The 57,671-nt window shown below is 63.3% G+C and carries 48 protein-coding genes and 1 pseudogene (1 of these 49 only partly in view); 27 read left to right on the forward strand and 22 right to left on the reverse strand.

Features of this window, described 5'->3' with window-relative positions; genetic code table 11:
* Positions 1-339: 339 nt before the first annotated feature.
* On the reverse strand, positions 340-654 hold the full coding sequence (locus tag L5014_RS18900) for an NIPSNAP family protein (RefSeq protein ID WP_238465268.1): 315 nt from the start codon (positions 652-654) through the stop codon (positions 340-342).
* 263 nt (positions 655-917) lie between these two features.
* On the opposite strand from L5014_RS18900, the gene L5014_RS18905 reads away from it, so the two are divergent.
* Positions 918-2,507 (forward strand): aldehyde dehydrogenase (NADP(+)), encoded by a 1,590-nt coding sequence (locus tag L5014_RS18905; protein WP_238465269.1) that lies wholly within the window; start codon positions 918-920, stop codon positions 2,505-2,507.
* Positions 2,508-3,152: 645 nt separating this feature from the next.
* On the opposite strand, the gene L5014_RS18910 is transcribed toward L5014_RS18905, so the two are convergent.
* On the reverse strand, positions 3,153-3,935 hold the full coding sequence (locus L5014_RS18910) for an SDR family NAD(P)-dependent oxidoreductase (RefSeq protein WP_238465270.1): 783 nt from the start codon (positions 3,933-3,935) through the stop codon (positions 3,153-3,155).
* 157 nt (positions 3,936-4,092) lie between these two features.
* On the opposite strand from L5014_RS18910, the gene L5014_RS18915 reads away from it, so the two are divergent.
* On the forward strand, positions 4,093-5,034 hold the full coding sequence (locus L5014_RS18915; RefSeq protein WP_238465271.1) for a LysR family transcriptional regulator: 942 nt from the start codon (positions 4,093-4,095) through the stop codon (positions 5,032-5,034).
* Positions 5,035-5,051: 17 nt separating this feature from the next.
* Here L5014_RS18915 and L5014_RS18920 read toward each other — a convergent pair whose 3' ends face one another.
* Entirely contained in the window at positions 5,052-5,393 is a 342-nt protein-coding gene (locus L5014_RS18920) for a DUF4148 domain-containing protein (protein ID WP_238465272.1), read from the reverse strand.
* A 290-nt stretch (positions 5,394-5,683) separates the two neighbouring features.
* Between L5014_RS18920 and L5014_RS18925 the strand changes: the two genes are divergently transcribed.
* The 7 genes from L5014_RS18925 (at position 5,684) to L5014_RS18955 (ending at position 15,362) form a co-directional block, all read left to right on the forward strand.
* Positions 5,684-6,490: an enoyl-CoA hydratase/isomerase family protein gene (locus L5014_RS18925; protein WP_238465273.1), complete on the forward strand. Its 807-nt coding sequence runs from the start codon at positions 5,684-5,686 to the stop codon at positions 6,488-6,490.
* 158 nt (positions 6,491-6,648) lie between these two features.
* Positions 6,649-7,476, forward strand: a complete 828-nt coding sequence (locus L5014_RS18930; RefSeq protein ID WP_238465274.1) for a helix-turn-helix transcriptional regulator — start codon at positions 6,649-6,651, stop codon at positions 7,474-7,476.
* Between the two features lie 208 nt (positions 7,477-7,684).
* A complete protein-coding gene (locus tag L5014_RS18935) occupies positions 7,685-10,747 on the forward strand; it encodes a xanthine dehydrogenase family protein molybdopterin-binding subunit (protein WP_274389426.1) in 3,063 nt (1,020 codons plus the stop codon).
* Complete coding sequence (locus L5014_RS18940; protein ID WP_238465275.1) at positions 10,744-11,565, forward strand: FAD binding domain-containing protein; 822 nt, start codon at positions 10,744-10,746, stop codon at positions 11,563-11,565. Before L5014_RS18935 ends, L5014_RS18940 begins: the two co-directional genes overlap by 4 nt.
* On the forward strand, positions 11,562-12,113 hold the full coding sequence (locus L5014_RS18945; RefSeq protein WP_420800097.1) for a (2Fe-2S)-binding protein: 552 nt from the start codon (positions 11,562-11,564) through the stop codon (positions 12,111-12,113). The genes L5014_RS18940 and L5014_RS18945 overlap by 4 nt, the downstream gene beginning before the upstream one ends.
* Complete coding sequence (locus tag L5014_RS18950; protein ID WP_238465276.1) at positions 12,106-13,692, forward strand: AMP-binding protein; 1,587 nt, start codon at positions 12,106-12,108, stop codon at positions 13,690-13,692. The genes L5014_RS18945 and L5014_RS18950 overlap by 8 nt, the downstream gene beginning before the upstream one ends.
* A gap of 329 nt (positions 13,693-14,021) precedes the next feature.
* Entirely contained in the window at positions 14,022-15,362 is a 1,341-nt protein-coding gene (locus L5014_RS18955; protein WP_238465277.1) for an MFS transporter, read from the forward strand.
* Between the two features lie 137 nt (positions 15,363-15,499).
* Here L5014_RS18955 and L5014_RS18960 read toward each other — a convergent pair whose 3' ends face one another.
* From L5014_RS18960 to L5014_RS18970, 3 genes are all read right to left on the reverse strand, one after another.
* Positions 15,500-16,246: a PepSY-associated TM helix domain-containing protein gene (locus L5014_RS18960; protein ID WP_238465278.1), complete on the reverse strand. Its 747-nt coding sequence runs from the start codon at positions 16,244-16,246 to the stop codon at positions 15,500-15,502.
* Positions 16,243-16,926, reverse strand: coding sequence for a Fe2+-dependent dioxygenase (locus L5014_RS18965; RefSeq protein ID WP_238465279.1), 684 nt, complete (start codon positions 16,924-16,926; stop codon positions 16,243-16,245). Before L5014_RS18965 ends, L5014_RS18960 begins: the two co-directional genes overlap by 4 nt.
* Before the next feature lie 121 nt (positions 16,927-17,047).
* Positions 17,048-19,333 (reverse strand): TonB-dependent receptor, encoded by a 2,286-nt coding sequence (locus L5014_RS18970; protein WP_238465280.1) that lies wholly within the window; start codon positions 19,331-19,333, stop codon positions 17,048-17,050.
* Positions 19,334-19,738: 405 nt separating this feature from the next.
* On the opposite strand from L5014_RS18970, the gene L5014_RS18975 reads away from it, so the two are divergent.
* Together L5014_RS18975 and L5014_RS18980 are read left to right on the forward strand one after the other, a co-directional pair.
* Positions 19,739-19,966: a hypothetical protein gene (locus L5014_RS18975; RefSeq protein ID WP_238465281.1), complete on the forward strand. Its 228-nt coding sequence runs from the start codon at positions 19,739-19,741 to the stop codon at positions 19,964-19,966.
* A gap of 190 nt (positions 19,967-20,156) precedes the next feature.
* Positions 20,157-21,425: an NAD(P)/FAD-dependent oxidoreductase gene (locus L5014_RS18980; RefSeq protein ID WP_238465282.1), complete on the forward strand. Its 1,269-nt coding sequence runs from the start codon at positions 20,157-20,159 to the stop codon at positions 21,423-21,425.
* 23 nt (positions 21,426-21,448) lie between these two features.
* On the opposite strand, the gene L5014_RS18985 is transcribed toward L5014_RS18980, so the two are convergent.
* Positions 21,449-22,363: a LysR family transcriptional regulator gene (locus L5014_RS18985; RefSeq protein ID WP_238465283.1), complete on the reverse strand. Its 915-nt coding sequence runs from the start codon at positions 22,361-22,363 to the stop codon at positions 21,449-21,451.
* Positions 22,364-22,499: 136 nt separating this feature from the next.
* Here L5014_RS18985 and L5014_RS18990 point away from each other — a divergent pair.
* From L5014_RS18990 to L5014_RS19000, 3 genes and pseudogenes are all read left to right on the forward strand, one after another.
* Positions 22,500-23,516 (forward strand): annotated as a pseudogene (locus L5014_RS18990) (2-oxoadipate dioxygenase/decarboxylase family protein); the annotation flags it as partial.
* Between the two features lie 110 nt (positions 23,517-23,626).
* Positions 23,627-25,126 (forward strand): L-piperidine-6-carboxylate dehydrogenase, encoded by a 1,500-nt coding sequence (gene amaB / locus L5014_RS18995; protein WP_238465284.1) that lies wholly within the window; start codon positions 23,627-23,629, stop codon positions 25,124-25,126.
* A 5-nt stretch (positions 25,127-25,131) separates the two neighbouring features.
* Entirely contained in the window at positions 25,132-26,367 is a 1,236-nt protein-coding gene (locus L5014_RS19000; protein WP_238465285.1) for an aminotransferase-like domain-containing protein, read from the forward strand.
* A gap of 663 nt (positions 26,368-27,030) precedes the next feature.
* Here L5014_RS19000 and L5014_RS19005 read toward each other — a convergent pair.
* The 6 genes from L5014_RS19005 to hyfB are packed head-to-tail and all read right to left on the reverse strand — an operon-like array spanning position 27,031 to position 34,181.
* Complete coding sequence (locus L5014_RS19005) at positions 27,031-27,525, reverse strand: NADH-quinone oxidoreductase subunit B family protein (RefSeq protein WP_238465337.1); 495 nt, start codon at positions 27,523-27,525, stop codon at positions 27,031-27,033.
* Between the two features lie 20 nt (positions 27,526-27,545).
* Positions 27,546-29,108 (reverse strand): hydrogenase large subunit, encoded by a 1,563-nt coding sequence (locus L5014_RS19010; RefSeq protein WP_238465286.1) that lies wholly within the window; start codon positions 29,106-29,108, stop codon positions 27,546-27,548.
* Positions 29,109-29,111: 3 nt separating this feature from the next.
* Positions 29,112-30,572, reverse strand: a complete 1,461-nt coding sequence (locus L5014_RS19015; protein ID WP_238465287.1) for a hydrogenase 4 subunit F — start codon at positions 30,570-30,572, stop codon at positions 29,112-29,114.
* Positions 30,565-31,224, reverse strand: a complete 660-nt coding sequence (locus L5014_RS19020; RefSeq protein ID WP_238465288.1) for a formate hydrogenlyase — start codon at positions 31,222-31,224, stop codon at positions 30,565-30,567. Before L5014_RS19020 ends, L5014_RS19015 begins: the two co-directional genes overlap by 8 nt.
* Positions 31,225-32,175, reverse strand: a complete 951-nt coding sequence (locus L5014_RS19025; protein WP_238465289.1) for a respiratory chain complex I subunit 1 family protein — start codon at positions 32,173-32,175, stop codon at positions 31,225-31,227.
* Positions 32,172-34,181 (reverse strand): hydrogenase 4 subunit B, encoded by a 2,010-nt coding sequence (hyfB, locus tag L5014_RS19030; RefSeq protein ID WP_238465290.1) that lies wholly within the window; start codon positions 34,179-34,181, stop codon positions 32,172-32,174. Before hyfB ends, L5014_RS19025 begins: the two co-directional genes overlap by 4 nt.
* Positions 34,182-34,458: 277 nt before the next feature.
* Between hyfB and L5014_RS19035 the strand changes: the two genes are divergently transcribed.
* The 4 genes from L5014_RS19035 (at position 34,459) to L5014_RS19050 (ending at position 36,664) form a co-directional block, all read left to right on the forward strand.
* Positions 34,459-34,902 (forward strand): hypothetical protein, encoded by a 444-nt coding sequence (locus tag L5014_RS19035; protein WP_238465291.1) that lies wholly within the window; start codon positions 34,459-34,461, stop codon positions 34,900-34,902.
* Between the two features lie 82 nt (positions 34,903-34,984).
* Complete coding sequence (locus tag L5014_RS19040) at positions 34,985-35,173, forward strand: ribbon-helix-helix protein, CopG family (protein WP_238465292.1); 189 nt, start codon at positions 34,985-34,987, stop codon at positions 35,171-35,173.
* A 76-nt stretch (positions 35,174-35,249) separates the two neighbouring features.
* Positions 35,250-35,594 carry a zinc ribbon domain-containing protein YjdM gene (locus L5014_RS19045; protein ID WP_238465293.1) on the forward strand — a complete coding sequence of 115 codons (345 nt, stop codon included), beginning with the start codon at positions 35,250-35,252 and terminating at the stop codon, positions 35,592-35,594.
* Positions 35,595-35,725: 131 nt separating this feature from the next.
* Positions 35,726-36,664, forward strand: a complete 939-nt coding sequence (locus tag L5014_RS19050; RefSeq protein WP_238465294.1) for an MBL fold metallo-hydrolase — start codon at positions 35,726-35,728, stop codon at positions 36,662-36,664.
* Positions 36,665-36,715: 51 nt separating this feature from the next.
* On the opposite strand, the gene L5014_RS19055 is transcribed toward L5014_RS19050, so the two are convergent.
* From L5014_RS19055 to L5014_RS19070, 4 genes are all read right to left on the reverse strand, one after another.
* On the reverse strand, positions 36,716-39,070 hold the full coding sequence (locus L5014_RS19055; protein ID WP_238465295.1) for an acetamidase/formamidase family protein: 2,355 nt from the start codon (positions 39,068-39,070) through the stop codon (positions 36,716-36,718).
* A 146-nt stretch (positions 39,071-39,216) separates the two neighbouring features.
* Positions 39,217-39,408, reverse strand: a complete 192-nt coding sequence (locus L5014_RS19060; protein WP_238465296.1) for a XapX domain-containing protein — start codon at positions 39,406-39,408, stop codon at positions 39,217-39,219.
* 32 nt (positions 39,409-39,440) lie between these two features.
* Positions 39,441-39,665: a XapX domain-containing protein gene (locus tag L5014_RS19065; RefSeq protein WP_238465297.1), complete on the reverse strand. Its 225-nt coding sequence runs from the start codon at positions 39,663-39,665 to the stop codon at positions 39,441-39,443.
* 130 nt (positions 39,666-39,795) lie between these two features.
* On the reverse strand, positions 39,796-40,821 hold the full coding sequence (locus tag L5014_RS19070) for an acetamidase/formamidase family protein (protein WP_238465298.1): 1,026 nt from the start codon (positions 40,819-40,821) through the stop codon (positions 39,796-39,798).
* 353 nt (positions 40,822-41,174) lie between these two features.
* Between L5014_RS19070 and L5014_RS19075 the strand changes: the two genes are divergently transcribed.
* The 3 genes from L5014_RS19075 to L5014_RS19085 all read left to right on the forward strand — a co-directional run bounded on the left by L5014_RS19075 (position 41,175) and on the right by L5014_RS19085 (position 44,358).
* A complete protein-coding gene (locus L5014_RS19075) occupies positions 41,175-41,438 on the forward strand; it encodes a hypothetical protein (protein WP_238465299.1) in 264 nt (87 codons plus the stop codon).
* Positions 41,439-42,061: 623 nt separating this feature from the next.
* Entirely contained in the window at positions 42,062-42,841 is a 780-nt protein-coding gene (locus tag L5014_RS19080) for an RAD23 family protein (protein ID WP_238465300.1), read from the forward strand.
* Between the two features lie 347 nt (positions 42,842-43,188).
* Positions 43,189-44,358 carry a GGDEF domain-containing protein gene (locus L5014_RS19085; RefSeq protein ID WP_238465301.1) on the forward strand — a complete coding sequence of 390 codons (1,170 nt, stop codon included), beginning with the start codon at positions 43,189-43,191 and terminating at the stop codon, positions 44,356-44,358.
* A gap of 29 nt (positions 44,359-44,387) precedes the next feature.
* Here the strand turns inward: L5014_RS19085 and L5014_RS19090 are convergent, their stop codons facing one another.
* Both L5014_RS19090 and zwf read right to left on the reverse strand, forming a co-directional pair.
* Positions 44,388-45,251, reverse strand: coding sequence for an ROK family protein (locus L5014_RS19090; protein ID WP_274389422.1), 864 nt, complete (start codon positions 45,249-45,251; stop codon positions 44,388-44,390).
* Positions 45,252-45,285: 34 nt separating this feature from the next.
* Complete coding sequence (gene zwf / locus L5014_RS19095; protein WP_238465303.1) at positions 45,286-46,899, reverse strand: glucose-6-phosphate dehydrogenase; 1,614 nt, start codon at positions 46,897-46,899, stop codon at positions 45,286-45,288.
* Between the two features lie 305 nt (positions 46,900-47,204).
* On the opposite strand from zwf, the gene L5014_RS19100 reads away from it, so the two are divergent.
* On the forward strand, positions 47,205-47,993 hold the full coding sequence (locus L5014_RS19100) for a COG4705 family protein (RefSeq protein WP_238465304.1): 789 nt from the start codon (positions 47,205-47,207) through the stop codon (positions 47,991-47,993).
* A gap of 171 nt (positions 47,994-48,164) precedes the next feature.
* Here L5014_RS19100 and L5014_RS19105 read toward each other — a convergent pair whose 3' ends face one another.
* Positions 48,165-49,106, reverse strand: coding sequence for a LysR family transcriptional regulator (locus L5014_RS19105; protein WP_238465305.1), 942 nt, complete (start codon positions 49,104-49,106; stop codon positions 48,165-48,167).
* Between the two features lie 152 nt (positions 49,107-49,258).
* The gene (locus tag L5014_RS19110) at positions 49,259-50,023 is read right to left on the reverse strand and encodes an IclR family transcriptional regulator (protein WP_238465306.1); all 765 of its coding nucleotides are present in this window, start codon (positions 50,021-50,023) and stop codon (positions 49,259-49,261) included.
* 239 nt (positions 50,024-50,262) lie between these two features.
* Between L5014_RS19110 and sauS the strand changes: the two genes are divergently transcribed.
* The 3 genes from sauS (at position 50,263) to L5014_RS19125 (ending at position 54,896) form a co-directional block, all read left to right on the forward strand.
* Positions 50,263-51,720: an acylating sulfoacetaldehyde dehydrogenase gene (gene sauS, locus L5014_RS19115; protein ID WP_238465307.1), complete on the forward strand. Its 1,458-nt coding sequence runs from the start codon at positions 50,263-50,265 to the stop codon at positions 51,718-51,720.
* Positions 51,717-53,414: an AMP-binding protein gene (locus tag L5014_RS19120; protein ID WP_238465308.1), complete on the forward strand. Its 1,698-nt coding sequence runs from the start codon at positions 51,717-51,719 to the stop codon at positions 53,412-53,414. Before sauS ends, L5014_RS19120 begins: the two co-directional genes overlap by 4 nt.
* A 99-nt stretch (positions 53,415-53,513) precedes the next feature.
* Positions 53,514-54,896: an MFS transporter gene (locus L5014_RS19125; RefSeq protein WP_238465309.1), complete on the forward strand. Its 1,383-nt coding sequence runs from the start codon at positions 53,514-53,516 to the stop codon at positions 54,894-54,896.
* A gap of 651 nt (positions 54,897-55,547) precedes the next feature.
* On the opposite strand, the gene L5014_RS19130 is transcribed toward L5014_RS19125, so the two are convergent.
* A complete protein-coding gene (locus L5014_RS19130) occupies positions 55,548-56,465 on the reverse strand; it encodes an NAD(P)-dependent oxidoreductase (RefSeq protein ID WP_238465310.1) in 918 nt (305 codons plus the stop codon).
* A gap of 202 nt (positions 56,466-56,667) precedes the next feature.
* On the opposite strand from L5014_RS19130, the gene L5014_RS19135 reads away from it, so the two are divergent.
* Both L5014_RS19135 and L5014_RS19140 read left to right on the forward strand, forming a co-directional pair.
* Positions 56,668-56,868, forward strand: coding sequence for a DUF3311 domain-containing protein (locus L5014_RS19135; RefSeq protein ID WP_238465311.1), 201 nt, complete (start codon positions 56,668-56,670; stop codon positions 56,866-56,868).
* 63 nt (positions 56,869-56,931) lie between these two features.
* On the forward strand, positions 56,932-57,671 hold the 5' portion of the coding sequence (locus L5014_RS19140; RefSeq protein WP_238465312.1) for a sodium:solute symporter family protein. The gene runs 670 nt beyond the window's last position; only the first 740 of its 1,410 coding nucleotides appear in the window; its start codon is at positions 56,932-56,934; its stop codon lies beyond the right edge, outside the window.

Raw genomic sequence — 57,671 nt, forward strand, 5'->3', positions numbered from 1 at the left:
CAGGCAGAACCCTTGGTTTCCCCTGCATACCCGACCGCTGCGCGCGTAGCGAGCAGCGGGATGTGCGGGCCCTTTGTCACTATGTTTGAAGGTGCGAGGTGACGGAGGCCCCGGAACCACTTCGATCACGGGCAAGAGGTGGACGGCGTCACACTAGCGGTTTGAGCCGCTTTCTTTTGCCTACTTTTCTTTGCGGCTGCAAAGAAAAGTAGGTGCCGCCCCGCACAGGGGCAACGCTGGCAGACCGACACGAAAACAAGGAAACGCGGAGGAAACGCGAAAAAACCAGGCACCCAAAACCAGCAAATGCACCAGAAAATAGCCGATTATAAACAGAGCCTACCGAATCGGCGAAAAAGAAGCAGCCAGCATGATCTTCGATTCCTGGCTAACTAGCAGCGGCGTGGCCTTCGCGATAAAGCGCTCCATCCAGTCGCGGTCTTCGAGCAGCGCGGCGCGGCGCTTCACACGCTCGTCGAGACTTTCCCACGCCCAGATATGCACGAGCTGATGCAGCATGCCGATTTCCGTGTACCACCAGCCCACCAGGGTCGCGTGGCGCGAGATAATGGGCAACCCTTCCCGTTCGAAATACTGAAGATATTCCTTGAGCTTGCCGGGCTGGACCGTATAGGTCCGCATTTCGTAAAACATGAGCGCGTGCTTCCTGAGTGAATCCGATTGGCGTTGATGGAAAAAGAAAAGCCAGTATAGGAATCGTCGCGAAGCGTTGAAATTGAGAGCTTCTTATAGCGCTATAAAGAGCTGTCATGCCCAAAGCATTGACGCTCGCCGGACGGTTTGAAATCATTCGATGCAGGTGCTGCGAGGTTGAAATCGCAGCGATGCAATCGCACTCGCTTGAATATCGGCGCCCGCGATCAGGGTGCCCGATTTATCCCCTTGAGGAACTGGAAATGAACATCGCAGGGAATTTGTTGATCGGCCAGAGCGCTCGGCGCGGAACGAACGGTGTGTCGTATGCGCTCGACGCCGCGAGCGGAGAACGTCTCGAGCCGGGCTTCGGCGGCGCCACGCTCGAAGACGTGGATACCGCATGCGCGTTGGCATGGGCCGCGTTCGATGTCTTTCGCGAAACGAGTCTCGAAGCACGAGCCGAGTTCCTGGAAACCATCGCGGCCAATATCCTCGCGCTGGGCGATGTGCTAGTCGAGCGCTGCGTTGCGGAGTCGGGGCTGCCGCGCGCACGAGTCGAAGGCGAGCGTGCACGCACGGTGGGGCAACTGCGCATGTTCGCGGGCGTCGTGCGCGCCGGCGACTTTCTCGAAGCGCGCGTGGACCCGGCGCAGCCCGAACGCAAACCGCTGCCGCGCGCCGATCTGCGCATGCGGCACATCGGGCTCGGACCCGTTGCGGTGTTCGGCGCCAGCAATTTCCCGCTCGCGTTTTCGGTGGCGGGCGGCGATACGGCGTCCGCATTCGCGGCGGGCTGCCCTGTGATCGTCAAGGCCCATGCGGCCCACCCCGGCACGTCGGAACTCGTTGGCATGGCCGTGAGCAAGGCTGTGAAGGACTGCGGCATGCCGGAGGGGACGTTCTCGCTGCTATTCGGCAGCGGCCGCGAAATCGGCCAGGGACTGGTGCGCGACCCGCGTATCAAGGCAGTGGGCTTCACCGGATCGCGGCACGCGGGAACGGACTTGATGGCGATTGCAGCGGCGCGCCGCGAGCCCATTCCGGTCTACGCCGAAATGAGCAGCATCAATCCGGTGCTGCTGTTCCCGCACGCGCTCGAACAGCGCGGCGAAGCGATCGCGCAATCATTCGTGCAATCGCTCACCCTGGGCGCGGGCCAGTTCTGCACGAATCCGGGCTTGATCCTCGCGGTGGAAGGGCCCGCGCTCGATCGCTTCGTGGCTGCGGCGTCGGAAGCGCTGGTTCGCGCACCGTCCGCAACGATGCTCACGCCGGGCATTCATCGCGCGTTCGAGACGGGCGTGTCGAAATTCGCGGAGCATCCGCAGGTGCAAACGGTGGCGCGCGCGCAGCCGGCGGCTGGTGCGCACAAAGGGCAGGGCGCGCTCTTTTTGACGAGTGCCGCTGCGTTTCGCGAGCATGCGGAGTTGCAGGAAGAAATATTCGGAGCGGCTTCGTTGATTGTGCGTTGTCCGGATCTGCAAACCATGCTTGCGCTGATTGAATCGCTGGAGGGGCAGCTTACGGCGGCGTTGCATATCGATGAAGCGGATTATGCGGCTGCGCGGTCGTTCCTGCCTGCGCTGGAGCGGCGCGTGGGACGTGTGCTGGTTAATGGCTTCGGTACGGGCGTGGAAGTCTCACATGCGATGGTGCATGGTGGGCCGTATCCGTCCACTGCGGATGGGCGCTCGACCTCGGTGGGGAGTCTCGCGATTCGTAGATATTTGCGGCCGGTGAGCTATCAGGATATGCCTGAGGCGCTGTTGCCCGAGGCTTTGAAGGCGGCTAATCCGTGGAAGGTTAATTGGTTGCTTGATGGGAAGATTGAGATCGGGCGGTGTGGGTGATTTTTTTTTTGAGGCCCCTGGAGGCGCGGGTTCCGGGCGGTTTTTTCCGCGGGTTCGTCGCGTTTCCTTGTAGTCGTGTCGGTCTATTAGTGTTGCCCCTGTGCGGGGCGGCACCTACTTTTCTTTGCAGCGGCAAAGAAAAGTAGGCAAAAGAAAGCCGCTCAAACCGCTAGTGTGACGCCGTCCACCTCTTGCCGATTATCGGAGCGGCTCCGGAGCGTCTGTCATCACGCGCCGTACAACAGAGTGACTAAGGACTCATTCCTCCGGCGGCGCTACGCGCGCCGTGGGGCATAACCCCAAACCAGTGGAGCGCATGCACATTCGCTTATCCAAGGCAGTACTCATGGTTTCCCATGCAGACCCGACCGCTGCGCGCGTAGCGAGCAGCGGGATGAATGAGCCCTTTGTCACTACGTTTGAAGGTGCGAGGTGACGGATGCTCCGGAACCACTTCGATTAACGGCAAGAGGTGGACGGCGTCACACTAGCGGTGTGAGCCGCTTTCTTTTGCCTACTTTTCTTTGCGGCTGCAAAGAAAAGTAGGTGCCGCCCCGCACAGGGGCAACGCTTGCAGACCGACATGAACACAAGGAAACGCGACAAGCAAGGAACCGCGACAAGAAAGGTCCGCAGGACCCCCAATCAAATCCGATACCCCCCACTAGCATCAATAACCTGCCCAGTAGTCCACTGCGACGCAGGACTCGCAAGAAACGCAATAACCCCAGCAATATCCTCGGCGGTGCCCACGCGGCCCAGCGGACTCGCACTCATGGCGCTCGCCCGCCCTTCATCGCTACGCAGCCACCCAGCATTCATATCGGTATCCACCGGCCCGGGAGCAACAGCATTAACGAGAATACCGCGCGGGCCAAATTCAACGGCCCAGTGCCGCGTAAGCGTATCGATCGCGCCTTTGGATGCGGAATAGGCCGACAACGCGTTGAAATTCCCCTCCACCTCGAACACCCGGCTAGACAGCACACTGGAAAGATTAACGATGCGCCCGCCGTTCGCCATGCGCTTGATGCCCTGTTGCGTGGTGAAGAACACGGCCTTCACGTTCAGCGTGAATTGACGGTCGAATAACTCGGGTGTGGTGTCGGCCACCGTGCCGCCGTCCGCGACGCCAGCGTTGTTCACCAGCAGATCGAGTCGCACGGGCTTACCTCGCGCGGCAAGGCCTTGATCCACGGCGTCGAACAGTCGGTCGATGCCTTCGAGCTTGTCCAGATCCGCGGCAATCGCGAAGCCGTCCGAGCCGTGTTCGCGAATGCCGGCAAGCGTCTCTTCGGCGGCTTCATGGTTGGCCTTGTAGTGAACGATGACAAAGTAGCCCTGCCTGGCCAGTTCATACGAAGCAGCACGGCCGATACCGCGTGAAGCGCCGGTGACCAGCGCGACTTTCGAAGCATTTGCGTTCATTGTAGACTCCAGAAGTTCGATCGTTGATGCGCCCGCTTGCATGGTGCGTTTGGTTGCGGCGGCCGCAAAGGCTGAAAACCTTGAAAACGATCGTAACGCCGGAGCGCGATGAAATTAATCGCATTGCATTCACAGTCCTTGTGCAAATTCTGCATCAGTGAACCACGACCATCTTCGCATCCTTCTGGAGATCGCCCGGCACGGGAATTTTTCGGGCGTTGCCAAGCAGCGCAACGTGGATCCGTCCTCCATCTCGCGCGTGGTGCGCGCCGTCGAGAGCGAGCTTGGCGTGCGTCTTTTTCATCGCACGACGCGGCATGTCACGCTCACCGAGGCGGGCGCTGCCTACCTCGCGAGGGTGTCCGATCTGCTCGATGCCATCGATGCGGCGGGCGACACCATCAAGGAGCTTGGCGGGAATGTGGGCGGCACGCTGAGAGTCACGGCGTCGGTTGCTTTCGGGCAGGCCTGTCTCGTGCCGCTTTTGCCGGAGTTTCTCGAGCGGTATCCGGACATTCAACTGGAGTTGCTGCTCGCGGATGCGAACCTCGACATCGTGGCCGAGCGCATCGATCTGGCGCTGCGCCTGAGCCCGCGCATGGACAGGAATTTCGTGCGCGTGAAGTGGTTCGATTCGGCCTACAAGGTGTGCGCGAGTCCGCATTATCTCGCGCGTCACGAGGCCATTCGCTCGCCGGCCGATCTCGATGCTCACCAGTGCGTTGTGTTCGGCCTGCCCAATCCGCAGGCCGACTGGCTGTTGCGCGACGGCGCCAACCACGTCGTGCACGTGAGCGCCAAACCGCGCATTTGCGTGACCAATGGGCTCGCGCAGCGAGAACTCGCTATCGCGGGCACGGGTCCGGCATTGCTGCCGGCCTGGCTCGCGGCTGCGGATCTCGCGGCAGGCACGCTTATCGACGTATTGCCGGACTATGAAGCCACGCCAGGCGATTTCGACGGCGCCGCATGGTTGCTTTACCCCAATCGAACCTTGCTTCCGGCAAAGACGCGCGCGCTCGTCGATTTCCTCAAGAGCCGGGCCAGACCCGAGTGGAGCCTGGCCCGATCGAAGCGCAAATCGGCCGCGCGTGGCTAGCGCGACCAGTAGCGTAATCAATGACCTCGGTAGATCGAATTGCGTGCTGCCGACATCGTGGGCCGTCCCGATTCGGTGGTCGTTGCGGCTGCGCCGCCATAAGAGGCCGCAGCCAGATTCGCCGTTGCATTCGAGCCATTTTGTGCCGACGCGATCTGACTCGCCTGGCTTTCGGCTGCCTGGACATTGGCGGGATATTGATTGCGATCTGTTGCGGGGTGATAGCCGGCGGCTTCCAGGCGGACCAGTTCCGCCTTGACCTCTGCGCGTGTCACCGGCTGACCGGATTGTTGGGCGAAGGCGGCGAACGGTGCGGTGAGTGCGAGTACTGCAACGGTTGCGGATACGAGCGATTTCATGACGACGACCTCTGTTGATCGAGTGGATATGAGAAGAAGACGGAACGAAGTGTGCGCTCTTTACTTTTGATGAAAAACGAGTCTATCCACGAAAATGTTTTGATCTGAAATCAAAAATTGGCGCCATGCCGGACGGAGCATGGAGGGCGTGGCCGAAAAAATCAGACTGCTGGGTAACTCGGCAGAATGGCGGGTAAGCCCCGCAGCGTGACCTTGTTTGATACTGGAATCATTCCCGCAGCGAATCTAGACGCCGTTGCGTTGTCCAGTGCCAACCCAAGGAATCGTTCATGACCCACCTCATTCATCAGGCCCAGAAGCTGTTATCGGAGCTCGACGGCTTCAGCGTCGAAATCGACGCGAAGGCAGGTCGCGCCGATATCGTGCTCGACCGGCCGCCGTTCAACATTGTCTCGATGATGCAGCGCGAACAGCTGCGGGCGACATTCGAGGCGCTGGACGATCACGCCGATATTCGTGTGATCGTCGTGCGCGCGGTGGGCGAGCACTTTTCGAGCGGCGGCGATATCAAGGGTTTTATCGAAGCGACTCCGGAGCACGTTTCGAAACTCGCCTGGAATATCGCCGCGCCCGCGCGCTGTAGCAAGCCCGTGATCGCCGCGAATCGGGGCTATTGTTTCGGTGTCGGCTTCGAACTGTCGCTCGCCTGCGATTTTCGCATCGCAACGGATACGACGCTCTACGCGCTGCCCGAGCAGAAGCTCGGCCAGATTCCCGGGTCGGGCGGATCGGCACGCCTGCAGAAGATGGTGGGGATCGGCCGCACCAAGGACATCGTAATGCGCTCGCGGCGCATTACCGGCGCACAAGCCTACGAATGGGGCATTGCGACCGAATGCGTCGAAGACAGCGAACTCGAGCGCGCCACCGATACGCTCGTGCGCGAACTGCTGGCGTTCTCGCCGCTCGCACAGCGCTCGGCCAAGAAACTGCTCAACGACACGGAAGATGCGCCGCTTTCGACCGCGATCGAGCTGGAAGGGCATATTTACAGCCGCCTGCGAAGCTCGGATGATTTCCGTGAAGGCGTCGAGGCGTTCCACGAAAAGCGCAAGGCGGTTTTCAAGGGGCGCTGAAACAGGGATCATTCAGACAGGAGAGTCGCGGGGCGCATCATCGTATCGATGATGCGCCCCTGTTCGCCGGATCGTCTGATCTTATGTAAGAGGTAAAGCGAGTGTCGAGCGCGATAAAAATCTATCAGGGACGGTTCGGGCGCGTCGCATTGCTCGATATGGACGCGCCGCTGGTTCATCACGCCCATCATCATTGCCATCTGCTGATCAAGGCGGCGGGGCCGAATACTTTTTTTGCTGTGCATGATGAATTACAGCCGTTGACCGAGGAGACCGCGGTGCTGGTCAATCCCTGGGAGCCGCATGCCTATCGACACAACGGCGGGCAAAACGGCGATCCAGGACAGCGCACGGGCATTCTCGCGATGTATATCGAACCCGACTGGCTGACGCAGATTCAGCATCCGCTCGGAGGCGTGGGGCATCCGCGCTTCTTTCCGCAACCGTGCGTCCAGTTGTCGGCGCATGCGAGGAGGCTGGCGGAGGAACTGGTGCTCGAAATGTGGTGGTCGGACGGCATTGCTTCCGAGCGTCTCGAGGGGCTGCTGTTCGAGCTCATGATCTCGGTGATCGACCCCGATAGCAAATGGCGCGAACTGTCGACGCAAATGGAGCGCGCGAGCCGCCGTCCCAGCGATCCGCGTATTCGCAAGGCCATTACCTGGCTGCGCGAGAACACCGGCACCGAGCCGGACATGAATCGGCTGGCCGAACATTGCGGCTTGTCGCGCGCCCATTTTTTCGCGCTGTTTCACCGCTGTACCGGCGTGACGCCCAATGTCTATTTAAACGTGTTGCGGATGGAGACGGCGATTCGCGATCTCTCCGTGAGCACCGATTCGCTTTCCAATATTTCGTACGACCTGGGATTCTCCGCGCCCTCGCATTTCACGCGATTTTTCCGGCAACACCTGGGCATTACGCCTAGCGAGTATCGCCGGGTGGTGGAACTCTATGACGCTCGCGACGGCGTCGTGGAGATCTGACCAGCGCAGACAAAGCGTCAGACTCCAGGGTAATTCGCGCGACGCAGGGGTAAAGGCCGTCGCGTCCACGCGCAGTAAATTCACTCACAGGGAAACAGCAGAACGGGACTTCTGCGCGGGCGTGATTAGCCCGTGAGGCGTCACCGTGTCGATTGCGCACGCGCGCTGCTCGACCCTCGATGAGTCCACCTCGAAGCGTGGCAATCCAATGCAGGAGACAACCGTGAGCGAAACCGGGACGAGCCTTTTGGGCGAACGGGTCGCCGAGCCACCCTTGGTGGACAGCACGAAAGCGGCGGGCGCGCAGGCGATGCGCCATGTGGGGCGACCGATGGAGCGGCTCGAAGACGCCGCGCTCCTGTGCGGGCGCGGCCGCTACGGCGATGACATTGCGATAAAGCCCGGTACGTTGCATGCGGCCGTGCTGCGCTCGCCCCATGCCCACGCAGAGATCATGCGCATCGACGCGAGCGCCGCACTGCTGCAAAAAGGCGTGCGCGCGGTCCTGACTCGCGACGATTTGCGCGCGTGGTCGAAGCCCTTCGTGGTGGGCGTCAAGTCGCCGATGGAGCACTGGTCGCTTGCCATGGACCGCGTGCGATACAGCGGCGAACCCGTGGCCGTGGTGGTCGCGGAGTCGCGCGCATTGGCCGAGGACGGCCTCGAGTTCATCAAGGTCGACTACGCGCCGCTGCCGCCCGTGACGTCGATCGAGGCCGCCATCGCCGACGATGCGCCCGTCCTGCATCCCGAAGTGGGCACGAACGTGGTGAGCGAGCGCCGCTTTCGCTATGGCGACCCGGAAGCCGCATTGGCGAATGCGCCGCATCGCGTATCGATCGACGTGCACTATCCGCGCAACACCTGTACGCCGATCGAGTGCGGCGTCGTGGTGGCGGAATGCCTGGCCGGCGACGAAGGCTACGAGGTCATGTCCAATTTCATGGGGCCGTTCTCGCTCCATGCCGTGATGTCGATGGCCTTGAAGGTGCCGGCCAACCGGCTGCGCCACAAGGCGCCGCGCGACTCGGGCGGCAGCTTTGGCGTGAAGCAGGCGGTGTTTCCCAACGTCGTGCTGATGTGTCTTGCTTCGCGCAAGGCCGGGGCGCCCGTCAAGTGGGTGGAAGACCGGCTCGAGCATCTGGCCGCCGCAACCTCGGCTACGGCGCGTCTGACCACGTTGGAAGCGGCGGTCGAACGCGATGGCCGGATCACCGCGCTCTCGTTCGATCAGATCGAAGACTGCGGCGGCTACCTTCGTGCGCCCGAGCCGGCGACGTTCTACCGGATGCATGGCTGTCTGACCGGCGCCTATGCCATTCCCAATCTGCTCGTGCGCAACCGCGTTGCGCTGACGACAAAAACGCCAACGGGACTCGTGCGCGGCTTCGGCGGGCCGCAGGTCTATTTCGCGCTCGAGCGCCTGATTCAGCGCATCGCCGTCGAGTTGAATCTCGATGTGCTCGATGTGTATCGGCGCAATTTCGTCGCGGCCCATGCCTTTCCTTATCGCACCGCCTCGGGCGGGTTGCTCGATTCCGGCAACTATCAGGAGGCGCTCAGGCGCTCGCTCGCCGGGGGCGGCTACGACGAACTCGTGCGCCGCCGCGAGGCTGCGCGCAGCGAAGGGCGTCTCTATGGAATCGGCTTCGCCGCGATTGTCGAGCCCTCGGTGTCCAACATGGGGTACATCTCGACAGTGCTGCCCGTGGAGGCGCGGCGCAAAGCGGGGCCGAAGAGCGGGGGGATTGCCAGCGCGACCGTGAGCGTCGACTTGCTTGGCGGCGTGGTCGTTACCGTGGCGTCGACGCCGGCGGGGCAAGGTCATATGACCGTTTGCGCGCAGGTGGTGGCCGACGTGCTTGGCCTCGCACCGGAAGATATCGTCGTCAATGTCGAATTCGATACGCACAAGGATGCGTGGTCGGTGGCGTCGGGTAATTACTCGAGCCGCTTCGCGGGGGCCGTGGCGGGCACGGTGCATCTCGCCGCGGTGCGCGTGCGCGACAAGGTCGCGCGCATCGTCTCCGCGCAATTCGGTTGCGCGCCTGGCGATATCGCGTTCGCGGGCGGCAAGGTCATCGTCAAGGGCCATGAGGACCAGGCGCTCGCGTTTGGCCGCGTGGCGAGCAACGCGCCGCACTGGGCGCCGGCGCTGCTGCCCGAGGGCGAGGAACCGGGGCTGCGCGAAACGGTATTCTGGACGCCGCCCAATATGGAGCCGCCCGACGAGAACGACCGCATCAATACTTCGGCATGCTACGGATTTGCGTTCGACATGTGCGGCGTCGAGATCGATCGCGCGACAGGCCGCGTACGGATCGATCGCTATGTGACGACGCACGACGCCGGCAAGCTCCTGAACCCCGCGCTCGCCGATGGCCAGATTCGCGGCGCGTTCGCGCAAGGCCTGGGCGCTGCGCTGCTCGAAGAGTTCAAGTACGGTGCCGATGGCAGCTTCCGGTCCGGCACGCTCGCCGACTATCTGATTCCGACCACCTGCGAAGTCCCCGACCCGGTGATCATCCACCTCGAAACGCCGTCGCCGTTCACGCCACTCGGCGCGAAGGGGCTCGGGGAGGGCAACAATATGAGCACGCCGCCGTGTATTGGCAACGCCGTGGCCGACGCGCTGGGCGTGGCCGACATTCGCCTGCCGCTCACGCCCGCGAAAGTGATGGCGCTGATCGGCATCGACGATCCCGAGCCTTCGCGGCCCGAATATCGCGAGGCGACGCCTCCGGCCAGGCCTGCGGGAAGCGGCAAGGCGTTGATGGCCCAGGGCAGCGTCGAAATCGCGGCGTCGCCGGAAGCGATATTCGGAGTCCTGATGGACCCCGTCGCGCTCGCCAAAGTCGTGCCCGGCTGCAATGCGCTGGAAGCCACGGGACCGAATCAGTATCGAGCAGACGTGACGGTCGGCGTCGGCATGATCAAGGCGCGCTTCGAAGCGAAGATCGGCTTGTCCGATATCGAGGCGCCCCAGCGGCTGCGCTTGTCCGGTGCCGGTATTTCGCCGCTCGGCACCGCTAGCGGCGAGGGCCTCGTCGAGCTGACGCAGACCGCGAAGGGGACGTTGCTCTCCTATGACTACGAAGCCCAGGTGTCGGGCAAGGTGGCGGCGGTGGGCGCACGCATGCTCGAAGGCGCGGCCAAGGTCGTGCTCAACCAGTTGTTCGAGTCGCTCGGCAGGCAGGCCACGGGCCAGCCTGCGGGCAGCAGCGGCTCGTGGCTCGAGCGGCTGCTCGCGAAGTTCAGGAGGCAGGCATGAAACCGGCCCAGTTCGATTACCTGCGTGCCACCAGCACCGATCACGCACTGGAGGCCCTGCATCATGGCGGCGCCGATGCGCGTGTACTCGCGGGCGGCCAGTCGCTGATGGCGGTGTTGAATATGCGTCTTGCGCAGCCGCGCTGGCTCGTCGACATTTCGCGTACCGCCGACCTCGATGCCGTGGAGGTGGATCGCGCGAACGGCTATCTCGTCGTCAAGGCGGCAGCCACCCAGGGCAGCGTCGAATGGCGCAAGACGCTGGCCGACGAAGTGCCGCTGTTGCAACGCGCGTTTCCGCATATTTCGCACTTTCAGATCCGCAATCGCGGCACGGTGTGCGGCTCGGTGGCGCATGCCGACCCGAGCGCGGAGTTGCCGCTGGCACTCGCGACGCTGGGCGGCGATGTCGTGCTCAGATCGAAGAAGAGGAAGCGCATCTTGCCCGCCGCTCAGTTCTTTCAGGGCATGTTGATGACGGCCCGCGAACCGGACGAACTGGTCGAAGCCGTGCGCTTTCCGCTCGCGAAAGCCGGCGAACGTTTTGCGTTCACGGAATTCTCGGCGCGGCATGGCGATTTCGCGCTCGTGTCGTGCGCCGCCGTGGTCACCGACGATGCCATCCGGCTCGGCGTGGGCGGTGTGGCCGATCGCCCGATGGTCGAATGCCTGCCCAGACTCGACGGCGACGACCTGCGCGGCGCGCTCAACGATCTCGCATGGAAACTCGGCGCGCAGGACGACGCGCACGTCAGCGCGAGCTACCGCCGGCACCTCGTCAGGCAACTCGGCTGGAAAGTCATCAAGGAGGCAAAGTGAAACACGGCAAGGGAAGTAATCCGCTGCACGCCGCTCATTCCCTTGGGGAAAAGCATGCAGTGACGGTGCAGTTGAACGGCATCACGCGATACGGCGAGTGCGAGCCGCGTGAGTTGCTGTCCGATTTCATCCGGCACGAACTCGGTGCGACCGGCACGCACGTCGGGTGCGAACACGGCGTTTGCGGCGCATGCACGGTTCACGTGGATGGCGTTGCGAGCCGTGCGTGCCTGATGCTCGCTGTGCAGGCCGACGGGCGTTGCATCGATACGGTGGAGGGGCTCGCCACCGCGAATGCACTTGGGGATTTGCAGCAGGCTTTCCGGCGGCATCACGCGCTGCAATGCGGGTTCTGCACGGCGGGCATTTTAATGTCGTGCGCGGACTACTTGCAGCGCGTGCCCGACCCGACCGAGGCGCAAGTTCGCGAAATGCTGTCTGGCCATATCTGCCGATGTACGGGCTACACGCCGATCGTGCAAGCGGTGCTCGAAGTCGCCGCGCTGCGGGGTGCACAACATGATGCGCTGGAGGTCAGCCATGCTTGATCTGGGCCGTACCTTCCTGCAATCGGTGGAGCGTAGCCCCAAGGCGCTCGCCATTGTCGACGGTGATGTCGAATTGACCTACGAGCAGTGGCACGTGCGTATTGCAAGCCTCGTGGCCGGACTGCGCCGGCTCGGACTCGTGCGCGGCGACCGGCTGGTTGCCGTGCTGCAAAATCGCTGGGAAATGGCGACCTTGCATTGGGCCACTCAATTCCTGGGCATCCTGATCGTTCCCGTGAACTGGCGCTTGAAGCCGGAGGAACTGGACTATAGCGTGACGGACGCCAGTGCGAAGGCCGTGGTGTTCGAGCCAGTATCGGCGGATGCAGTAGCGCACAGCCGCGCCGCGCAAGGCGTCGCGCGCTTGGGTCTCGACGGTGTGGCGGGCGCGACCGTCTGCTTCGAGACGCTGCTGGCCGCGCCTGAAAGCCGTGATGCCGAAAACGCCGATGCCAGCGCGCTTGAGCCGTTGGCGTCGGCCGACGACTACTCGGTCATGCTTTACACGTCCGGCACGACCGGGCCCGGCAAAGGCGTGCCGCGACGGCATCGCCACGAGCGCGCGGCGGCGCTCGCTCATGTCGCGCAGAACCAGTATCGGCGCGGCGAGCGCACGCTTGGCGTAATGCCGCTTTACCACACGATGGGCGTGCGTTCGCTGCTCGCGATGGCGCTCGTCGACGGGACGTTCGTTTGTATCCGGCGCTGGAATGCGGCGTTCGCGCTCGAATCGATCGGGAAATACGGGCTCACCTGCCTCTATCTGGTGCCCACGCTCTATCACGACTTGCTGGCCGCGCCGGGGTTTGCGCAGATGGCGGTTCGTACCGTTCGCAAGCTGGGCTTCGCGGGTGCGCCCATGAACGATGCGCTATTGAAGCGCTGCGCGGCGGCGTTCGATCCCGAACTGTTCGTCAATCACTACGGGTCGTCCGAGGTCTACACGGTTAGCGTCGATCAGGACGCGACGCGTAAGCCCGGTAGTGCGGGACGGGCGGGTTTGAATACGCGTTTGCGGGTTGTCAGGCTGGATAGTGGTCGCGCGGACGATCTCGCGATACGCGGCGAGGAAGGGCAGATCGTCGTGGATCTGGCTGGCGATGAGGCTTTCGAGGGCTACTGGAATCGGCCCGATGCCAACGCGAAGGCCTTGCGTGACGGCTGGTATTTCACGGGCGATACGGGCTACCTCGATGAGGATGGCGACCTGCATGTGACGGGCCGCGTCGACGACATGATTATCAGCGGTGGCGAGAATATCTCGCCGGTCGATATCGAGTCGGTGCTTTCGCTTCATCCTGCCGTGGATGAGGTTGCTGTGGTCGGGCTCAAGGATGAGCGGTGGGGGCAGAGGGTGGTCGCGTTTATCAAGCGCGTCGATTTTATCGATGCTTGTGCGCTCGATGAGTTCTGTCGTAATTCAGATCTTGTGAACTTCAAGCGGCCTAGAGAGTATGTTTTTGTGAATGCTATTCCTAAGTCGCCGGTGGGGAAGGTTTTGCGGCGCAAGCTTTCTAATGGCGAGTATGAGGAGGATGAGCGTATTTTGCGGGCGGAGTTGGTTGGTAGGGGGGTGTGATTTTGCGTGATGGTGGCGGTTACTTGTGTTCGTGTCGGTCTATTAGCGTTGCCCCTGTGCGGTGCGGCACCTACTTTTCTTTGCAGCGGCAAAGAAAAGTAGGCAAAAGAAAGCCGCTCACACCGCTAGTGTTACGCCGTCCACCTCTTGCCTGTGATCGGAGCGGTTCCGGAGCGTCTGTCATCACGCGCCTTCCGACTGAGTGACAAAGGGCTCATTCCTCCGGCAGCGCTTCGCGTGCCGTGGGGCATAACGCAAACCAGCGGGTGCTCCCTAAATCTCTTTATTTATAAGCATAACAAATTAACTAACATGGTTGGAGGTAGACAATGGAAGAAGTTCTGCAGGATGAGGCGCTATTGAAGGCGGACAGTGGCCGTCATGTGGCAGCCGCCGTTATCGCTTCGTGTCTGGGTTGGGCACTCGATTTGTTCGACCTGTTCGTCATTCTTTTCGTGGCTCCAGTGATTGGGCGGCTCTTTTTCCCGTCGTCGGATTCCATGATGTCGCTGGCCGCCGTTTATGCGTCGTTCGCCGTCACGTTGCTCATGCGGCCGCTCGGGTCCGCTATCTTTGGTTCGTTCGCGGATCGGCATGGCCGCAAGCGCGCGATGATCGTGTCGGTCGTGGGCGTGGGTCTGTCCACCGCTGCCTTCGGTCTGCTGCCTACCGTCGTTCAGGTCGGCGTCGTCGCGCCCATCCTGTTTCTGCTGTTGCGGCTCGTGCAGGGTGTATTCGTGGGCGGTGTGGTCGCGTCCACGCATACGATCGGCACGGAAACCGTAAGCCCGAAGTATCAGGGCGCCGTGTCCGGTTTCGTGGGCGGTGGTGGTGCGGGGTTGGGCGCCTTGTTGGCGTCGCTCGTCTATCTGGCCGCGTCCAGCGCTTTTCCGGGTGCCCAGTTCGAGGTTTGGGGCTGGCGCGTGATGTTTTTCGCGGGCATTGTGAGTTCGGTGCTCGGCGTATTCGTCTTCAGCCGGCTCGAAGAATCGCCCGTTTGGGCCGCACTCGCAGCGCAAAAGCGTGCCGGCGCTGCCAGGAGTCAGGCTGCGTCGCCGCTTCGTACGCTGTTTTCGAAGCAGTACCGCTCGATACTCTTCGTGAATCTCCTGTTGACCATTGGCGGCGGCAGCGGCTATTACCTGACCTCGGGCTATCTGCCGACTTTTCTCAAGGTGGTCAATCGCACGCCCAATGGCGAAGCCGGTCTGATTCTGCTGATTTCGAGTGTGGCCGTGATCGTTGCCTCGACGGCGGCCGGCCATCTGAGCACGTTGATCGGGAGAAAGCGCTGCTTTATCTGGCTCGGCGTGGTTCGGCTCGTTGCCTTTCCGGTGCTCTTTATCGCGATGGCGCAGGCCCACGATACGTTCGCGGTCGCCATTTATGCGGTGCTGTTGAGCGCGCTCGGCAGCGCCGGGTATGCGCCGATCCTGATCTTTCTGAACGAGCGCTTCCCTACGTCGATTCGTGCGTCGGGCACGGGCTTGTCATGGAACATCGGCTTCGCTATCGGCGGCATGATGCCCACGGTCGTCTCCATGCTCGCTCATACGCCCGCGCATTTGCCGGTCGTGCTGGCAAGTGCGCTGGCGGCGATTAGCGTGCTGTTTCTCGTCGGTGCGTTTGTCGTGCCGGAAACTAAGGGGCGGCTCGCCCAGGAGGCGTGATTGGGTGACTGCGCGGGCTGCGGTTCCGTCCGTGAGCGCTTGAAATTGAGCATCGCGTCGCCGCGCGTTGTGCAGCCGCGCAGCCGCGGCGGCGTCGCTCTCGCGGCTCGCTTTCTGGCGCGCTGTTCAACTCACACTCACGCCACGCCCACGCATACTGCCACCACAATCGAGCCGATCAGCAGCCCCGCGCCCACGGTCTTGCGCTTGTTCAGTTCCGTCCACAGCAGCACGCCCGTAAGCGAAAGCAGCATCAGCGCGCCCGCGAAACTGTCGATGAACAGCACCCAGCCGATGCTCATGCCCACGCCCTTGTGCAGGTTCGAAAGCGTCGGGAGCAACGCGTTCTCATTGCGCTTGAGCGTGAGGTGGTCGTTGCCGGCCCAGTAATCGACCATCACGCTCTCCTGAGGCGAAGAGAACGTCATCTGCCAATGCTCGGGCTGCACGGTCTTGCGATCGCCCCAGGCCACCGCGCGCGCGGGCTCTTTCTGCATCCGGCCCACGCGTGCCGGCAGCTTGAGATCGGCTTGCGATTTCAGCCATTGCGCCAGCTCGCGCGGCGTCGCGGGCGCGGGGTCGGGCAGCGCGACCTGCAGCGTCGAAACCTGCGGCGCACCCGTCGAGATGTGCAGCGGCCCGGCGCGATGGTTGAGCACGAAACCTGTTGCGCCAAACAGCAGGCCGAGCGCCGCGCCCCAGAGCCCCACCCAGCCATGCACCTTGCGCAGCCACTTGATGAAGCTCGCGCGGCGTGAACGCTTGGTGCGCCCGGTGCTGTCGATGCGATCGTCGCGATCGTCGCGCTCATCACGTTCATTGCGTGCTTCGGCTTCGAGCCGCGTGCGCGGCGCGTCGATCTCGGCGGTGCTGGTCAGGCTCATGTTTCGCTCCAGAGTCGCAGAAGGTTGTGATAACAGCCCACGAGACTGCGGCGTGCGCTCGCGTCGGCGTCGCTTGCGTTCAGCCGCTGGATGGCGGTGTCCATATCGAATAGCAAGGCGCGCTTCGTGTCGTCGCGCACGAGGCTTTGCACCCAGAAGAAGCTCGCCACGCGCGCGCCGCGCGTGACCGGCCTGACCTGATGCAGGCTCGTGGCCGGGTAGACGATCATGTCGCCGGCCGGCAGTTTGACTTCCTGCACGCCATAGGTGTCTTCGACCACGAGTTCACCGCCGTCGTATTCGTCGGGCGCGCAGAGGAACAGCGTGACCGAAACATCGGTGCGCAGTTTCTGGCCATTGGGCAGCACGCGCACCGCGCCGTCGACATGGCTGCCGAACGTCATGCCGCCTTCATAGCGGTTAAAGAGCGGCGGATATACCTGGTTGGGCAGCGCGGCGCTGATGAAGAGCGGATTGCGCTCGATGGCCGCGAGCACCACGTCGCCCAGCTCGCGCGCGAGCGGCGTGTGCTCGGCAATCTGCCGGTTATGCTTGACGGGCGCGCCCGACCATCCGGCCGTGGCGCGGCCGTCCACCCAGGCATCGCCCGCGTGGTCGAGCCGCTCGCGCAGCGCGCGCACCTGCTCCGGTGTCAGTACGTTGGGGACGTGGATCAGCATCGCGTGTTTCCCTCCTGTGTTGCGTGTTGCTTGCCTGGAACCGGTGCTTTTAGAAACGGCTTCAGAACCAGCTTCAGAACCGGCTTCAGAACCGGCTTCAGAACCGGCTTCAGAACCGGCTTCAGAACCGATAATTCGCCGTGGCGAGGAACGTGCGTCCAATGCCCGGCACCGAACGTCCGCCATCGGACTGCACGAGCGCGTCGTAGTAGAACTTGTTGGTGATGTTCAGCAGATTGAGCTGCACGTCCCACTTCTTCTCGTGATACGCGGCCATGGCGTCCCAGCGCGTATAGCCGCCGGTCTCCACATAGTTCGTGTTCGACGCATAGCGCGACGACATATAGGTCGGCCCGCCGCCGATCTCCCAATGCGGCGTGAACGCATAGGTGGTCCACAGCGTGAAGGTGTTGCGCGGCGTGTTGGCTGGTGTGTGCCCTTGGGTGCCGTCGAGCGCCTTGAGCACCACGCCGTCCATATACGTGTAGCCCGCGAACACTTGCCACTTGTTGGTGATGTGGCCCGTCGCGCTCGCCTGGAAGCCGCGCACGCGAATGTCGCCTTCGAGTGTGTATTCGCCGGTCGAAGTCTGCGTGCGTGCGTTGTCCTTCTCTTGCTGGAAGAACGCCGACGTCACCGAGAGATTGCCGTCCAGCAGGTCCCATTTGCCGCCCACTTCATACGACTTCGTGTGCTCGGGCGAGAGGTTCTGCGTCTTGTTCGTGACGGTAAGCGCTTCGAGCGACGGATTGAACGAGGTGCCGTACGAGAAGTAATACGACTGCCAGTCCGTGGGCTGGTAGATCGCACCTGCGCGCACGCTCGTGAACGTGTTGGTCTGGTCGGCGTAGGACGGTGCGCTCACCGTGTTCGCAATGTGCGCCTGGAAGCGATCCCAGCGCAGACCGCCGATGAGCTTCCAGTGCTCGCCGATCGACATCGTTTCGTTGAAATACGCGGCCAGCGAAGTCGCGCCCGATTCCGCGTGATTGCCCACGGTCTGCGTGACATTCGAGGGCGTCGGAATATAGACGGGATCGAGCAGCGAAACGATCGGCAGGTTGTTGCGCGTGTAGGCCTGGTTCGTATAGCTGTCGTGGCCGACTTCGACGCCCGCGATCATCTCGTGCTTCACGATGCCGGTGGTGAACTTGTATTGCGCCATCGTATCGTTGTAGATCGAGTGGTTCTCGATCACGCGGTCATGGCTCGCGAGTTTCACGTAGAGACTGGAAAGCGGCAGCGTCGTGTAGTTGCCGTTCTTGAGCGCGGTGCTCGATGCGAGCGGGCCGGTGAGTACGGCGCCCGGCGCGCTCTCGCGCGCGTCGGTGAGCGAGTGTGAGAACTGCGTCTGGTTGCTGATCTTGAACTGGTCGTTGAACGTGTGATCGATGCGAGCCGATACGGTTTGCACGTCCTGGATCGTGCGGTCGTCGGTGAGGCCGTAGAAGGTGCGCTTCGAAGGCGAGAACGGATGCCCGTTGATCGACTGCACGCCGTAGTCGGGCATATCGTAGTTGTGCTGAATGAGCGCCGAGAGCGTGATCTCGGTGGGCGTGCCAATGCCAAAGCGCAACTCGGGGGCGAAGCCGTAATCCTTGTTCTTCATCTCGTCGCGCGTCGAGCCCATCGACTGGCCGAACGCGTTCAGGCGGAACGCGGCGTGGTCGCCGAGCGGACGGTCCACGTCGATCGAGGTGCGATAGCGGTCGTCGGTGCCGAGCGTTGCCGAGACTTCGGTGAGCGGCTTGCGCGTCGCGTGCTTGGTCACCTGATTGATCACGCCGCCCGTCGAGCCGCGCCCGAACAGCATCGACGACGGGCCATAGAGCACTTCGATCGACTCGAGATCGAAGGTGTCGCGGTAGTACTGGTTGCGATCGCGAAAGCCGTCGAGGTAGATGTCGTTCTGGGCCGTGAAGCCGCGCAGGTTGATGTTATTGCCGATCTGTCCGCCTTCCGCGCCGCCGATGGTGATGCCCGGCGCGTTGCGCAGGGCGTCCTGGAACGACGTGGCGCCTTGCGATTGCATCACGGCCTTGTTGATGACCGTGACGGTTTGCGGGATGTCGCGCAGCGCCGTGGGCGTCTTCGCGCCAACGGTCGAGGTTTCCGCCTGGAAGTCGTGGGCGTTCTGGCTTGTGGCCTGGCCCGAGACGGAGATTGCGGGCAGCGTGGCGTTGTCCGTTGCCGCGCCGGTCGAGCCAGCCGCGCCGGCCGGCGGTGCCGGGTGCTGCGGAGCGGGGGCCGGCGCGACGGCGGCGGCACTGGAGGCAGCGGCAGCAGTAGCGGCAGCCGCAGCAGTAGCGGTAGCAGCGGCAGGCGCGTTCTGCGCGAGCGCGGACGAAGCAAAAGGTACGGCAAAGGCCAGCGCGAGCGCACTCGCGAGCGGCGTCCTGTTCAACATGGGGGCCCTGTGCAAGGAAAAACCCGGGCGATCGATCGCGAGCAGATGACGCGAGAGGCGCGGGTGGGTTGGCTGGCTGGGCCGCCCCACATGCACGGGGAAACGACGCTAGGCTGGCTGGTCCTGTTTAAAAACGTCCCGGACTGTGCGGGGTAATGAGAATCGATATCATTCCATATATTCCCGTTTGTTTCAATCGGGCGGCGGCGTTTCAGCAACACTTTGGGCTTTCGCGCTGCTTCCCCATTGCTTCCCATTGCTTCCCATTGCTTGCGCACTCGTTCGGTGTTGTCTGCGCCTGCAACGGCTTTACTTGTCAGATGAAAAGCGCTGCCTATACTTTCTTAATGTCATTTCCAATGCACTGTGGATGACCGATGGCAACCCCAAGGGAGGGGCTCCACGATGACATTGCTCGACCAGGAAATTGCGCACATCACGCGTGCGGTGCGGTCCTCGTCTTCCAGACCCGCCGCCGAGACCGTCCTGCCGCCCGCGTACTGGCGCAGGCGGCTGAATGAATTGCTCGGCTCGGAGCACCTGACCAAGGCGCAGTTGAGCGCGATCGACTCGCTGCTGCGCGAGCTGGACAGCTACGAGGCGCAAAACGCCGCGAGCCGGCGCGCCAGTTGATGATGAAGATGCATTAACCTGTTCCGAAATATCGTTTGGCGTTTCATCTGCTTGATCAATACACTCTGTCCGGCGTCGCGTTGGGAGACCGCGTCGAGCGAGAGCCATTCGGGCTGTATGACCGCGCAGGCAAAGGTCCCAACCAGTCCCAAGCGGCGGCTCCAATCGGCCCCGGATCGGCTCCAATCGCATGCAAAACTTCTACGAATCCACCGTCACTCGTCAGCCTTATCCGCAACTGAGCGGTAAGGTCGACACGCAGGTCTGCATCATCGGCGGCGGCCTCGCGGGCCTGAACACCGCGCTTGGGCTCGTCGAGCGCGGGGTGCGCGACGTGGTCGTGCTCGATGGCGAGCGCGTTGGCTTTGGCGCATCGGGCCGCAACGGCGGCTTCGTGTTTGGCGGCTACAGTCTCGACAATGGCGACCTGCTCGGCACGCTTGGGGCCGGCAAGGCGCGCCATCTGTATGGCCTCACGATCGAAGCCGTGGACCTGATTCGTGCGCGCGTCGCGCGCTACGGCATCGATTGCGATCTCGTCGACCGTGGCGTGATGCTGGCGAACTGGTTCGACGATGCATCGAAGCTGGACGCCTTGCGCTCGCTGATGAAGCGCGATTTCGGCGTCGAGTGGGAGCCGGTGGCGAAGGACGCGTTGCGTGCACGATTGAAGACCACGCGCTATCACGGCGGGCTCTTCGAACCCAACGCTTTTCATTTCCATCCGCTCAAATACGTGCTGGGCGTCGCGCATGCCGCGGCGCAGGGCGGTGCGCGCATCCATGAGCAATCGCCGGCACGTTCGATCGAGCGCGTTGGCGCGGGTTTCGTTGTGCGCACACCGACTGGCACGGTGTCGGCGAAGGACGTGGTATTCGCCTGCGGCGGCTATGCGCGCGGCGTCTCGCAGCGCATCGAGCGCGCGGTTCTGCCTATTGCGACCTATGTGATCGCAACCGAGCCGCTGGGCGCGCGCCTTGCTGATGCAATCGACGCGCCTTATGCCGTCTACGACACACGCTTTGCGTTCGACTATTACCGTCCGCTGAAGGACACGCGCATTTTGTGGGGGGGCCGCATTTCGGTGCTCGATCGCGGCCCGGAGGCCATCGCGCGGCTGCTCAGGCGCGACCTCGTGCGCGTGTATCCGCAACTGGCGGACGTGAAGATCGAGTATGCGTGGGGCGGGCTGATGAGCTATGCGCGGCACAAGATGCCGCAAATCGGCCGCGACGGCGATGGTGTCTGGCACGCGATCGCTTTTGGCGGGCACGGCATGGCGCCCACCACGGTTGCAGGCGAAACGCTCGCCGACGCATTGGCGCTGGGACAGCCGGTGCCGGACGGCTTTGCCGCGTTCGGCCTGTCCCGCACCTTCGGCCTGGCCGGTCTCGCGGCCGCGCAGCTTACCTACACTGCGTTTCAGACGCGCGACGCGCTGGCCGCCTGGCGGAACTGAGCGCCGCTATTGCTCATCGCTCATCACTCCACGCCGGCATACGCTCCCGCCTGTTCCAGGAGCCACGCGCGAAACGCTTCAAGCGGTTTGCCGTGGCTGAATTCCGTTGGATAGACGAGATAGTAAGCGGCTTCCGAGCCCGTATTCTGTTGCGCCTGCGATTCGAGGGGAATCACGAGGCCCAGGTGCTTGAGCTGCCCTTCGACGAGAAATCGAGGCACGAGCGCAATGCCCAGTCCCGCCGCCGCGCCCGCGGTGAGCATCGTATGCAGTTCATATCGAACGCCTTGCATTGTGGCGTTATCTTCGACGCCCAGTGACGCAAACCATTGCGACCAACCATGCGGCCGCGTGGTCGAATGGAGCAGCGGATACGCGAGCAGTTCATGCGCCTTTTTGATCGGCTTCTTCAACAGGGCCGGCGAGCAGATCGGCACCACTTCTTCGCCAAACAAATAATCGGAAGTCGTGCCGGGCCACGTGGGTTTTCCGTAATGAATGGCGGCTTCGAAATGCGATTCGTCGAATGAAAACGTGTCCGTTCGCACGCCCATGTTGATCCGCACATCGGCATGACGATCGTTGAAGTCCTTCATGCGCGGAATTAACCATTCGGAAGCAAAGGTCGGCAGGACGGCCAGTTCGAGATAGCCGCCACCGCTGCCGTGCACGATGATCGAGAGGGTGTCCTTGTCGAGATTTTCCAGCGAGCGGCGCACCTGCACGCCGTAAAGCTTGCCCGCGCGGGTCAGGACCACGCGCTGCCTGGCGCGCACAAAGAGGCGCACGCCAAGGCCCGATTCGAGCGTGGCGATCTGCCGTGACACGGCGCTTTCCGTGAGAAAGAGCTCCTTGGCCGCCTGGGTGAAACTTTCATGCCGCGCGGCCGCTTCGAAGGCGATCAGCGCGCTCATGTTGGGGATCCTGAATTTGCGCATGATGGTTCCAAAAACTCATCGACTGGCAATTTTATGTCACTTTACGGCGAGCGTGGCGTTTTGAATAATCTATAAAAAGCACTGCGCGGGATCGAATGAATCCCGCGCCCGATTTGCTGGGATCTGGGAGATGGCAATGAGAAATTCGAATGTAGAAAGCCTGCTGAATGGATTGCTCGGTGCGGAAAAGACCGGGCGTCTCTTCGCGACGCTGAATATCCCTGCGTTGCTGCAAGAATGGGAAGAGGGTGTCGTCACGCGCGCGGAACTCGCGCAAGCCATGAATATGGCGTTATTCGAAGATCTGCTTGAGCGCTCGCCCAACGGCCGCAACTACACCAACGACGCGATTGCGCAGGGTGGCTCGGTGTACTTCGACCACGGCGCGCTGCGCACGGTGCGCTGGCCGCATTGCGGCGCGCTGCCGCCCGGCGAGGCCGCATTCACGCGCATCCTGCTGCCGCTCGGCTTCAAGCTCAATGGCCGCTACCCGCTCGACAAGCTCGGCATGACGGGCCGCGCCTATGCTCACGAGGACGCGCCCGACGAAATCGCGCAGTTCTTCGTCAGCGAATTGCATCCCGAGCGCTTTTCGGCGGCGTTTCAGCAGGCAGTGTCGAACGTGCTGCGCTCGTCGCGCGATCCGCTCACGCCGCTCGCCTGCTCGCAGCTTGCCGAACTCGCGCGCGACGGCTATTTGCCGCTCGAAACGGCGCGCGAGTTGTTGCCCGTGATCGTCGGCGCGTTCTCGCGTCAGCACGATGCGCCGAGCGTCAACGACTACGAGGCCCTGCTGCTCGAATCGGCCGAGATGGCCTGGATCTCGACGGAGGGCAACGCGTTCAACCATGCGACCGACCGCGTGACCGACGTGTTCAAGCTCTCCGACGACGAGAAGGCGAAGGGCCGCCCGATGAAACCCGACGTCGAGCGCTCGCGCTCGGGCCGCGTGTTCCAGACTGCATATCGCGCCGATACCGTCCTGCGCGAACTGCGCCAGCACGATGGCGCGATCGTGATGCGCGAGGTGCCGGGCTCGTTCTACGAATTCATCACGCGCAAGCGCACCTTCAATCAGGCCACGCGCCAGTGGGAAACGGATCTGCGCTTCGACGCCGGCAACGCCACCGGCATCTTCAAGATGACCGCAAACACCCCCAACGCGACCCGTGCTGTCAACGCCGGCGGGACGTCGCAAAACGGGCATTCGGCGTCGCCAGTTTTGTCGAATTGGAATTAACGGAATTATCAAGAGGTCATAGCATGAAAGCATCGAGCATTCTCAAGGAACTCGGCATTGCCCATCTGGCGGAAGCCGGCGATATTGCCGTTCATTCGCCCATCGACGGCGCACTGATTGGCCGCGTGCCGAGTGAGCCGGTCGCCAACGTGGACGCATTGCTCGACAAGGCGCAGGCCGCGTTCAAGGTGTGGCGCAACGTGCCTGCGCCGCGTCGCGGCGAGCTCGTGCGCATCCTCGGCAACAAGCTGCGCGAGAAGAAGCAGGCGCTCGGCAGCATTATCACGCTCGAAACGGGCAAGATCCTTCAAGAAGGCCTCGGTGAAGTCCAGGAGATGATCGACATCTGCGACTTCGCGGTGGGACTCTCGCGCCAGCTTTACGGCCTGACCATTGCATCGGAGCGGCCTGGTCATCGCATGGCGGAAACGTGGCACCCGTTGGGCGTTTGCACCGTCATTTCCGCATTCAACTTTCCGGCAGCGGTCTGGTCGTGGAATGCCGCGCTCGCGCTTATTTGCGGCAATGCCGTGATCTGGAAGCCTTCGGAAAAAACGCCGCTCACGGCGCTTGCCGTCGACGGCATCCTCCAGGAAGCATTGAAAGCGTTCGGCGACGCGCCCGAAGGGCTCACGATTCTGATTAACGGCCGGCGCGAAGTCGGCGAAAAGCTCGTGGCCGATCCGCGCTCGAATATCGTCAGCGCGACTGGCAGCACGGAAATGGGCCGCGCGGTCGGCATCGAAGTCGCGCGCCGTTTCGGCCGCTCGATTCTCGAACTCGGCGGCAATAACGCGGGCATCGTTTCGGATACGGCCAATCTCGAACTGGCGCTGCGCGGCATTCTGTTTGCGGCGGTCGGCACCGCGGGCCAACGCTGCACGACGTTGCGCCGGCTGTTCGTGCATGAGAGCGTCTACGACAAGACGCTCGAACGCCTCAAGGCGTTTTACGGCAAGGTGACGATCGGCAACCCGCTGGAGCAGGGCACGCTGATGGGCCCGCTGATCGACGAGCAGTCGTTTGGCCGTATGCAGGCCGCGCTCGCGCAGGCGAAGGCCGAAGGCGGCAAGGTGTTCGGCGGCGAGCGCCACATCGTGAGCGGCAACGAAGCGGGCTTCTACGTGCGTCCCGCGATTGTGGAGATGCCATCGCAAACGGACATCGTGCTCAGGGAAACCTTCGCGCCTATTCTTTACGTGCTCAAGTACAGCGATTTCGACGCGGCTATCGAAGCCAACAACGCGGCACACCACGGACTCTCGTCGTGCGTGTTCACCACGGACATGCGCGAAAGCGAGCGTTTCCTCTCGGCTAGCGGCAGCGATTGCGGCATTGCGAACGTGAATATCGGCCCGAGCGGCGCTGAAATTGGCGGCGCATTCGGCGGCGAAAAAGAAACGGGCGGCGGACGCGAATCCGGCTCCGATGCGTGGAAAGGCTATATGCGCCGCGCGACCAACACCGTGAATTACTCGTCGGCGTTGCCGCTTGCGCAAGGCATCGATTTCAATATCGACTGAAAGCCATGTACGAGTTCACTTCCCCGTTTCAGCAGCCCTCGGGCTCCCCGATTCGCGAGCTCTTCAAGTATCTCAGCGAGCCTGGCATGATTTCGTTCGCGGGCGGCTACCCGGCCAGCGATCTGTTCGATGTGGAGGGCTTGCGCCTTGCGGCGGAGCGTGCCTACGCGCCTGCTATTCAGTGCCTCCAGTACGGGCCCACCGACGGGCTGCCGGCACTGAAGCATCAAATCGTGGCGCTGATGGGCCGGCGCGGCGCAGCATGCGAAGCCGACGAAGTGATGGCGACCACGGGCTCGCAACAGGGCCTCGACTTGCTGCTGCGCGTTCTCGTCGAACCGGGCGACGTCGTGCTCACCGAAGAGCCGGCCTACCCTGCGACGTTGCAGGCATTCAGAATGCAGCGCGCGCGAATCGTGGCCGTGCCGACCGACGCGCAGGGGATTCAGGTCGACAAACTCGCCGCGCTGCTGGAGTCGGGCGCGTGTGGCAAGCCGAAGCTGTTATACACGGTGCCGACCTTTGCCAACCCCACTGGCGCGACACTGGCTGCCGAACGACGGCGCGCCTTGCTCGCGCTGGCTGTCAAATATCGCTTCGTGGTGGTCGAAGACGATCCCTATGGCGATCTGCGCTTTGCGGGCGATCCGCTGCGTTCGCTGCTTGCGGAGGCGGAGCATATCGACGGCGCGCGCGACTGGGTCGTGCATTTCGCGAGCCTGTCCAAGATCGTCGCTCCGGGGCTGCGCGTGGGCTGGATGGTTGGCCCGCGCGAAATCGTGAGGCGTTGCGTGATCGCCAAACAGACGGTCGATCTTTGCAGCGCGCCGTGGACGCAGGCGATAGCGGCTGAGTATCTGGCGGCCGGCGCACTCGAACGACACCTGCCGAAAATTACTGCGGCATATGGCGTGAAATGCGGCGAGCTGTGTTCGATGCTGCGTGAGCAACTGGGTGAGGCCATCGAGTTTCAGCAGCCCGAAGGCGGCATGTTCGTTTGGGCCCGATTGCCGGGTATCGATGCAGCGGATCTGCTGCCGCAGGCAATCGAGCAGAAGGTTATTTTCGTGCCCGGGAAGGCGTTTTTTGCAGATGCTGCGGATCGTGCTTCATTGCGGCTTTCGTTTGCTGCGCCGGATGTCGAAGCGATCAGGGAAGGCGCGCGGCGTATGAAGCGGGCTTATGATGGGGTGTCGGAGGTGCTGCCGAATGCGCAGCCTGCGGCGCTGCGGGTAAGCTGAGTGTGATTGGGGGCGGTTTTTTTCGCGTTTTCTTCGCGTTTCCTTGTGTTCGTGTCGGTCTGCCTGGGTTGCCCCTGTGCGGGGCGGCACCTACTTTTCTTTGCAGCGGCAAAGAAAAGTAGGCAAAAGAAAGCCGCTCAAACCGCTAGTGTGACGCCGTCCACCACTTGCCGTTAGTCGAAGTGGTTCCGGGGCATCCGTCATCTCGCACCTTCAATGTTAGTGACAAAGGGCTCATTCATCCCGCTGCTCGCTACGCGCGCAGCGGTCGGGTATGCAAGGGAAACAAGGGTTCTGCCTTGGTACTCGAATACGCATGCGCTGCATCGATTCGTATGCATTCCTCTGGTTTTGGATTATGCCCCACGGCGCGCGTAGCGCCGCCGGAGGAATGAGCCCTTTGTCACTCCGTTATACGGCGCGTGGTGACAGACGCTCCGGAACCGCTCCGATTAAAGACAAGTGGTGGACGGCGTCACACTAGCGGTTTGAGCCGCTTTCTTTTGCCTACTTTTCTTTGCGGCTGCAAAGAAAAGTAGGTGCCGCCCCGCACAGGGGCAACGCTAATAGACCGACACGAAAACAAGGAAACGCGAAAGGAAACGCAAAAGGAAACGCAAAAGGAAACGCGACACCCAGCCCTGGCCCAAAAAAAACCACCCTCTACCTTCCCACCCCCCGAATCGCCGCAACGATACCCTTAAGAATCTCAACCGGCGCAGGCGGACACCCCGGAATACTCACATCAACAGGAACCAACTGCGACAGCAGCCCACAAACCGCATAGCTATCCTTAAAGATCCCGCCAGTGCACGCGCACTCGCCAGCGGCCACGACCAGCTTTGGCGCGGGCGTGGCCTCATAAGCGAGCCGGACCGCCTCCCGCATGTTCAGCGTGAGCGACCCCGTCACCAGCAGCATATCGGCGTGGCGCGGGCTTGCAACGAAGCGAATACCGAGTCCCTCGATGTTGTAGTACGGGTTGCCGAGCGCATGAATTTCCAGTTCGCAACCATTGCACGAGCCCGCGTCGATTTGCCGGATGCACAGCGCGCGGCCGAGCACGTCGAGAATTTGCTGGTGTAGCTGCTGAGACTCCGTGCGCCAGTCGTCGCCACCCTGTGGCAGGGACTGGGCAGGCGCGCGGGTGCCGGCCATCCGCTTGAGAAGTTGCCACGTCACAGGTCGTGCCCCGCATAACAGAGGTTGAACGATTTGTTGATCAGCGGAAAGTCCGCAACGATATTGCCGATCATCGCCACTTCGATGGAAGGCCAGTTTTGCCACGACGGATCATGGCAGTGACAGCGGGCCAGCATGCCGTCTCCCGTGGTTTCCAGCGCGACGAACACGTCCCCGCGCCAGCCTTCGATCCAGCCGGCTCCATACGATGGCGGGCGTCCGGTGTCGGGTTGCACGGCGATGTCGCCGGGCGGCAGGCCCGCGATGATCGCGCGAATCTGCGCCAGCGATTCATCCACCTCGCGAAAGCGCAACGCCACGCGGGCGGCCACGTCGCCGCGTTCGTCGCTGGCGTGGCGCGCGCCGATTTCGCGGTACGGCGTGGGGCCGTGATCGACCCGCAGGTCCATCGTGGCGCCGCTCGCTCGCGCGGCGAGGCCGCATACGCCGAGTCGCGCCGCCACGGCGGGCGTGAGCGTGCCGGTCTTCGCGAAACGGTCCTGCAATCCAGCGTGATCGTCATAGATGCGCCGCATCGAGCGGACCTCGTGCCCGATGCGCTCGCATTGCGTGAGGATTGCGCTGGCATGTTGCAGGTCGAGATCGCGCGCGAGGCCGCCAGGCTCGATCGCATCGAAGAGATAGCGGTGGCCGAATACGCGCTCGTTCAGGCGCAGCCAGTCTTCTTTCATCCGCGAGAATTGCGCGAGCCCGAACGCGAATCCGGCGTCGTTGCCGAGGGCGCCCAGGTCGCCGAGATGGTTCGCGACGCGCTCGCGTTCCAGCAGCAGCGCGCGCAGCCATTGCGCGCGCGCGGGAATCGTCGTGCCGAGCGCGCGCTCGAGCGCCATGCAATACGCCCATGCAAATGCGATGCTGCTGTCCCCGGCGATTCTGGCCGCCACACGATGACCGGCCAGCGCCGGCGTGCGCTCGAACAGGCGCTCGATGCCGCGATGCGCGTAGCCGAAACGTTCCTCGAGCCGCAACACCTTCTCGCCGACGACGGAGAAGCGAAAGTGCCCGGGCTCGATGGTGCCCGCGTGGATCGGCCCCACTGCGATCTCGTGCACGCCTTCGCCCTCGACGCGCGTGAATGCGTAATCGGCCTCGTTCGATTCGAAGCGTTCCGTTCCCGATGCCGATTGGCGCAACGGGAAATAATCGGCGGGCCAGTTGCCGTGGTTCAGCCAGGGTCGCGTGTCGTGTGCGCCGCATGCGCGCAGGCCGGTCAGATCGTGAACGGTGCGCTGCATGCGCACGGCGCAGGGAAAGAGCGCGGCGAGGTCCGGGTATTCGCCGGTCCCGGCCGACGTTTTTTCGAGCGGCAGCCGGACCCACAGCAGGCCGTCTTCGACCGCGTAGGCAGCGCTTACCGCGAGTGTGCCGTCGCGCGCCTCGGCGCCCCAGATCGAGATCAGGCGTCCTCCGCTTTCGTCGACCTCGGTGGCAATGCGCAGCCACGCGGCGGCATCGACTTGGGCGACGAGCATGGCCGGCGCCTCATCGAAAGCGGTGAGGCGCGTGAGGCCGCGCATGTGAAGTGCATCGATACGCATCAATCATCCCCCAAGGACAGCCCCTGCCGCGCGATACCATGCCGCGAGCCAGGAGGGAATGTAGACCCCGAGCATGAGCCCGATGGCCAGATGAACGAACACCGGCAGCAGCGCGGGCCGGTACTCGAGGCGTCGCGCCGTGGATTCGCCGAACGCCATGCCCTGCACGCGCCGGAAGATGACCGCGAAGGCCACCACGAGCGCCAGCAACAGCCAGGGCACGGCCCACGGCAGCGCATGCAGCGCCGTGGTGAGAATCAGGAATTCGCTCGCGAACACGCCGAACGGCGGCATGCCGAGAATCGCGAGCGTGCCCAGCACCATACCCCAGCCGACGAAGGGGCTCGTGCGCACCAGCCCGCGAATGCCGTCGATGGCCTGGGTGCCCGCCTTCTGCGCGGCATGCCCGACGCTGAAGAAAATCGCCGACTTGATAAGCGCGTGAACCGTCATGTGGAGCAGGCCCGCGAACGTCGCCACGGGTCCGCCCAGGCCGAACGCGAAGGTCATCAAGCCCATGTGCTCGATCGACGAGAACGAGAAGAGGCGCTTCGCGTCGGTCTGCCTGAACAGCGAGAATGTCGCGAGCAGCACGGAGACGAGCCCGAAGCCCACCAGCAGATGGCCGGGCAGGCCGTTCTGGAGCGCGCCGTCGGCGAGCACCTTGCAACGCAGCACCGCATAGAGCGCCACGTTGAGCAGCAGGCCGGAGAGCACGGCGGAGATCGGCGTCGGGCCTTCGGCGTGCGCGTCGGGCAGCCAGCTATGCATGGGCACGAGGCCGACCTTGGTGCCATAGCCGATCAGCAGAAACACGAATGCGAGCGAAACGATGGCGGGGTCGAGGCTCGCTTTCGCGGCGTTCAGGCTGGTCAGCAGCAGCGCGTCGTCGCCGCCCAGCACGCGGCTGGCGGCAAGGTACAGCAGGATCGTGCCGAACAGCGCCTGCGCAATGCCCACGCCGCAGAGGATGAAGTATTTCCACGCCGCATCGAGACTGGCCGCCGTGCGATAGACCGCCACCAGCAGCACGGCCGCGAGCGTGACGGCTTCCATGGCCACCCACAGGACGCCCATGTTGTTCGTCAGCAGCGCGAGCAGCATTGCGAAGACGAACAGTTGATACATCGCGTGATAGAGCCGCGTGCGGTTCGCGCTCATGCGCCCGCGTTCGCGCTCGACACGCATATACGGCTTCGAGAACAGCGCCGTCGTCCAGCCGACGAACGCGGTGAGCGCCACGAGAAAGACATTGAACGGGTCGACGTAAAACGCATGGCCGAACGCGAAGGCCGCGCCGTGCGCGATGGTTCGCTGCGCGAGCCAGAGGGCCGCGGCGAGCGTGAGGAAGCTGAAGGCGGTGTTCAGGTCCGGTGCGGCCCGTCGCGCGCCCGCAAGCGCCAGGATCGCGCCGGCGACGAGGGGCAGGCCGAGCACTGCCGCGAGTATCCAGGCACTACTCATCTTTGCGTTCTTCGAGGTGGTGAATGTCGAGGCTGTCGAACTGCTCGCGGATCTGGAACATGAACACGCCGAGGATCAGCATGCCCACGAGCACGTCGAGCCCGACACCAAGCTCGACGATCATCGGCATGCCGTTGGTGGCGGCCGCCGCCGCGAAAAACAGGCTGTTCTCCATCGACAGGAACGCGATCACCTGCGGGATGGCCTTCGCGCGCGTGATCATCATCATGAACGACAGCAGCACGCACGCGAGCGCGATGCCGAGCGTGCCGCGCGCCGCCGAAGAGGCGAACTGCGAGACCGGCAGCGCCACATTGAAGGCGACCACCACGAGCACGATGCCCGTGAGCAGCGTGGCGGGGATGTTGAGCAGCGACTCGACATCGCTCGTGACATTCAGGCGCCGCACGAGGCGATAGAGGATCCACGGAATCAGCCCCACCTTGAGTACGAGCGTGAGCGCGCCGGAGATATAGAGGTGCGTGTCGGCGGTGACGAAGCCGAGCACGAGATTGGCCAGCACGAGCGTGACGCCCTGCAGGGTGTAGAGATGGATCAGCGCGAGAATGCGCCGCTGGCTCAGCATCGCGAACGAAATGAGCAGCAGGATCGCGGCGAGGAAGTTGACGATTTGCGTGGCGAGGCCGTGCATTCAGGCCCCCAGCAAAAAATGGACGAGCATGCCGATCACGGCGAGCAGGTACGCGGTCGCGAGAAACTCGGGCACGCGAAAGAGCCGCATTTTCGCGTTGAGCGTTTCCACGAGCGCAAGCAGCGCGCCCCCCACCAGCAGCTTCGCGAATAACGCGGGCACGGCCAGCAGCAGCGCGAGCGGGTTGCCCGTTTCAGCGATGCCCCACGGCACGAACAGCGCGAGGCCAATGCACGAGTAAGCGAAGAGTTTCAGGCTCGCCGCCCATTCGATCAGCGCGAGATGGCGGCCCGAGTATTCGAGCACCAGCGCCTCGTGGATCATCGTGAGCTCGAGGTGCGTGGCGGGATTGTCGACGGGCAGGCGCGCGTTTTCCGCGAGCGACACCATGGCGAACGCGATGCCCGCGAAGGCGAGACTCGGATAGATGGCGAGTTGGCCGTTGCTGAGCGTGGCGACGATGCGCGTGAGTCCCGTCGACTGTGTGATCAGCGAGGCAGAAAACAGCACCATGAGCAGCGCCGGTTCGGCGAGGAAGCCCACCAGCATCTCGCGCCGCGCGCCGAGCGTGCCGAAGGCGGTGCCCGTGTCCATGGCGGCGAGCGAGATCGCGACGCGCGCGAGCGCGAACAGACCCACGAGCGCGATGGCATCGGCGGCGGGCGAAAGCGGCAGATCGGTCGAAAGCGTGGGCACGATCGCGCAGGCCAGCGTCATGCAGCCCCAGACCACATAAGGTGCGAGGCGCGTGATCGGGCTCGCATGCAGCGCGACCACCGATTCCTTGTTGAAGAGCTTGTGCAGCGTGCGGTATGGCTGCCAGAGGCTGGGCCCGCGCCGGCCCTGGAGCCGGGCCCGGCAGATGCCGATCCAGCCCGAGAGCAGCGGCGCGGCGGCCAGCGCCACCAGAATTTCGAGCCCTTGCGAGAGCGCTCCGGATAGCGTGATCATTGGCGCACCAGCATGAGCAAGGTGATCAGCGCGACAAAGCTGCACGTCAGGTAGACCGCGATACGGCCCGCCTGGAGCCGCCCCGCGAGCGCGCCGAGCCAACGCAGGCCGCGCGCGAGCGGCGCGTAGATCCAGCCCCACGTGCGGTCCGATGCAACGACGCGGTAGGTCGGCTGCGCATCGAAGGGCGAGGGCACACTGCGCTCGATCTTGAAGAACGGCGCAAAGATTGTGCGGATCGGTTGCCCGAAGCCCTCCGCCGAGTCCTGCATGCGCGCGGTCACGAACGGATTGCCGCACGCCCACGGCACCGCGCGGCGCAGCCGTCCGTGATAGAAGCGGCGCACGAGCACGAAGGCGAGCCCGCAGCAGCCCACGAAGAATGCGAGGAAGACGGCGGGCATGTAGCTCGCGCGCTCGACGCCGGTGGGGGCGAGCAGCAGCCAGCCGCCTGCCGATATTGCTGCGCCGAGATCGGCGCCCGCCAGTTGCCGCACGACGGGCGTGAGCGCGCGCACGATCTGCACTGGCATGAGGCCGAGCAGCACGCTGGCCGCGACGAACCAGCCGAAGCCCGCGCGCTCCCAGCCGCCGGCGTCGTGCGCACGCGCAAGCGACGCTTCGCGCGGCTGCCCGAGAAACACGATGCCGAAGAACTTGACCATGGTGTAGCCCGCGAGCGCCGCGACGAGTGCGATCAGCGCGGCGATGAGCGGCACGGCCATGTTGAGGAACGCGTTCGGCAGTCCGGGGGTGAACAGGAAGCTTTGCAGCAGCAGCCATTCCGAAACGAAGCCGGAGAGCGGCGGCAAGCCCGCGCTCGCGAGCGCGCCGACGAGCGCGGCCCAGGCGGTCCAGGGCATGCGGTGAATCAGGCCGCCGAGGCGCCCGAGATTGCGCTCGCCCGTGGCGTGCAGCACGGAGCCGGTGCCCACGAACAGGAGGCTCTTGAACGCCGCGTGGCTCGCGATCTGATAGAGCAGTGCTGTCACGGCCAGCGCCGCGAGCCCGTTCATGCCGAAGGCGCGAAACAGCACGGCGAGCCCGAGGCTCACGAACATCAGGCCGATGTTCTCGATCGACGAATACGCGAGCAGCCGCTTCATGTCCGACTGGATCGCGCTGAACACCACGCCGAGCAGCGCCGTGAAAAGACCGAGCGCGAGCATCAGCACGCCCCACCAGGCGATTTGCAGGTGCAGCAGGTCGAAGACCGTGCGCAGCATGCCGTAGAGCCCGGCTTTCAAAACGAAGCCGCTCATGAGCGCGGAGACCGGCGAGGGGGCGGCAGGGTGTGCCTCGGGCAGCCAGACATGGAGCGGAAAAATGCCGGCCTTCGCCCCGAACCCGAACAGCGCGAGCAGAAAAGCCACGGACGCCCAGAACGGCGCGAGATGTTGCGCGCGCATGGCGTCGAAGCTGTAGTCGCCGGTATTCGCTTGTAGTAGTCCGAAGCAAATGAGCAACGCCAATGCGCCGGCGTGCGAGATCAGGAAGTAGAGAAACGCCGCGCCGCGAATCTCGGCGATACGGTGATTGCTCATGACGAGGAACGTGGCGGAGATCGTCAGCATTTCCCACGCGACGAGGAAGCTGTACGCGTCGTTGGCGAGAAGAACGAGCGCGAGGCTGGCGAGGCACACATGGTATTCGAAGCACAGCAGGCCGGGAGGCGTGCCCTCGCCCTTGCGGAAATAACCCGACGAGAATGCGCTCACACCGGTACTTACGAGACCGAGCACGGTGAGGAAATACGCCGAAAGCGCGTCGAGGCGCAAGTGGAACGGCAAGCCTGGCAGACCGATTGGCAGCACGAGCGTCTGTGCCGGGCTGCGCATGGCGTAGAGGCCGAGCCCAAACAGCAGCACGCCGAGCAGCGCGCCAGCCGGAAAGAGCCCGTGCGCCACCACGCGCGTGCGGCGCAGGTGGGCGAGCCCGGCGAACCCAATCGCCAGCCAGCCCGCAACGACGCATAGCGCGAGCTGGATCACGAAGCGAGGTTCCATCAGGCAGTGTCTCCGCTGGGCGGGGCGAGTCGTGTGCGGTGTGTCATGCCGCTCTCATTGGGAAGCGCATATGGTTAACAGAATATGTTAACAACATTAACATGCTATCAGAACCGGATTGGCCTTTCCAGAGGGTATCGATACACAAGATCGGTGAAAAACGCCGGGGTGATACGACCCTTGGTGCGGGCTCGGGAGCATTTACATTGCATTCTAAGATGATTAACATGTAATTACACCCCGGCGGACCGGGTGATGGCGTAGCGGGAGGGCTTGCATGTTTGACGTCGATGTTCCATTGCTGACTCACGAGAGCAAACGGATACGCCTGCGCGAGGCGGGCGGCGAGCATGGGCTCATTGCCGTGGGCGTCGGCCGGGCAGGCGGGCGCGGGTTCCAGATGCTGCACCGCTTTGCTGCGCTGGGCGACCAGCTCGACGCTGCCGGCGTGAATCTCGTGTTCGCTTATCCGGCGCAGTCGGCTCGCCACGTTCAGGATGCGTTGTCCGTGCTGGCGGCGCGCTATCGGGGCAAGCCATGTCTCTTGCTGGACGAGGCCGGGCTTTTTTTCGGCGATACGCTGCCGCCTCAATGGCATTGCGTCATGCGTTTCGACCGGGACATGACCTGCATCGAGACGGCGACGATTGCCGCGCGGGAGGAAGGCTGGGACGCGCTATTGAGCGAATTTCTCATCGGCGTGCTGGAGGATGTCGCGTGATGAAGGTGCACGCTCCTCAACTACTGGTTCCCGGATTCGATTATAATTTGATTAACATATCTGGACTCCCAAGACCTGCGTGATGGAAACCAAAAGCGCCCGACTGACGATTTTGATCGACCCCGCAAAAAAGGCGGCATTTGAAGAGCTGTGCGCGGCACAGGATTTGACGCCGTCACAGGTCGTCCGTCAATTGATCCGCGATTACCTCGCGCAGCATGGCGTGACCTACAAGACCAAGAGTACCGTGGGCACGCGCGTGCGCCGGTAATTCGTATTAAGTAAGGCCGGTGTGCCATACGTCCAACCCCTGTAACAACCGCCTGCAAGAGGCGTGAGAATCGATCATGAACGCATTACCGCCGTGCCCGCAATGTCATTCCGAATTCACCTATGAAGACGGCGCCATCTATATTTGCCCGGAGTGCGGCCACGAATGGGCCGTGGGTGGCGAGGCCGCCGCGGCCGAGCCGGCTGGAAAGGTGTACCGCGATTCGGCGGGCAATATCCTGCAGGATGGCGATACCGTCACCGTCATCAAGGACCTGAAGCTCAAAGGCTCGGGCGGCGTGATCAAGATGGGCACCAAGGTGAAGAACATTCGCCTCGTGGACAGCGACCACGACATCGACTGCAAGGTGGATGGTTTTGGCGCGATGAGCCTGAAATCGGAATTCGTCAAAAAGGCGTGACCTGAAGACCGGGCAGCGGCGCAATCGCCTGCTCCCGGTCGCCGCTGCGGCAAACGTCATTGGCAAAGGGATGGATCGAGATGGACCACGCTCCTGGCAACGCCGCTTCCCTCGTATCGATGCAGGTATCTATGCACGTCCCTGCGCACGTCCCTGCGCACGTCCCTGCGCACGTCCCTGTGGCACGCGCCGACTTCGGCCGCGTTTCGGTCCTGTTCGGCGCGAAGAACGGTAAGTACCCCGATGGAAATCAGGTGCTGATTCGCGGCTCGGACACGCGCGCGGCCTTCGATACGCCGCTGGTTTCGAACCACATCGGCGCCGAGTTCGATGCGACTGAACTGGTGGTCATGGGGCACGTGCATGAAGACCATATGGCCGGCCTGCACCGCATTCCCCGAGCCGCTGTTCATGTGCACGAGGCCGATTTGCCGGCGATCCGCAGTTGGGACGGCATGGTTGCCGCTTACGGCACGGGCGCGAACAGCGCGACGGAGTTGCTGGCGATGCTTCAGCGCGACTTCCTCTATGCGCCGAGGCCGGACGCGCAAGGCTATCTGGACGGCGCATGCTGGGATCTCGGCCAGTCGCGCATTCGCGCGTTCCACATGCCGGGGCACACGGCGGGCCACTGTGTGCTGCTGGTCGAGCCCGAGGGCGTGGCCTTCACCGGCGACATCGACCTGACGGGTTTCGGGCCTTACTATGGCGACGCCTCGTCGAGCCTGCGCGATTTTCGCCGCAGCATGGCGCACTTGCCCGATATTCCGGCGAAGGTATGGGTCACTTCGCACCATCGCGGCGTGTACACCGACCGCGAGCATTTCCTGCGCGATCTCGCGGCGTTTGCGGCCAAGCTCGATGAACGCGAGCAGCGCGTGCTGGCGTGGCTGAAGGCGTCGCCGAAGACGCTCGAGCAACTGGTCGAGCAACGGCTGCTGTATCCGCCGGGTTATGAGGCGCCGTGGGTGGTGTCCGCCGAGACCCGGACGATTTCGCAGCATCTGGCCGAACTCATGGCCGATGGCCGCGTACAGGTGGATGAGGAAGGCGTCTACCGGCTCGCGTGACGGGGCGTAAATAACAGGGCGTATCACGGACTATCAAGGACGCGTGTCGAATCACGCGTCCTTGAAGAGCGCCTTCCTGATAATCGCATGCACGCCCCAGTTGCCATTGACCACCTGCGTAATGCCAAAGTCGACGGCAACCGAAATGAGCGTGATGGCCTCGTCCTCGCTGAGTTTCTTGACGGACATGAGGAACCGCCGGGCCTTGCGAAAGGCGTCGCGCATGGCCTCGTCGAGCGTCGACTTCATGTAGATGTGGCTCTGTGCCTTTTGCCCGAACTCGGTTAGATGGTTCGGAGAACTGAAGCCATGAAGAATCCACTCGGTGGCGGTTTCGACGAGCGGATACGTCAAGTCGGCGAACGGCGCATCCGGATCGATCTCGCCGTTCTTATGCAGGATCAGCTGGAAATCGCCGGTCAGCGAGCACTCGATGGCGGTGCCGCAAAGCTCGGAATCGCCCTGGGACGCGTGCGGATCGCCAATCGAAAACAACGCGCCGGGCACGGCCACCCTCAGAAAGACGCTGGCACCGCGCGTCACGCGCCAGTTGTCCAGATTGCCCGCGAAGCTCGAAGGCGGAATGGAGTCGATCAAGCCGTTCTGTGCGGGCGCCACGGCAATCACGCCAAAATGCGGGCGGACCGGTATTTCGATATCGCTCAGGACTTCATAATTCTTGTCGATGGTGGAATGATCGACAGGAACGCCGGGGTAATCGATGGTCGTATGCACCACGCCAAACGGGTCGCGCTGGGGCGTCCAGCGGAAGTTATAGAGCGCACGGGCCTTGCCGTCGGAGCATTCGCAGTCGATCTCGAAGATGGTCACGACCTCGCGCTCGCGCGGCTCCGTGAGCAGGTCGCGGTAATGGAATCCCCACCATGTGGCAGCGTTGCTGCCAAAGGCCTTGCCGTGAAAGCAGGGGTTCGCGCTCAAGCGCGGGCGGATGTCGAGAATCCTCACTTCGAGCACGTCGCCCGGCATCGCGTCCCGCACGGCAACCGGTCCCGTACAAATATGGACTCCGAATCCTTCGCCAGCGCCGCGTCCGTAGATCGACGCATCGAGCGGGCCTGCGCCGCGCCGGTCGACGTTCTTGCGCTCGGCGCTCCAGTGGAACACGCTTTGCGCGCCGGCATCGCCTTCGATCATGCGCTCCCAGTCGTCCGAAGCGTGTTGCGTGAGCGTCTCGATCGTCACCTTGTCGCCCGACTCGACTTCGAGCACCGGGGGCAAGTCGCGGCTCAGATAGCCCCAATGGACCGTCTTGTCGGTTGCCTGGAGCCGGTGATGCCGGCGCCCGAAGCTGTCCGTGGCATGGCCCCAGCGCGATACGTGGCCGGGTGTGCCGACCGGCGCCGTGCCATCGTTGGCGGAAAGCGGGTTGCGCGCGATGGGCTGGATGCGCACATGCTCGGGCCGGCCGCGCGAGATGCTTTGCGCAACGACCTTGGCCGGCGCGGGCATCATCTGGTCGCGATAGGAACTGGGCGAAATGCCGAACTGATGGCGAAAGGCGTGGCTGAACCAGGACGGGTCGTTAAAGCCCCATCGATAGCAGATGTCCGAGACCGTGAGCTTGCTATAGAGCGGATTGGCCAGATCGGTCCGGCATCGTTCGAGCCGTCTCGTGCGCAGATAGATCGAAAAACTCGTGCCCGACTTCTCGAACAGCTTTTGCAGGTAGCGCGCGGAAACATGCTCGTCGGCCGCGATGGAGGCGACGCTCAGGCCGGGTTCTGCGAGCCGCGCATCGACGCGTTCGCAAATGCGCGCAAAGATGGCCGTGCGCGATTGCGTCAGTCCTGCGGGATCGGGCGGCTGACTCGCGATCAATGCGGCGGAGAGAAACTCGGTGATCGTGCTGTCGATGGGCTGCAACGCCTTGGAGTCGGCGGCCACGACGGTTTCGAACGTGTCGGTGGCCGCGCACAGGATCCTGGAGAAGAGCAGCCCCGCATCGCCCGTGAGCTTGATCACGTCGACGGGCAGCGGTGCGGCTATCCGGGCGGCGAGCAGCGCGGGGCCGATATGAACGGTGAGCAGGCGAAACGTGGTGGCGAGCGACAGCTCCGCGTGCGTGCTTGCGGGCACGCAGACGATTTCGTTCACGCTCAGGCTGTCGCTCGCTCCATTGGCGGCGAGCCCGGCCTCGCCTTCGAGCAGCATGAGAAGCACGAGGCCCCGGTCCTTGCCCCCGGCCACGGTGAGCGATTGCGGCACTGAAGAGATGCAGGCGAGTTCGATTCCCGCGCTGGTGGTGCGCGACTGAACCGTGCCATGCAGGGCGTGATCGGCGCACAGATTCTGGCAGCCAAGCCGCGCGACCATGAGCTCGGCGCGCCAGGCGGCGGCACGGCCCGGTTGCGGCCAGGCTTCGGTGGAAAAGTGCGATTGACGCAAGGCCTGTCTCCCTGGCATCTGCTTTCAGCAGTCGATTCGGCAGTCGATTCAGTAGTCGAAAAAGCGGGCTCTGCGGTCCGTTCGACCGCGCGACCGAGCAGGCCCGCCTGACTTCAATCTCGCACATGCGAAGGCCGCTCGCGCGGCTAGCCGAAATGCAGTTGACCTCGCATGGCCGCTACCAGCACGAAGCCGGCGAACGTGCCGACGATGGCGAAGATGCCGCCGAGCACATTGGGCGCCGGTATCGGAGCCCGTACCGCAGTGTAAACAACGCCTGTCACCAGGCCAACGGCTGCGGCCTGAATTTCCGTTTGACCCAGCACGATTTCAACCATGTCATTCCCCTTTTCTCGTCAGTCATCAATCATCAATCGGCCGCAATCGAGCGGCTTTCGGGTGGGCGGCCGAAACTGACGGTCTTTCGCAGTGCATTCACGACCAGATAGCCGAGATAGGTGAAGAGAATGGCGCAGACGCCGCCTGTCACGTTGGGTGCAGGGATGGGCAGGTCCAGCCAGGAATAGAGCGTGCCGGTGACGAGACCGACGACGAGCGCAACCAGTTCGTTGCGCCCCACGTAGACATAGTGCATGTGAATTCCTCTCGCTTTCGCGCTTGCATTGCCGCTTGCCATGTTTCTTGGCTCGCCGCACGAATCCCGCGCTATTCAACGCGTGAAAAGCATGCGGCCTTGCGGATAGTCGATGGTGCTGCCCTGGCCTTTAGCCCTTCGTCTTCGGCGGGAAAATGGCGCGTGGCATCGTGCAGTGAATACCCTGGGTGCCGTCGACGACCTGCGTCACGCCGAAGTCCGCCGATACGCTCATGAGCGAATAGGCGTCGTCGCGCGAGAGGCCTTGTTGCTCGGTCAACAGGTGGATCATGTCGCGGGCCGCATTCCTGCCGGCTTCGTCGAGATCTTCGTGGAAGCCATGCACGACCCAGCAGTCCGGCGTTTCGAGCAGCGGCGAGGGGAAGTGGAAATCCTTGCGCAGTACGACCTGGAAGAGCACGTTCAACGAGGCCTCGATAGCCGTGCCGCTGATTTCGCCGTCGCCCTGCGAGATATGCGGATCGCCGATCGAGAACAGCGCGCCGTCGACGGCGACCGGGTAATACATGGTTGCGCCCGCACCAATGCGCCAATTGTCGATATTGCCGCCATGCAGGCCCGGTTCCACGGTCGAGACGCGGCCTGCCTTGTCTGGCGCCACGCCCGCCGTACCCAGATGGGGGCGCACCGGAACGCGCACGCCTGCGAGCGCCGGCTGGCGGCAGCATTCGCGTTGATCGACGACCTTGCCGGGGATCGTCAGCTTGCCCGGATAGTCGTAAGCGTAGAGCGCGTGCGCGGTGTTCGATGCGGTGTCGAGTTCGTAGATGGTGATGCGCTCTTTTTCGAACTCGCGATACAACTGGCCCCAATGCGCGGCGGCATTCGCACCGTAGCGAAAGCGCGGAATCATCTGCAAGTAGCGCACTTCGAGCACGTCGCCGGGCTTGGCGTCCTCGATGTAAATCGGGCCGGTCATGATGTGCACGCCGGGATTGCGGTCGTCGTGCGGAATCTTGTTATAGATTTCGCGCACCGCGTCATCCATCATCAGGTCCGGCGCATCGCCGGCGTGGTGGGTGATGGCTTCGGCACGGATAATGTCGCCGCTTTTGACGGTCAGGGCCGGTGCTTTGCAGGCGTCGAAATAGCCCCAGTGAACGGTTTCGGGACGGGCGGGCAGATCATGCAGCATGGTGTCTCCTTGATTTGTCAGTAGCCGCGTCCGACAACCATTCATTGCTGAGCGATCACGTTGCGCGGTGACTTGATATTAGATATTTCATATTCCGCGGACCTATGGCGATCTGCCCCAATCGCTTGTGTTCTCGCGAACTAGCGTAAACCCGCTTTGCGATGGCGTCGACGATATGCGAGTGCTCGTCGAACGGTCGTGGAGCGCTGGAGTAACGGCGCAGGAGGCACGGGAGGCACGGGAGGCGGCGGTGCGCGAAGCCAGCGAAGCTGGCGTGATTCCGGACTTGCGCGCCCGTGCGCCTTTCCCGCGTCATGCCTAAAGTTTGCGCAACCGCTGCCGACAATCAGTGCATGGCGTGCGAACCCCTGGAACCTCCTGAGTACCCTTCGATCTGGGCCGAAGCACGGGCACTGGAGGCCAGCATTCGCGTGATCAGGAGGGCGCAGGGCAAGAAGAACCCCGAGGATTTTCCGCCGAACAGCCCTGAATGCCTTGCCGCCATGAACGAATTCGTGCGCGATGTCTGCCGCGTGCTCGAAGTCGATCTCGATGAACCCGATGTCGAAGACGACGATGACGACAACGACCTGTACGGCGCTGGCGCGGCCGGGTAATGCTGGTTGCGGCCGCTGATCTTTTCGCCATGATCCGCCTCGGCGCGGTGACCGTGAATCTCCGCCATGGTTTCCACTTCTGTCGTCATGGGCCGGGCCGCTTCAGGATGCAAGCGGTGGCTGCGAAGGCAGGCACGATATTGAAAGGAATCCGAACGTTGCTCGAACAACTAATTGCCTGGAACCGGCCTGGAACCGATGACCCCATCATCGGCGAATGTCTCCGATCGGCCCTGAGGATGATCGGGACTGACCCGCACCCGGACATTCTCGGCCTGCCCACTAAAAGGGCCGTTGTAGCCCCGTCACTTGGCGGACTCGCCGGTTGATCTTCGCGGCGAAGTAGTCCATATTCAATATGAATTTTTTCAACGACTACCCAACGATTTACGGTATCCGACACCGATTTTGTACGACGTCGCCACCTGCTGCAGCGCGCCTTGACTTGAGGTGGCGGCAGCCCTCAGATCGATAGAAGCCGCAACTTTCCTATGCGTAATGAACCAGGCTTGGGTGGCTCTGGCCCGCGGCAGTGTTCCAGTTGCGGGGCCAGGCTTGAAAGGCCACTGAATTTTTGTCCTCATTGCGGCGCGAGCCAATTGGGCGCATCGCCTCGCGAGCCAATGAGAGCCGATCGTCCCTACGAGGAACGCACGGTGAATCACGCGCGATCGTATGCTTATGCGTTCGCCACGGTGGCCGTGTTCGCGGCCGTTTTCGCCGGTTACGTGCTTTCGCATCGCGATGGGCGCGAAACGGCGCCGGAAGCCCAGATCGCTCAAGAGGGCGTGGTCGGGACGCCACAAGCGCCGGGGCCCATGCCGTCTCCCGTGGCCGTGCCCATGCCGCCGCCGGAGACCGTGTCGCCGCCGTCCGTTGCCGCGCCCGCGCAGCCTTCCGTGATCGAGCCAGTGACGCCGTCTCGCCGCACGGCTGCTTCACCGACGGAAACCCACACGGAAACCCGCACGGAATCCGTCCCACGGGATGCCGCATCGCTCAAGAGTCTTCGCAATGAGCGCGCTGTCGTCATGAAGCGCGAGGCCGGCATGCGCGCCGATATCTCCCGGAATCTCGCCAGTGCGCGCGCGAGCCTCGACAAGGGCAATCTCGGCCCGGCCCGCAGGTCCATCATGGCCGCGCTTGCCGAGCAACCCGGCAACGGCGATGCGCTGCAAATGCGCGCCGAACTGGTTTCCCGCGAGCAGGAGCGCGACTCGCTGCTAGGCTACGCACGTCTATGCGCACGCCAGGCGGACTGGGTTTGCGCGTGGCACAACGCGGGACATGCGCTGACCATCGACGCGTCGAGCGGCGAGGCGAGGGGCTTGCTTTCGCGCGCGATGGTCGAGCAAAGCGCAAAAGGCGAAAGGGCGTTCGACCCTAGCCTGGACACCCAGTAGTTTATCTTTGCTTTTCTTCGGTTTTCTTCGACATGCTGGCTGGCGTGCAGCGCATGGCGCTCTCGCCAGTCTTTTCAGAATGATCAGTCGTCCTTGGCAAATGGTGCCGCTTCGCTATGCGTGCGCGGCTTTTGTCGAGCAGCGGATTGCGTCACGTATCCTTTACCGGGCGCCGCCGCGCCGCAATGGTATTTTTACCGCTCCCACCTGCGATACGATACGTCTTCGCCGCTATGGCGCAATGCCGTCATAACGAATGGCTTTCTTTATATTTCATTTTCATTTCAGTCGCGGGATGTCGACTCGATCATCCTGATCCATCGTCCTTTTCCATCTGGCCCGATCTCATGCTCAGCCCCTTCGCGCTATTCGGGATCTTGATTGTGTCCTGCGTGATGAGCGTGGCCATTCTGGGTTCGCTGCATCGCACCGCGGTGCCGGGCGTGAAGCGCTGGTGCCAGGCCTATGCGCTATTGGCCGTGGCGTCGTCGGGTGTGTTGTTCGCCGGCGATCGACCGCGCCCGTTCGCCATCGTCGGTATTTCGTTTGTCACGATCGCGGCCGTCATGCTGCTTTTGCAGGGAACGCGTCAGTTCTGCGGCGTGAAGCCCATACGCCGTCCGGAGTTCGCTGCGTTTGCCGTTGTATTCGCCGCGCTCCTGTACTTCACATGCGTTGTGCCGAGCATCGCGGCGAGGGTCGTGCTCCTGTCCGCCGTCCTGACCTATGGGCGGATCGTCGTGGGCCTGCTGGCGCTGCGTCATGCGCCGCGTGACGGCGCGCGCTATGCCGCGCGATTCGTCGCGCTGGCGGCCTGGGTCGGCGCATTGAGCCACATTGCGCGTATCGTCGCGGCGGCCTCCGGCGTCGTGCCGCCGGTCACATTCGTGCAGCCCTCGTTTTGGAATGTGGTGCTTCTGGGCCTTGCGATCGTCTCGTTGCCCTGCATGTCGATCGGCATGGTCATGCTCGCGCACGATCAACTGGTCCGGAGAATGGAGAGGCTCGCGACGGTGGACGAACTCACGGGCGCGCTCATGCGTCGCGCGTTCATGGAGAAAGCGGGCGTTCTGCTTTCCGGGGCGCGGACCACGGGCACGGCGCTCTCCATCGCCATTCTCGACATCGACAATTTCAAGGCCGTCAACGACAGCTTCGGCCACGCCGTGGGCGATCGAACGCTTACGCATATCGGCATGGTGGCGCTCGGCCAGTTGCGCTCGTGCGATCTCTTCGGGCGTCTGGGCGGCGAGGAGTTCGCGATCTTGTTCGTCGACACTGCAAAGAGCGACGCAGCGGCGCTGACGAATGCGCTGCGGCTCGCGCTGGAACGCTCGCCCGCCGAGGGCATACGCTGCACGTTCAGCGCCGGCGTCGACCGGATCGCACCGGCCGACACGCTGGAGGGCGCCATGGCGCGCGCCGATGCGGCGCTTTACATGGCGAAGGCGATGGGACGCAACCGCGTCGTCACGGCTTCGGAAGTCGACGCGCCAGGCATCGCGGCGCCGCGTTGAGCGGGTGAATTAGCGCACGGGAGGGGCGTTCACTCGAAAGCCCCCGTGCGCTGTGTCGCTGCCGGAAGTTGCCGCGTTTCGCGCACCGACCTCGGGTGCCACAGCCGCGCCCCGCCTTCCAGACCGCGCTCGTTCGGCACGATCGCCACGTTCGGCGGCAGATCGAAGGTGAGTCGCGCGGCATTGCCGCCGCCGATCCACAGCTTGTCGTAGTGCACGAGCGATTCGAGAATGCCGATGATTTTCTCGATGCGCTGGTTCCAGCGTTGATTGCCAGCCTTGCGGCGCGCGGCCTCGCCGATATATTCGTCGTATGCGCGCTTCTTGCTGACCGGATGATGCGCGAGCTCGAGATGCGGCATCAGCTCGCCGTCGCGGAACAGGGCCGTGCCCGCGCCCGTGCCGAGCGTCAGGACGAATTCGAGGCCATTGCCCTCGATGGCGGCGAAGCCCTGCATCTCCGCATCGTTGATCATGCGCACCGAAGGATTGCCCAGCCGCTCGCCCAGCATTTGCGCGAGCGGCACGTCGCTCCAGCCTTGCATGCCGAGATGGGGCGCCGTAAACACGCGGTTGTTGCGCACGAAACCGGGAAAGCCGATCGACACGTGCGCGGGCGAATACTGCTCGACCAATGGCTTGACGAGTTTATAAAGCGTTTCGACGAGCAAGTCCGGCGAGCACGGATGCGGTGTCTCCACGCGCACGCGGTCGGTGCGCATCTTGCCGTCCGCGTCGACGATCGCCGCCTTGAGACCGGTGCCGCCGATATCGATGGCGAGAATGTTTTCGATGACGGCAGGCGTCGCGGGCGCGATATTTCTTTTGCCTGCTTTCGTGCGTGCTTGTGTGGTTTTTGCCGCGCTTTTTGTTCTGGTCACTGGATTCTCCATTGGTCGTATCTGCAGTCCGCTTCGTCCGTCCGCTTCAGCTCTTCCTGGATTCGCCCGGCGTGAGCGCGCGCCACGCGCGGCCGTCGCGTGCGAGCAGCGCTTGCGCTTCGGCCGGTCCTTCGCTGCCCGCGGCGTACTCGTGCACGCGCACCGCCGAGCCGTCTTTCGGGTGCAGCACGCCGTCCACGGCGGCCCACGCCGACTCGATGCTATCGGCGCGCTGAAAGAGCGTCTGGTCGCCGAGCATGCAGTCGTAGAGCAGCGTTTCGTAACCGATATTCGCATGCTCCGTGAAAAAGTCATCGTAATCGAACGACGAATGCACCGCGCCAATCTGCATGACCGGCCCCGGCGTCTTCACGTTGAAATCGAAGCTCGTGCCATGCGTGGGATCGATGCGCAGCGTCAGCACATTGGGCGTTAGCGCGTCGACGGGCGTGTCGCGGAAGAGGCGAAACGGCACGCTCCGGAGTTGCACTGAAATCTCCGTGTGCCGGGCCGTAAGCCGCTTGCCGGTGCGCAAATAGAACGGTACGCCCGCCCAGCGCCAGTTGTCGATCCGCACGCGCGCGGCGGCATAGGTTTCGGTCCGGCTGTCCTTCGCGACATCGGGTTCGTCGCGGTAGGCCGCGCCCGCCGGCCCCTTGCCATATTGCCCGAACACCACGTCGTCGGGCGTGAGCGGCTTGATGGCATCGAAGACCTCGGCTTTCTTGTTGCGCACCGTTTCGGCATCGAACGAATTGGGCGGTTCCATGGCCACCATGCAGAGCAACTGGAACAGATGGTTCGGCACCATGTCGCGCAACGCGCCGGTCTGCTCGTAGAAACGCCCGCGGCTTTCCACGCCAATCACTTCCGAAGCCGTGATCTGTACGCTGTCGATGTACTCGCGGCGCCAGACCGGCTCGAACAGCGCGTTGGCGAAACGCACGGCCAGGATGCTTTGCACCGTGTCCTTGCCGAGAAAATGATCGATGCGATAAATCTGCGATTCGTTCACGAAGCTCAGTACGTGCTGGTTCAGATCGCGCGCCGAGGCGAGATCGGAGCCGAATGGCTTTTCGATCACGACACGGCGAAACGGGCCGCTGTCATCGGCGCTTTGCTGCAACAGGCCGGCCTTGCCCAGACGTTCGACGATCGGCTTGAAGAAGCGCGCGCCCACCGCGAGGTAGAACACGACGTTGCCTTGCGCGCCGTCTCGTCCGTTGCCGCCGAGTTGCTGTGCAAGGCGCTGGTACACATCGTCGTCCTCGAATTCGCCGGCCATGTATTGCAGACGTTGCGCGACCCAGTTCCATGCGTTGTCGTCGAGCTTGCCCGCGTGAAAGGTGCTGGCCTTGTCGGCGGCGAACTTCTGCAGCGCGTCGTGCAGATCTTCGCACCATGCCTGGGTCTCGCGCTCGCCGTGATTGATGCCGATGATCTTCATGCCGCTGTCGAGCAGGCCATCCACGACAAGGTTGTAGAGCGCCGGCATCAGCAGGCGTTGGGTGAGGTCGCCGCGCGCGCCGAAGATCACGAGCGTACAGGGCGGGGCCGGGTGCTTGCCGGCCGCGGAGGCAGGCGCGCCATGCGGGTGCGAGGCCAGCCTGGCGCTGAGCGGCGTAGGGGTGGAACTGCGGGGGGGATGCTTGGTCGACATGATTTTGCTTCGGTGGATCGGAACCACTCCGATTAGCACCGTTTAGCAAGCGCAATACCTTGAATGCCCTTATTGGCGGACTCGCGGTTCAATTCAGCGACACATCGTGAGCGTACACTGCGCTTGCGCGTCGCAAATGAAGGCGTTTTGTAATATTCGCGTTCGCAATGATGGATGTTTTTGCCCGGGATTCAATATTCAGCGCGAAAAGCTTTCATCCGACTGTCGTTAAGGCGGCGTTAAGTCTGAGCTGAATAAAATAGCGCGGTATTCATTCAGGGTGTAATCACTCAGGAGAGTTGCCAATGAATTCCACTGCCAGGAATGCAGTAGACCACGCGCTTAGTAAGGTTCCCGAGCTGACGCTCGGGTTCTGGATCGTAAAAATTGCCGCCACCACGCTGGGCGAGACCGGTGGCGATTGGGTCACGATGTCGTTGAACCTCGGTTATCTCGTCGGAACGCTGATCTTTTTTGCCGCCTTCGTGGTGCTGGTCTCGGCCCAGATTCGCGCGCAAAAATTCCATTCGTATCTTTATTGGGCCACGATTGTCGCAACGACCACGTTGGGCACGACGCTGGCCGACTTCTGCGACCGCTCGCTCGGGGTCGGCTACCCGGGCGGCGTCTCCATCATCGTCGTCCTGCTCGTCGCGAGCCTTGCAATCTGGTATCGCGTGGAAGGGACCGTTTCGATCGAGAGCGTCGCGACCGTGCGGGTGGAATGGTTTTACTGGACCACGATTCTGTTCTCGCAGACGCTGGGCACGGCGCTCGGCGACTGGGTCGCCGGCGACGACCGCGGCGGTCTTGGCCTCGGCTATGAAATGGGCGCGGTCATTTTCGGGGCGGGGATCGTTGTCGTCGGCCTGCTCTGGCTGTCCCGCCGTATTTCGCGCACGGCGCTCTTCTGGTTCGCATTCGTGCTGACGCGCCCGCTCGGCGCAACGCTTGGCGATCTGCTCGACAAGCCAGTGGCGCAGGGTGGTTTCGACGTCAGCCGGTTCTATGCCTCGGGCATTCTGTTCGCGTTCATCGTCGTCTGCATCATGCTGATTCCGCAACGCGCGGCGCGACGCACATCGGCAGCCTGACGTATTCATGCACGGGCTCGCGGCAAAGACTGCGTAGCGATGAAAAAGCCACGGCGCAGTCCGTGGCTTTTTCATTACGCTCGCTCCCTACGTTGTCCTTTGCAATGGATACGCCGGGTCAGGCAATCGGGCCTTTGAGCGCGTGCGGTTCTAGATGCGCGCTCACCGCGCTTACTCTAGCGGAAATCCACCCTCGAACGACTCCCGCAGGAACTCGATAAAGCGCGTAACGGCTCGCGGCACGTGCACGCCGTATGGGCGCACCACGTGCAACTGCGAAGCGAACGCGCCCACTGGCCGCCAGTCGGCGAGCAGCACAACCAGCTTGCGCGCCTGCAACGCGGGCTGAGCGCTGAAATCCGGCAGCAGCGCGATGCCGAGATGCTCGAGCGCGGCGTCGCGCAAGGCCTCGCTGTTGTTGGCCGCGAGCGGGCCGTTCACGGTCACGCTCACGCGCGACTGCGCAGCGCGGCGACCGGCCTTCTCGAACGACCACACACCCGAGCCCACCGTGCGCGGGTAGTAGAGACAGTCGTGCGCCGCGAGATCGGCCGGCGTTTTCGGAACACCGTGCTTCTTCAGATAGGTGGGTGTTGCGGCAATCACCGAGCGGATGTCGCAAAGCTTCCACGCCACGTGAGTCTCCGGCACCTGCGCGCTATGGCGGATCGCGAGATCGAAGCCCTCGCTTGCGATCGAGGTGAGCCTGTCGGAAAGCTCCAGTTGCACGCGAACCTCGGGGTTGGCGCGCGCGAAGTGGGCGAGACGCGGCACGAGTTGCTGGCGCGCGAAAGCGACAGGCGCCGTGACGCGCACGGTGCCGCGCGGCACCTCGGCCATCTCGCGCACGCTCGCAAAGCTCGTGGCGATGTGCTCGAATTCCTCGCGCGTTTCTTCCACGAGCCGTTGCCCGGCTTCGGTGAAGCGCACGCTGCGCGTGGTGCGCTGCACGAGCGCGACGCCGGCCACGCGCTCCAGTTCGGCAATGCGCTGGCTCATTGCCGCCTTGCTCACGCCAAGGCGCGCTGCCGCCGCCGTGTAGCTGCCCTGCGCCGCAAGCACGTTCAGCCAGTGCAGATGCACCCAGAGCGCTTCGACTTTCTGCGTATCCATGCAAGCGGATCCTGCCGTTCAAACCGGGAAATAAAACCGGGAAATGCCGCCGATGATAGCACTGTGCCCCCACATTTTTTATCGACGGTGACGGGGATTGTTCGCTTATGAAAACAATGAAGCGCGGGGCAGCGTGCTCGCGCGCCTGTTGGTCACGCGCAGAATGTCTTGGCCGTTTCCTCGGCGGCGTGCCGCAGATCGGGCACGAATGCGAGCAGGTCGTCGAGCGTGACGCGCCCGACCGGCGCCTGAACGGCGATGGCCGCGCATGCGCGGTTGCGGTCGAGCATCACCGGCACGGCAATCGCGATCAAGCCCTGCAAATGCTCCTGATTGTTGATCGCAAGCTGGCGGCGGCGCGTGAGCGCGAGTTCCTTGCGCAGCGCGTCGCGGTCGATGATCGTATGCTCCGAATGCGCGCGCAGCGGCAGCGTTTCGATTATGCGCTCGCGGCGCTCCTTGGGCAGGAAGCTCAATAGCAGCTTGCCGCTCGAGGAGCAATGCAATGGCACGTGCGAGCCCGGCTGCAAATGCATGCGCAGCGGCCATTCGGTTTCCACGCGGTCCACGTAGACCACGTCGTTGCCCGCGAGCATCGTGAGGTTGCAGGTCTCGCCAATCTTCTCGACCAGTTCTTCGAGCAGCACGTGCCGCGCCGCCGCCGGACCCGCGTGCATGAGCACGTTCACGGCCATCATGCGCACGCGCGCGGAGCACTCGTAGAGCTTGTCGTTGGCGCCGCGCGTGATGAGCCACGCGTCGGTGAGCTGCGCGAGGATCCGGTGCACGGTCTGCTTGGGCAGGTCCAGCGCGTGCACGAGATCCATCAACGACAACGGCTGGCCCGCCTGGGCGAGCGTCTCCAGCACGCGGAACGCGCGCACTGCTGCGGCATTCGATTGATTCGAGGTCGACACGCTCTCTCCCATCTGATGCAACGCCGAAAGCGCAGGTCTGCGCCCAATGTGCCGCTGGACTGCATGGCGTCATTGTGCATCGGGCGACGCATTTTTCGGGACTATGGAAAGTCCCGAAATTTGCATTTTCCGGGCCGCCATCGCTGGGAGTTGGCGATTGAGCGGGAAACGGGACTCGCCGGCGCGCGCCGATGAATAGATTGGCAGTACAGCCAATTCTTCGAACGGGAGTGCAGCCGATGAATGTCAGGGACACCCTTGCCGGGGCCACCGGAACGCGCGAGGCGCAGGCACGCGACGCACAGGCCGAGGCGCAAATCGCGGGCCTGATCGAGCGCGCGCGCGCCGCGCAGCAGGCCTTCGAGTTCGCGGGGCAGGAGGCGCTCGACACCGCCGCCGCCGCCGCCGCGTGGGCAATCATGGAACCCGCGCGCAACCGGCAGCTAGCCGAGCAGGCGGTGCGCGACACGGGCCTTGGCAATGTGGACGACAAGTTCCGCAAGAACTATCGCAAGACGCTAGGGCTCTTGCGCGATCTGCACGGCCAGAAGACTTGCGGGGTGATCGCGCGCGACGAGGCCACGGGCATCGTCGAGATCGCCCGCGCGGTGGGCGTGGTGGCGGCCATCACGCCGTCCACCAATCCGGCCGCCACACCGGCGAACAAGATCGTCAACGCGCTCAAATGCGGCAATGCGGTGATCGTCGCGCCCTCGCCGAAGGGCTATGACTCGTGCGCGCTGCTAATCGACTTCATTCACGCGCAATTTGCCAAGGCGGGGCTCGATCCCGCGCTCGTGCAAATGCTGGGCGCGCCCGTGAACAAAGCCGCGACGGCCGCGCTCATGCGCGAGGCCGATCTGGTGGTCGCGACCGGTTCGCAGGCGAACGTGCGCATGGCCTATACGAGCGGCACGCCGGCTTTCGGCGTGGGGGCGGGCAACGTGGCATCGATCGTCACGCGCACGGCGGACCTTGGCGATGCGGCGCACAAGATTGCCGCGTCGAAGACCTTCGACAACGCGACGAGTTGCTCTTCGGAGAACAGCGTCGTGATCGAAGATGCGGTCTACGACGCCATGCAGCGCGAGCTGGCCGCCTGCGGTGGCGTGCTGCTCGACGCACAACAGAAGGCGCAATTGCAGGCCGCGATGTGGAGCGACGGCAAACTCGCTGCGCAGTGCACCGCGAAGTCCGCGACGCAGATCGCACGCATCGCGGGGCTTCACGACGTGGCCGCGCGCGAGCCCGCATTCCTGATGGTCGAGGAGAGCGGCTTCGGCGCGAGCCATCCGTTTTCGGGCGAGAAGCTTTCGCCCGTGCTCGCGGTCTATCGCGCGAACGATTTCGGCGATGCAGCGGCCATCGTGCGCAGTCTTTACGACTACATGGGCGCGGGTCACTCGGTCGGGCTGCACACCGCCGAGCCGGACGAAGCCGTGACGCTGGGCTCGACGCTGCCGGTGGCGCGCGTGATCGTCAACCAGGCGCACTGCTTCGCGACGGGCGGCAATTTCGACAACGGTTTGCCGTTCTCGCTCTCGATGGGCTGCGGGACATGGGGACGCAACAACTTTTCGAGCAATCTTGGCTTTCGCCAGTATCTGAACATCACGCGCGTCGCGTATCCGATCGAGGAGCGGGTGCCCGAACTCGAGACGCTGCTCGGCGACTATTTCCGGAGGTTCGGCCAATGAGCGCGCCGACGACGATCCGCGCGCTGATCGAGATGCGCGCCGCGCAGTACCCCGACAAGCCCTTTTTGCTGACGGTGCCCGACGAAGGCGCCGCCGGTGCTGCAAGTGATGCAGATGACGCCAGAGACGCCGGTGCCAATGGAAGCATCGCGAACGCGACGCTCACATTCGGCGAACTGCATGAGCGCTGCCGCGCGCTCGAAACCCGCTTTCGCGACACGGGCCTGAAGCCGGGCGACGTCGTTTCGGTGATGATGGGCAACGGCATCCAGACCGCCACGCTGCTGCTCGGCGCGATGTACAGCGGACTGATCGCCCATCCGCTGAACCTGTTGTGCCAGCCCTCCCAACTCGCCTATATCGTCGAGCATTCGGACACGCGGATGATCTTCGCGAGCGCGCAGACGCGTGGCGCGCTCAGCGCGGCGCTTGACGCGCTGCACGAGCAGGGCAGCCCGCGCGATATCGCGCTCGTGCGCACGGAGCCCGATGCCATCGCATTGCCGGCGCTGCCCGCGCTGGAAACGGCCGCAGAGGAGGTCGCGCCAACGTGGGCCGGCGCAGGCCATGAAACCGACGACGCGCACGCACCAGCCGAAGACGAAGACGAAGACGAAGCCGAGGCCGAGGCCGAGGCCACCGATATCGCGCTGCTGATGTACACCTCTGGCACGACGGGCGCGCCCAAGGGCGTGCTGCTGAGCCACGAGAACCTGTACGCGAATGCGCGCAATATCAGCGCCGAGCATCGCCTGGGCGTGGAAGACCGCGTGCTGGCTTCGCTGCCGCTCTACCATATCAACGGTCTTGTCGTGACCTTGCTCGCGCCGCTCTTTCACGCGGGCTCGGTCGTGCTGACGCCGCGCTTCTCCGCCGGCACGTTCTGGCGCGACGCTGCGAGTTATGGCTGCACGTGGATCAACGTGGTGCCGACGATCGTCGCCTATCTGCTGAACGGCGACGCCCCGAACGGGCTCGATTTGTCTGCGTTGAAATTTTGCCGCAGCGCTTCCGCAGCGCTGCCCGCCGATCATCACCGCGCGTTCGAGGCGCGCTTCGGGATCGGTGTGATCGAAACCATGGGAATGACCGAGACCGCCGCGCCGGTATTCAGCAATCCCTATGATGTTTCGCGGCGCAGGATCGGCAGCATCGGCTTGCCCTCGGGCAGCGAGGCGCGCGTGGTCGACCGGGAAGGGCGCGAGTGCGCGCCGAACCAGTGCGGCGAGATCGTGCTGCGCGGCAGCCAGATCATGCGCGGCTACTACAAGCGCCACGACGAGACCGCGCAGGCGTTCACCGCCGATGGCTGGTTGCGCACGGGCGACCTGGGCTTTCGCGACGAAGAGGGCTATTTCTATATCAACGGCCGCTCGAAGGAGTTGATCATCAAGGGCGGCGAGAACATCGCGCCGCGCGAGATCGACGAAGCGTTGCTACGCCATCCGGGCGTGCTCGACGTGGCTGCCGTTGGCGTACCCGACCCCGCCTACGGGCAGGAGATCGTCGCGTTCGTGGTGCCGCGCGAGGCCCATTGGCAAGGCGCACCCGATGCGGCCGAACTGCGCGCGCATTGCCTGCGCGAACTGGGCCGCTACAAGACGCCGAAGGAAATCCGCTTCGTGAACGAGCTGCCGCGCGGCCCGTCGGGCAAGGTCCAGCGGCTCAAGCTGGTGGCGCCCGCGAGCGGCTAAGGCGTGCCTGCGCAGGCCGCTTGCCTGCCGGCAATCTCGCCGGGGCAAAACCAACGCACTAGACGCAAACGCACAAGACAGAGTGAAACAGGAGACGACATGAAACAGCACGCGCAGCGCGTGAAGACGCGCCATATCATTCTCGCGGTCATGTGTCTGATGTACTTCATTTCATACATCGATCGCGTAAACATTGCAGTCGCGGCACCGCTGATCCGCCACGAAATGGGCCTTACCACGGTGCAGCTTGGTCTCGTGTTTTCGGCGTTCGCTTATCCGTATGCGGCCATGCAGATTATTGGCGGCTGGCTCTCGGACAAGTACGGGCCGAAGCTCGTGCTCACCGTGCTCTCGCTGATCTGGGGCGCGGCGACGCTCGCGACGGGCTTTGCGGGCGGCGTGGCGATGCTGGTGCTGCTGCGCTTCGCGCTGGGCGTGGGCGAGGGCGGGGCGTTCCCGACCGCGACGCGCGCCTTCACATACTGGATGCCGGTGGGCGAACGCGGCTTCGCGCAGGGCATCACGCACAGCTTCGCGCGCCTTGGCGGTGCGATCACGCCGCCGCTCGTGCTCGCGGTGGTGGCCACGGGCGGCTGGCGCGACGCTTTCATTCTGCTTGGCGTCGCGAGCCTCGCGTGGACGGTGCTCTATCTGTGCATATTCACTAACTCGCCCGAGCAGAACCGGCGCGTCACGCCGGAGGAGACCGCCGAGATCGGCTACCGGCGCGGCGACTGCGATCGCGCGAAGCGTGCACCCACGCCGTGGCGCAAGCTCGTGCATCGCATGTGGCTCGTTACGTTCGTCGACTTCTGCTATGGTTGGCTGCTGTGGGTCTACCTGACGTGGCTGCCGTCGTATCTCAAGGAGTCGCGCGGCTTCGACCTCAAGCAGCTCGCGCTTTTCACGGCGCTGCCACTGCTCGCGGGCGTGGTGGGCGACACGCTTGGCGGCGTGGTTTCGGACCGCATCTTCAAGTGGACGGGCCGCCTGCGCTTTGCGCGCTGCTCGGTGCTGGTCACGGGCCTGGGTGGCTCGCTCGCGTTCCTGCTGCCGATGGTGTACGCCCCTAACCCGATCATGGCGGTGCTGTTTCTCTCCGCCTCGTTCTTCTTCCTCGAAATCACGAACCCGGTGCTATGGACGCTGCCGCTCGATATCGCGGGCAAGTACGCGGGCACAGCGGGCGGCATGATGAACACAGGCTTCGGTATTGCCGGCATGGTCTCGCCGGTCGTGTTCGGCTATTTGATCGAGCGTACTGGCAGCTATAACTTGCCGTTCACGATCTCGGCGGGGTTGTTGGCGCTCGGTATTGTTGCGGCGCTCTTCATCAATACGAATCGAACGGTCGAAGCCGATGAGGAACGCGAGCGCCGTATGGGGGCGGCCGATGCCGGTGCTTTTGCTTTTCTCGATTCTATGCCGACTGTGCGGCTCGAACGGCATACTCTGCGGAGGCCGTTGAAGTGGTGGCGATAGTGGGGTTGCTTTTTTTGCTTTTTTTGCGTTTTCGCGTTTTTCGCGTTTTCGCGTTTCCTTGTGTTCGTGTCGGTCTATTAGCGTTGCCCCTGTGCGGGGCGGCACCTACTTTTCTTTGCAGCCGCAAAGAAAAGTAGGCAAAAGAAAGCCGCTCAAACCGCTAGTATGACGCCGTCCACCACTTGCCCGTGATCGGAGCGGTTCCGGAGCGTCTGTCACCACGCGCCGTACAACGGAGTGACTAAGGGCTCATTCCTCCGGCGGCGCTACGCGCGCCGTGGGGCATAATCCAAAACAATCAGGATGCCTGTTGATCGGTGCTGTGCATGCGCCCTCGAGTGCCCAGGCAGAACCCTTGGTTTCCCCTGTATACCCGACCGCTGCGCGCGTAGCGAGCAGCGGGATGTGCGGGCCCTTTGTCACTACGTTTGATGGTGCGGGATGACGGATGCCCCGGAACCGCTCCGATCACGGGTGAGTGGTGGACGGCGTCACACTGGCGGTTTGAGCCGCTTTCTTTTGCCTACTTTTCTTTGCGGCTGCAAAGAAAAGTAGGTGCCGCCCCGCACAGGGGCAACGCTTGCAGACCGACACGAAAACAAGGAAACGCGCGATAGAAGGCCCGCGAAATAGAAGGCCCGCCAAATACCCTTAAACGCCCCCACCAAGCTTACGCAGTCTCCAAATCAAACTAGACGTATCAAACCTGCTACCACCGAGCCGCTGCACATCGCCATAAAACTGATCAACGAGCGCGGTAACCGGCAGCGCCGCGCCATTGCGCTTCGCTTCATCCAGACAGAATCCCAGGTCCTTTCGCATCCAGTCCACCGCAAAACCGTAATCGAACTTTCCCTCCATCATCGTTTGGCCGCGGTTGCTCATCTGCCAGCTCGCCGCGGCGCCTTTGCCGATCACATCGAGCACCAGCGCCATATCGAGGCCCGCGCGCTCGCCGAAGTTGATCGCCTCGGAAAGCCCCTGAACGACTCCGGCAACGGCGATCTGGTTGACCATCTTCGCGAGCTGGCCCGCGCCCGCTGCGCCTATCAGCGTGACGGCCACGGCGTAGTGGGCGAGCGTGGGCTCAGCGCGCGCGAAGCTCGCGGCTTCGCCGCCGCACATGATCGTGAGCTTGCCGTTCTCGGCGCCGGACTGGCCGCCCGAAACCGGTGCGTCGATGAAATGCAGGCCGAGCGGCGCGGCGCTGGCCGAAAGCTCGCGTGCCACGTTGGCCGAGGCGGTCGTGTGGTCGACGAACACGGTGTCGCGCGCCATGCCCGCGAATGCGCCGTCCGCGCCGAGCACGATGCTGCGCAAGTCGTCGTCGTTGCCGACGCACGCGAGCACCAGCTCGGCGCCCTGGGCCGCTTCGCGTGGTGTCGCGGCCGAGCGCCCGCCATATTCGGCGACCCATTGCGCGGCTTTGGCCGCAGTGCGGTTGTATACGGTGACGTCTAGCCCGGCCTTCGCGAGATGACCGGCCATCGGATAGCCCATCACGCCGAGACCCAGAAACGCGACGCGGTGTACCGGATTGGGTGTGGGCGAGGTTGCGGATTGGCTCACAGTGGCTCCTCGGAATGGGGAATGAAGCAAGGGGAGGGATTCATTATCGCAGCGAACTGGACTCAACGATTGCACGCAACTGGTACTAACCGCGCGTATTTTTATCCGCCCATACTCAATTCACACAGCATAACGATCTCGGGGCCAGGCTGGCGTGTCAGGCCTTGTCGCCGGCACCCGTGACAGAACACAGGAGACAGCAATGCTCAGGTATCTGATTGGAATCGGCATCCCTTTTCTGGGCGTGATCGGCATGTTGCCCTGGGTGGCCGCACAGGACACCTATGTATTAGGCGTGCCCTTCATCTACGCGTGGATCTTCGCGTGGTTCGGGCTGACTTCCGTGTGTCTGCTGGTCTGCTGGCGTTGCTTCGACCGGCATCGCTACGCAAACGAGGCTTGAGCCCCTCGCCGTCTGTCGCACCGTCGCCACTGATTCCACCGTCGCCAACGCGGAGAGCTGCGCATGTCCACTCTCGTTTTCTCGCTTCTGATCGCGCTTTCGCTGTATCTTGCCATCCGCTCCCGACGCGGCCATAGCAAACAAAGCGTGCATGACTTCTTCGTTGCCTCAGGGCAGTTCGGCACCGCGTTCGTGTTCTTCCTCACAGCGGGGGAGATCTACAGCATCGGCACGATGGTGGGATTTCCGGGCGGCATTTATGCCAAGGGGCCGACCTATGGCGTCTGGTTTCTCGGCTATATTCTGCTCGCCTATCCCGTTGGCTATTTCATCGGCCCGCGCATCTGGGAGGCCGGCAGGCGACATAACGCCATTACCCAGGCGGACCTCTTCAAAGGCCACTATCGTAGCCGCGCGCTCGAGTTGATCGTCGCGGGCTCGGCCATCCTGTTCCTGATTCCCTGGGGCCAGTTGCAGTTTACGGGCCTCGTTGCCGCGCTCAAGGGTCTTGGCTGGCACGTCCAGCCGATCTGGCTGATCGTCGTGTGCGCGGTGCTCGCTTTTACCTATATCGCCATCTCCGGTGTGCGCGCGTCCGCGTGGATCTCCGTGCTCAAGGACACCTTGATGCTGGTGGCGATCGTCATTACCGGCGTGGCCGCCGTGTCGATGGCGGGCGGCACACACGAGGTGTTCCATGCCGCGAGCAAGCATGTGAGCAACACCATGACGGCCCCGCAGTTGCGCTTTTCGATGAGCACGATGTTGTTCCAGTCGCTCGGCTTCTACATGATGCCCTTCGG

Origin of the sequence: Paraburkholderia tagetis (assembly GCF_022213065.1) — a bacterium.
GTDB lineage: Bacteria > Pseudomonadota > Gammaproteobacteria > Burkholderiales > Burkholderiaceae > Paraburkholderia > Paraburkholderia tagetis.

Bases quoted from the DNA above. Each gene is read 5' to 3' on its own strand.
- L5014_RS18900 (WP_238465268.1), bottom strand. From the start codon at position 654: ATGTTTTACGAAATGCGGACCTATACGGTCCAGCCCGGCAAGCTCAAG.
- L5014_RS18905 (WP_238465269.1), top strand. From the start codon at position 918: ATGAACATCGCAGGGAATTTGTTGATCGGCCAGAGCGCTCGGCGCGGA.
- L5014_RS18910 (WP_238465270.1), bottom strand. From the start codon at position 3,935: ATGAACGCAAATGCTTCGAAAGTCGCGCTGGTCACCGGCGCTTCACGC.
- L5014_RS18920 (WP_238465272.1), bottom strand. From the start codon at position 5,393: ATGAAATCGCTCGTATCCGCAACCGTTGCAGTACTCGCACTCACCGCA.
- L5014_RS18925 (WP_238465273.1), top strand. From the start codon at position 5,684: ATGACCCACCTCATTCATCAGGCCCAGAAGCTGTTATCGGAGCTCGAC.
- L5014_RS18930 (WP_238465274.1), top strand. From the start codon at position 6,649: ATGGACGCGCCGCTGGTTCATCACGCCCATCATCATTGCCATCTGCTG.
- L5014_RS18935 (WP_274389426.1), top strand. From the start codon at position 7,685: ATGCAGGAGACAACCGTGAGCGAAACCGGGACGAGCCTTTTGGGCGAA.
- L5014_RS18940 (WP_238465275.1), top strand. From the start codon at position 10,744: ATGAAACCGGCCCAGTTCGATTACCTGCGTGCCACCAGCACCGATCAC.
- L5014_RS18950 (WP_238465276.1), top strand. From the start codon at position 12,106: ATGCTTGATCTGGGCCGTACCTTCCTGCAATCGGTGGAGCGTAGCCCC.
- L5014_RS18955 (WP_238465277.1), top strand. From the start codon at position 14,022: ATGGAAGAAGTTCTGCAGGATGAGGCGCTATTGAAGGCGGACAGTGGC.
- L5014_RS18960 (WP_238465278.1), bottom strand. From the start codon at position 16,246: ATGAGCCTGACCAGCACCGCCGAGATCGACGCGCCGCGCACGCGGCTC.
- L5014_RS18965 (WP_238465279.1), bottom strand. From the start codon at position 16,926: ATGCTGATCCACGTCCCCAACGTACTGACACCGGAGCAGGTGCGCGCG.
- L5014_RS18970 (WP_238465280.1), bottom strand. From the start codon at position 19,333: ATGTTGAACAGGACGCCGCTCGCGAGTGCGCTCGCGCTGGCCTTTGCC.
- L5014_RS18975 (WP_238465281.1), top strand. From the start codon at position 19,739: ATGACATTGCTCGACCAGGAAATTGCGCACATCACGCGTGCGGTGCGG.
- L5014_RS18980 (WP_238465282.1), top strand. From the start codon at position 20,157: ATGCAAAACTTCTACGAATCCACCGTCACTCGTCAGCCTTATCCGCAA.
- L5014_RS18985 (WP_238465283.1), bottom strand. From the start codon at position 22,363: ATGCGCAAATTCAGGATCCCCAACATGAGCGCGCTGATCGCCTTCGAA.
- amaB (WP_238465284.1), top strand. From the start codon at position 23,627: ATGAAAGCATCGAGCATTCTCAAGGAACTCGGCATTGCCCATCTGGCG.
- L5014_RS19000 (WP_238465285.1), top strand. From the start codon at position 25,132: ATGTACGAGTTCACTTCCCCGTTTCAGCAGCCCTCGGGCTCCCCGATT.
- L5014_RS19005 (WP_238465337.1), bottom strand. From the start codon at position 27,525: ATGGCCGGCACCCGCGCGCCTGCCCAGTCCCTGCCACAGGGTGGCGAC.
- L5014_RS19010 (WP_238465286.1), bottom strand. From the start codon at position 29,108: ATGCGTATCGATGCACTTCACATGCGCGGCCTCACGCGCCTCACCGCT.
- L5014_RS19015 (WP_238465287.1), bottom strand. From the start codon at position 30,572: ATGAGTAGTGCCTGGATACTCGCGGCAGTGCTCGGCCTGCCCCTCGTC.
- L5014_RS19020 (WP_238465288.1), bottom strand. From the start codon at position 31,224: ATGCACGGCCTCGCCACGCAAATCGTCAACTTCCTCGCCGCGATCCTG.
- L5014_RS19025 (WP_238465289.1), bottom strand. From the start codon at position 32,175: ATGATCACGCTATCCGGAGCGCTCTCGCAAGGGCTCGAAATTCTGGTG.
- hyfB (WP_238465290.1), bottom strand. From the start codon at position 34,181: ATGGAACCTCGCTTCGTGATCCAGCTCGCGCTATGCGTCGTTGCGGGC.
- L5014_RS19035 (WP_238465291.1), top strand. From the start codon at position 34,459: ATGTTTGACGTCGATGTTCCATTGCTGACTCACGAGAGCAAACGGATA.
- L5014_RS19040 (WP_238465292.1), top strand. From the start codon at position 34,985: ATGGAAACCAAAAGCGCCCGACTGACGATTTTGATCGACCCCGCAAAA.
- L5014_RS19045 (WP_238465293.1), top strand. From the start codon at position 35,250: ATGAACGCATTACCGCCGTGCCCGCAATGTCATTCCGAATTCACCTAT.
- L5014_RS19050 (WP_238465294.1), top strand. From the start codon at position 35,726: ATGCACGTCCCTGCGCACGTCCCTGCGCACGTCCCTGCGCACGTCCCT.
- L5014_RS19060 (WP_238465296.1), bottom strand. From the start codon at position 39,408: ATGGTTGAAATCGTGCTGGGTCAAACGGAAATTCAGGCCGCAGCCGTT.
- L5014_RS19065 (WP_238465297.1), bottom strand. From the start codon at position 39,665: ATGCACTATGTCTACGTGGGGCGCAACGAACTGGTTGCGCTCGTCGTC.
- L5014_RS19070 (WP_238465298.1), bottom strand. From the start codon at position 40,821: ATGCTGCATGATCTGCCCGCCCGTCCCGAAACCGTTCACTGGGGCTAT.
- L5014_RS19075 (WP_238465299.1), top strand. From the start codon at position 41,175: ATGGCGTGCGAACCCCTGGAACCTCCTGAGTACCCTTCGATCTGGGCC.
- L5014_RS19080 (WP_238465300.1), top strand. From the start codon at position 42,062: ATGAGAGCCGATCGTCCCTACGAGGAACGCACGGTGAATCACGCGCGA.
- L5014_RS19085 (WP_238465301.1), top strand. From the start codon at position 43,189: ATGCTCAGCCCCTTCGCGCTATTCGGGATCTTGATTGTGTCCTGCGTG.
- L5014_RS19090 (WP_274389422.1), bottom strand. From the start codon at position 45,251: ATGGAGAATCCAGTGACCAGAACAAAAAGCGCGGCAAAAACCACACAA.
- zwf (WP_238465303.1), bottom strand. From the start codon at position 46,899: ATGTCGACCAAGCATCCCCCCCGCAGTTCCACCCCTACGCCGCTCAGC.
- L5014_RS19100 (WP_238465304.1), top strand. From the start codon at position 47,205: ATGAATTCCACTGCCAGGAATGCAGTAGACCACGCGCTTAGTAAGGTT.
- L5014_RS19105 (WP_238465305.1), bottom strand. From the start codon at position 49,106: ATGGATACGCAGAAAGTCGAAGCGCTCTGGGTGCATCTGCACTGGCTG.
- sauS (WP_238465307.1), top strand. From the start codon at position 50,263: ATGAATGTCAGGGACACCCTTGCCGGGGCCACCGGAACGCGCGAGGCG.
- L5014_RS19120 (WP_238465308.1), top strand. From the start codon at position 51,717: ATGAGCGCGCCGACGACGATCCGCGCGCTGATCGAGATGCGCGCCGCG.
- L5014_RS19125 (WP_238465309.1), top strand. From the start codon at position 53,514: ATGAAACAGCACGCGCAGCGCGTGAAGACGCGCCATATCATTCTCGCG.
- L5014_RS19135 (WP_238465311.1), top strand. From the start codon at position 56,668: ATGCTCAGGTATCTGATTGGAATCGGCATCCCTTTTCTGGGCGTGATC.